The organism is Thalassobacillus sp. B23F22_16 (genome assembly GCF_043496955.1).
Classification (GTDB): domain Bacteria; phylum Bacillota; class Bacilli; order Bacillales; family Halobacillaceae; genus Thalassobacillus; species Thalassobacillus devorans_A.
Window position 1 is genome coordinate 1 of the sequence record NZ_JBIEKD010000025.1, and the last position, 52,640, is coordinate 52,640.

At 43.2% G+C, this 52,640-nt stretch carries 46 protein-coding genes and 1 pseudogene; 41 read left to right on the forward strand and 6 right to left on the reverse strand.

All coding sequences use genetic code 11. The annotated features are described in order from the left end of the window. The 27 genes from ACGTNI_RS16330 to ACGTNI_RS16460 all read left to right on the forward strand — a co-directional run. On the forward strand, positions 1-443 hold a 443-nt coding region (locus ACGTNI_RS16330), incomplete at its 5' end, for a transposase (protein WP_394463775.1). Between the two features lie 842 nt (positions 444-1,285). Beyond that, positions 1,286-1,873 carry a DUF6470 family protein gene (locus ACGTNI_RS16335; RefSeq protein WP_085505960.1) on the forward strand — a complete coding sequence of 196 codons (588 nt, stop codon included), beginning with the start codon at positions 1,286-1,288 and terminating at the stop codon, positions 1,871-1,873. A gap of 11 nt (positions 1,874-1,884) precedes the next feature. After that, the gene (fliW, locus tag ACGTNI_RS16340) at positions 1,885-2,355 is read left to right on the forward strand and encodes a flagellar assembly protein FliW (protein WP_085505959.1); all 471 of its coding nucleotides are present in this window, start codon (positions 1,885-1,887) and stop codon (positions 2,353-2,355) included. Beyond that, entirely contained in the window at positions 2,327-2,560 is a 234-nt protein-coding gene (gene csrA / locus ACGTNI_RS16345) for a carbon storage regulator CsrA (RefSeq protein WP_085505958.1), read from the forward strand. The genes fliW and csrA overlap by 29 nt, the downstream gene beginning before the upstream one ends. A 17-nt stretch (positions 2,561-2,577) precedes the next feature. After that, on the forward strand, positions 2,578-3,504 hold the full coding sequence (locus ACGTNI_RS16350; RefSeq protein ID WP_254901730.1) for a DMT family transporter: 927 nt from the start codon (positions 2,578-2,580) through the stop codon (positions 3,502-3,504). Between the two features lie 124 nt (positions 3,505-3,628). Continuing rightward, on the forward strand, positions 3,629-5,191 hold the full coding sequence (locus ACGTNI_RS16355; protein WP_394463776.1) for a flagellar hook-associated protein 2: 1,563 nt from the start codon (positions 3,629-3,631) through the stop codon (positions 5,189-5,191). Between the two features lie 15 nt (positions 5,192-5,206). Continuing rightward, positions 5,207-5,596: a flagellar export chaperone FliS gene (gene fliS / locus ACGTNI_RS16360; protein ID WP_394463777.1), complete on the forward strand. Its 390-nt coding sequence runs from the start codon at positions 5,207-5,209 to the stop codon at positions 5,594-5,596. After that, on the forward strand, positions 5,596-5,949 hold the full coding sequence (fliT, locus tag ACGTNI_RS16365) for a flagellar protein FliT (RefSeq protein WP_394463778.1): 354 nt from the start codon (positions 5,596-5,598) through the stop codon (positions 5,947-5,949). The genes fliS and fliT overlap by 1 nt, the downstream gene beginning before the upstream one ends. Positions 5,950-6,244: 295 nt before the next feature. Continuing rightward, the gene (hpf, locus tag ACGTNI_RS16370; RefSeq protein WP_062441391.1) at positions 6,245-6,799 is read left to right on the forward strand and encodes a ribosome hibernation-promoting factor, HPF/YfiA family; all 555 of its coding nucleotides are present in this window, start codon (positions 6,245-6,247) and stop codon (positions 6,797-6,799) included. Between the two features lie 275 nt (positions 6,800-7,074). Further along, positions 7,075-7,293 (forward strand): hypothetical protein, encoded by a 219-nt coding sequence (locus ACGTNI_RS16375; protein WP_085505954.1) that lies wholly within the window; start codon positions 7,075-7,077, stop codon positions 7,291-7,293. A gap of 179 nt (positions 7,294-7,472) precedes the next feature. Beyond that, positions 7,473-9,986 (forward strand): preprotein translocase subunit SecA, encoded by a 2,514-nt coding sequence (gene secA, locus ACGTNI_RS16380; protein ID WP_085505953.1) that lies wholly within the window; start codon positions 7,473-7,475, stop codon positions 9,984-9,986. A gap of 77 nt (positions 9,987-10,063) precedes the next feature. After that, positions 10,064-11,165 (forward strand): peptide chain release factor 2 gene (prfB, locus tag ACGTNI_RS16385; RefSeq protein ID WP_139823746.1). Its coding sequence is split into 2 segments (ribosomal slippage): positions 10,064-10,135 and positions 10,137-11,165, totalling 1,101 coding nucleotides; the frame shifts between segments, so codons are not numbered across the junction. Between the two features lie 144 nt (positions 11,166-11,309). Beyond that, on the forward strand, positions 11,310-11,582 hold the full coding sequence (locus tag ACGTNI_RS16390; RefSeq protein ID WP_085505951.1) for a YhdT family protein: 273 nt from the start codon (positions 11,310-11,312) through the stop codon (positions 11,580-11,582). Next, positions 11,579-13,018 carry a sodium/pantothenate symporter gene (gene panF / locus ACGTNI_RS16395; protein ID WP_394463779.1) on the forward strand — a complete coding sequence of 480 codons (1,440 nt, stop codon included), beginning with the start codon at positions 11,579-11,581 and terminating at the stop codon, positions 13,016-13,018. The genes ACGTNI_RS16390 and panF overlap by 4 nt, the downstream gene beginning before the upstream one ends. A gap of 759 nt (positions 13,019-13,777) precedes the next feature. Beyond that, entirely contained in the window at positions 13,778-14,647 is an 870-nt protein-coding gene (locus ACGTNI_RS16400; protein WP_394463796.1) for a YitT family protein, read from the forward strand. Positions 14,648-14,713: 66 nt separating this feature from the next. Beyond that, on the forward strand, positions 14,714-15,070 hold the full coding sequence (cccB, locus tag ACGTNI_RS16405) for a cytochrome c551 (protein WP_394463780.1): 357 nt from the start codon (positions 14,714-14,716) through the stop codon (positions 15,068-15,070). Between the two features lie 351 nt (positions 15,071-15,421). After that, positions 15,422-16,108: a cell division ATP-binding protein FtsE gene (gene ftsE / locus ACGTNI_RS16410; protein ID WP_085505946.1), complete on the forward strand. Its 687-nt coding sequence runs from the start codon at positions 15,422-15,424 to the stop codon at positions 16,106-16,108. Then, positions 16,098-16,994 carry a permease-like cell division protein FtsX gene (gene ftsX / locus ACGTNI_RS16415; RefSeq protein WP_085505945.1) on the forward strand — a complete coding sequence of 299 codons (897 nt, stop codon included), beginning with the start codon at positions 16,098-16,100 and terminating at the stop codon, positions 16,992-16,994. Before ftsE ends, ftsX begins: the two co-directional genes overlap by 11 nt. 64 nt (positions 16,995-17,058) lie before the next feature. Next, the gene (locus tag ACGTNI_RS16420; RefSeq protein WP_085505944.1) at positions 17,059-18,435 is read left to right on the forward strand and encodes a murein hydrolase activator EnvC family protein; all 1,377 of its coding nucleotides are present in this window, start codon (positions 17,059-17,061) and stop codon (positions 18,433-18,435) included. 131 nt (positions 18,436-18,566) lie between these two features. After that, a complete protein-coding gene (locus tag ACGTNI_RS16425) occupies positions 18,567-20,078 on the forward strand; it encodes a S41 family peptidase (protein WP_085505943.1) in 1,512 nt (503 codons plus the stop codon). 139 nt (positions 20,079-20,217) lie between these two features. Beyond that, complete coding sequence (locus ACGTNI_RS16430) at positions 20,218-21,402, forward strand: PDZ domain-containing protein (protein ID WP_394463781.1); 1,185 nt, start codon at positions 20,218-20,220, stop codon at positions 21,400-21,402. A gap of 232 nt (positions 21,403-21,634) precedes the next feature. Further along, complete coding sequence (locus ACGTNI_RS16435) at positions 21,635-22,366, forward strand: urease accessory protein UreH domain-containing protein (protein WP_394463782.1); 732 nt, start codon at positions 21,635-21,637, stop codon at positions 22,364-22,366. Between the two features lie 23 nt (positions 22,367-22,389). Continuing rightward, entirely contained in the window at positions 22,390-23,781 is a 1,392-nt protein-coding gene (locus tag ACGTNI_RS16440) for a sensor histidine kinase (RefSeq protein ID WP_394463783.1), read from the forward strand. Then, a complete protein-coding gene (locus tag ACGTNI_RS16445; RefSeq protein WP_394463784.1) occupies positions 23,774-24,454 on the forward strand; it encodes a response regulator transcription factor in 681 nt (226 codons plus the stop codon). The genes ACGTNI_RS16440 and ACGTNI_RS16445 overlap by 8 nt, the downstream gene beginning before the upstream one ends. A 75-nt stretch (positions 24,455-24,529) precedes the next feature. Then, positions 24,530-24,781: a hypothetical protein gene (locus ACGTNI_RS16450; RefSeq protein WP_085505938.1), complete on the forward strand. Its 252-nt coding sequence runs from the start codon at positions 24,530-24,532 to the stop codon at positions 24,779-24,781. A 154-nt stretch (positions 24,782-24,935) separates the two neighbouring features. Then, complete coding sequence (locus ACGTNI_RS16455) at positions 24,936-25,178, forward strand: SHOCT domain-containing protein (protein WP_085505937.1); 243 nt, start codon at positions 24,936-24,938, stop codon at positions 25,176-25,178. Between the two features lie 19 nt (positions 25,179-25,197). Then, positions 25,198-27,291, forward strand: a complete 2,094-nt coding sequence (locus tag ACGTNI_RS16460) for a heavy metal translocating P-type ATPase (RefSeq protein ID WP_394463785.1) — start codon at positions 25,198-25,200, stop codon at positions 27,289-27,291. Between the two features lie 232 nt (positions 27,292-27,523). Here the strand turns inward: ACGTNI_RS16460 and ACGTNI_RS16465 are convergent, their stop codons facing one another. The 3 genes from ACGTNI_RS16465 to ACGTNI_RS16475 form a co-directional block, all read right to left on the reverse strand. Next, complete coding sequence (locus ACGTNI_RS16465) at positions 27,524-28,147, reverse strand: class I SAM-dependent methyltransferase (protein ID WP_394463786.1); 624 nt, start codon at positions 28,145-28,147, stop codon at positions 27,524-27,526. A 142-nt stretch (positions 28,148-28,289) separates the two neighbouring features. Further along, the gene (locus ACGTNI_RS16470; RefSeq protein WP_394463787.1) at positions 28,290-28,589 is read right to left on the reverse strand and encodes a rhodanese-like domain-containing protein; all 300 of its coding nucleotides are present in this window, start codon (positions 28,587-28,589) and stop codon (positions 28,290-28,292) included. A 96-nt stretch (positions 28,590-28,685) separates the two neighbouring features. Beyond that, on the reverse strand, positions 28,686-29,687 hold the full coding sequence (locus tag ACGTNI_RS16475; RefSeq protein WP_394463788.1) for a F510_1955 family glycosylhydrolase: 1,002 nt from the start codon (positions 29,685-29,687) through the stop codon (positions 28,686-28,688). Positions 29,688-29,969: 282 nt separating this feature from the next. Here ACGTNI_RS16475 and ACGTNI_RS16480 point away from each other — a divergent pair, with 282 nt between their 5' ends. Continuing rightward, positions 29,970-31,082, forward strand: coding sequence for a D-alanyl-D-alanine carboxypeptidase family protein (locus ACGTNI_RS16480; protein WP_394463789.1), 1,113 nt, complete (start codon positions 29,970-29,972; stop codon positions 31,080-31,082). Between the two features lie 161 nt (positions 31,083-31,243). On the opposite strand, the pseudogene ACGTNI_RS16485 reads toward ACGTNI_RS16480, so the two are convergent. Beyond that, positions 31,244-31,573, reverse strand: a pseudogene (locus ACGTNI_RS16485) (four-helix bundle copper-binding protein). A 120-nt stretch (positions 31,574-31,693) separates the two neighbouring features. On the opposite strand from ACGTNI_RS16485, the gene ACGTNI_RS16490 reads away from it, so the two are divergent. Both ACGTNI_RS16490 and ACGTNI_RS16495 read left to right on the forward strand, forming a co-directional pair. Continuing rightward, positions 31,694-32,632, forward strand: a complete 939-nt coding sequence (locus ACGTNI_RS16490) for an RluA family pseudouridine synthase (RefSeq protein ID WP_394463790.1) — start codon at positions 31,694-31,696, stop codon at positions 32,630-32,632. Between the two features lie 3 nt (positions 32,633-32,635). Beyond that, the gene (locus ACGTNI_RS16495) at positions 32,636-33,967 is read left to right on the forward strand and encodes a CoA-disulfide reductase (RefSeq protein WP_085505928.1); all 1,332 of its coding nucleotides are present in this window, start codon (positions 32,636-32,638) and stop codon (positions 33,965-33,967) included. Between the two features lie 36 nt (positions 33,968-34,003). Here ACGTNI_RS16495 and ACGTNI_RS16500 read toward each other — a convergent pair whose 3' ends face one another. Further along, a complete protein-coding gene (locus ACGTNI_RS16500) occupies positions 34,004-34,651 on the reverse strand; it encodes a haloacid dehalogenase type II (RefSeq protein WP_085505927.1) in 648 nt (215 codons plus the stop codon). A 181-nt stretch (positions 34,652-34,832) separates the two neighbouring features. On the opposite strand from ACGTNI_RS16500, the gene ACGTNI_RS16505 reads away from it, so the two are divergent. Beyond that, a complete protein-coding gene (locus tag ACGTNI_RS16505; RefSeq protein ID WP_085505926.1) occupies positions 34,833-35,723 on the forward strand; it encodes a COX15/CtaA family protein in 891 nt (296 codons plus the stop codon). 110 nt (positions 35,724-35,833) lie between these two features. On the opposite strand, the gene ACGTNI_RS16510 is transcribed toward ACGTNI_RS16505, so the two are convergent. Continuing rightward, the gene (locus ACGTNI_RS16510; protein ID WP_394463791.1) at positions 35,834-39,046 is read right to left on the reverse strand and encodes a DEAD/DEAH box helicase; all 3,213 of its coding nucleotides are present in this window, start codon (positions 39,044-39,046) and stop codon (positions 35,834-35,836) included. A 375-nt stretch (positions 39,047-39,421) separates the two neighbouring features. On the opposite strand from ACGTNI_RS16510, the gene ACGTNI_RS16515 reads away from it, so the two are divergent. The 10 genes from ACGTNI_RS16515 to bshB2 all read left to right on the forward strand — a co-directional run bounded on the left by ACGTNI_RS16515 (position 39,422) and on the right by bshB2 (position 52,053). Continuing rightward, positions 39,422-40,489: a multicopper oxidase domain-containing protein gene (locus ACGTNI_RS16515; protein WP_394463792.1), complete on the forward strand. Its 1,068-nt coding sequence runs from the start codon at positions 39,422-39,424 to the stop codon at positions 40,487-40,489. Between the two features lie 75 nt (positions 40,490-40,564). Next, positions 40,565-41,905, forward strand: a complete 1,341-nt coding sequence (locus ACGTNI_RS16520; protein ID WP_394463793.1) for a right-handed parallel beta-helix repeat-containing protein — start codon at positions 40,565-40,567, stop codon at positions 41,903-41,905. Next, the gene (locus ACGTNI_RS16525; RefSeq protein ID WP_394463794.1) at positions 41,902-42,348 is read left to right on the forward strand and encodes a nitrous oxide reductase accessory protein NosL; all 447 of its coding nucleotides are present in this window, start codon (positions 41,902-41,904) and stop codon (positions 42,346-42,348) included. Before ACGTNI_RS16520 ends, ACGTNI_RS16525 begins: the two co-directional genes overlap by 4 nt. A gap of 15 nt (positions 42,349-42,363) precedes the next feature. Continuing rightward, positions 42,364-43,314 carry an ABC transporter permease gene (locus tag ACGTNI_RS16530; RefSeq protein ID WP_085505921.1) on the forward strand — a complete coding sequence of 317 codons (951 nt, stop codon included), beginning with the start codon at positions 42,364-42,366 and terminating at the stop codon, positions 43,312-43,314. Then, on the forward strand, positions 43,314-44,066 hold the full coding sequence (locus ACGTNI_RS16535; RefSeq protein ID WP_085505920.1) for an ABC transporter ATP-binding protein: 753 nt from the start codon (positions 43,314-43,316) through the stop codon (positions 44,064-44,066). The genes ACGTNI_RS16530 and ACGTNI_RS16535 overlap by 1 nt, the downstream gene beginning before the upstream one ends. A 223-nt stretch (positions 44,067-44,289) precedes the next feature. Further along, on the forward strand, positions 44,290-45,876 hold the full coding sequence (locus tag ACGTNI_RS16540) for a peptide chain release factor 3 (RefSeq protein WP_394463795.1): 1,587 nt from the start codon (positions 44,290-44,292) through the stop codon (positions 45,874-45,876). A 199-nt stretch (positions 45,877-46,075) separates the two neighbouring features. After that, on the forward strand, positions 46,076-48,061 hold the full coding sequence (gene uvrB / locus ACGTNI_RS16545; protein WP_085505918.1) for an excinuclease ABC subunit UvrB: 1,986 nt from the start codon (positions 46,076-46,078) through the stop codon (positions 48,059-48,061). A 6-nt stretch (positions 48,062-48,067) separates the two neighbouring features. Further along, positions 48,068-50,941 carry an excinuclease ABC subunit UvrA gene (gene uvrA, locus ACGTNI_RS16550; RefSeq protein ID WP_085505917.1) on the forward strand — a complete coding sequence of 958 codons (2,874 nt, stop codon included), beginning with the start codon at positions 48,068-48,070 and terminating at the stop codon, positions 50,939-50,941. Positions 50,942-51,016: 75 nt separating this feature from the next. Next, positions 51,017-51,388 (forward strand): YojF family protein, encoded by a 372-nt coding sequence (locus ACGTNI_RS16555; protein ID WP_085505916.1) that lies wholly within the window; start codon positions 51,017-51,019, stop codon positions 51,386-51,388. Further along, a complete protein-coding gene (gene bshB2 / locus ACGTNI_RS16560; RefSeq protein ID WP_085505915.1) occupies positions 51,385-52,053 on the forward strand; it encodes a bacillithiol biosynthesis deacetylase BshB2 in 669 nt (222 codons plus the stop codon). Before ACGTNI_RS16555 ends, bshB2 begins: the two co-directional genes overlap by 4 nt. Positions 52,054-52,640 lie beyond the last annotated feature (587 nt).

Here is a 52,640-nt window from a genome sequence, read left to right on the forward strand (position 1 = left end):
TAGTCACCCAGCTGGATGAATACGAATACCTGATATCGATTCCCGGCATTGGAAAGCATACGATCATTGATTTGATTGCGGAAACGGGTTCACTTAAGCAGTACACACATTCACGCCAACTCATTAAGCTAGCGGGATTAACACTGCGCGAGAACTCTTCCGGTTACCATAAAGGTCAAAAGAAAATTTCCAAACGGGGACGAAAACGGCTCAGAAACCTTCTGTTTCGCGCCATATTGCCTTTGATTCAAAATAATCGTGCGTTTAAAGAATTGTACCAGTACTACATTACTCGTCCCGTTAATCCTTTGAAAAAGAAGGAAGCAATGGTCGTGCTTTGCGGAAAACTGTTAAAGATCTTTTTTGGTTTATCGAACCGCCAGGTTCACTTCGATGAGGACCGAATGAAACAGGATTTCCACTGTCTTCAACAGGCAGCGTAACCTATATTTCTGACCCATAAGATGACACGGAGAAGCTGGCGCCAAGCGAGACAACAGACTGCGAGTCTATGCGGGAGAATAAAGCCGGCCTCTGCCTTATGATGAGACCAAACGAAGGAATGTAGGCGCACGACGCCAAGAGACATGGGAGGGTAAGTCCTCATAAGAAAGCAGGGATCCAGGGTGCATCGATTCATACAAAAAAGATCGCCTAATACAGTTAGGAAACGCAACGCGTCCCTTTGTTTTCCTTAATATTGAAGAAAAGGAATAACTTGTTTAACAAATGGAGTATAAAAATTTTTTTAAGGTGTTAAAACGATCCATAACCCTTGGTGTATCAACATTTCCGGAGGGAGTCTCGCAGTTTCCCAACCACCCCATCCGAAGAATGAGAGCAACGAACCCCTACCATATTTGAAGATCTCTTCTACTTTTAATGGTTAATTGAACAAAGACGCGGTTTTCAGCTCACATTTCATGTGTAGCTCGTCGCTCACTCTTTGTTTAAAGATATGCCGATGTTTCCGTTACTCCCATAAACGCAAGGAGGTCCGGGAAATTGCGAGACTCCTCGAAAATGCTACGCATTTCCTTCGTGCGGTGTCTATTCAAGAAGCTTATTCAAAGTCCAATGGGAGGATAGTAGATGGTGAGATCCCGCAGGGCTTTAGCCCGAGGAAGCTCACCGTACCCCCATGGAAAGCGAGTAATTTCCCGGCCCTCCAAACCGTTACTACCGTAACGGAAACAACTTATCTTGAAGCTGAATCTTCAGTAAAAGGGAGCTTAACTGTAATATCAGCGTTGATATATTGCAATCTAGCAAAAGAGGTGAGGGGATGGAGCTTCCACAAATAAGATTGTCCAGTGACCGTGCTTCTCTTGGTATAAGGGTGGAGAAGGGACATCAATCCATTGAACAGCCGAAAGCTGAACTCCATATTCAGCAGCCTAAGGCAGACATGTCAATAAAGCAGCCAGCCGGCAAACTGACGATTGACCAGACAAACGCCTGGCACAACCTTGGCTTGAAGAGTTCCAGGGTACGGACGGAGGAAACGGCAGATCATGCCAAACGGACGGTATTAGAAGGGACGGCGAGAATGGCAGAAGAAGGGGATGAACTGATGCGTATCGAAAATGGCGGCGAGCCTTTGGCTGATCAAGCTGCAAGAAATGCGATATGGCAGTTCGATTATCCATTGGACGGCATGCCGGTCTATGGATTAGTTTCCATTGATTATCAGGCAAACGAGCCAGAGATTTCTTTTGCAAAGAAGGAACCTGTCATAGAAGCTGTACCACAAAAAGTCCGATATGATTATCAACCAGGGAATGTAGATGTATTTATGGAAAAATATGCAGCATTGGATATTGATTTTGTGAATTTGAAATATAAAGGCTATCGCTTTGAAACTGAAATATAAGGATGGTTACTATGATAATTGCAACTAAATTTTTTGGTGATATAGAAATCAAGCCACAGGATATACTGGAATTTCCGGGTGGTTTGCCTGGATTCGAAGATGTTAAAAGGTTTGTGTTATTGAATATGGAGGAAAAAGGAATCTACCAGGTGCTGCAATCCATCGACCAACCCCAGGTGGCTTTGATTGTCACCAATCCTTATTTATTTTTGAAAGATTATTCTTTTGATTTAGATGGAAAGACACTGGAATTACTGGAGATAGAATCACCTAAAGATGTTATCATTTTATCAGTAGTTACTTTAAGGACCCCATTTTCCGAAACAACGGTGAATCTTCAGGCCCCAGTAGTGGTTAATTATAATCGAAACAAAGGGAAACAAGTGATCCTGAATGATACCTCCTATCATACCAGACATTTACTCGCTTCTTTCAGGAAGGAGGAAAAACAGCGTGTTAGTGCTGAATCGGAAAATAAATGAATCATTGAAAATCGGTGATGATATCGAAGTGAAGGTGATTGCTATTGAAGGAGATCAGGTTAAGATTGGAATAGCTGCTCCGAGGGATATCGATATCCACCGTCAGGAAGTCTATGAAAAAATTACAGAAGAAAATGAGGCTGCAATGCATGCACCGGCAGATTGGATAAACCTCCTAAAGGAAAATGAGAAAACAGATTTGTAGAGTGGGAGGGGCGGGTATTGCTGCGAAAAATAGATGAGTTTAGTTCTTCCATACATAATAAAAAGTTCTTATTAGCCATATTGATTCTATTGGTTACACTTATATGGGGGTATGCATGGGTGCTCATGAAAGCATCACTTGTTTTCATGGGGCCTTTTACCTTTTCAGCCCTGCGATTCAGTACTGGCGCTGTTACAATGTTTGTGATTTTATTCATTTTGAAGGTTGGACCTCCACCAAAAGAGCAATGGAAGCACTTGGCTGTCATCGGTCTTTTACAGACCACCGTTGTTTTTTTATTTGTAATGTACGGGTTGAAGTTTGTCGATGCAGGGAAGTCTTCCGTTCTGCTCTACTCGATGCCTATTTGGAGCAGCCTGCTCGCCTCAATCTTCCTTAGTGAAAAAATTCCGAAGGTAAAAGGTCTCGGCCTTGTCCTTGGGATGACAGGTCTTTTAACCATCCTTGGATGGGACGTGATTGTTCAGCAGGATTTGACCGTGCTGGCAGGGGAGCTATTGATTATCCTTGCGGCTGTTTCGTGGGGAATATCGAATGTCTATTATCGCAAGAAGCTAAAAAATGTTACCAATTTGCAGGTTTCTGCTTATCAGATGTTATTCGGTTCTCTTGGACTTATCATTGCTGCCTTAATCACGGAATGGGGCGATGCGGTTCATCTGACAACGGAGAGCGTATACTATGTCTTATTTACTGGAGTATTAGCTTCTGCGTTATGTTTCACACTCTGGTTTGTCATATTGAATAGCATTGATATGGTGACTGCAACACTTTCGACACTGTTAGTACCCGTCTTTGGAATGATATTTGGAGCGGTACTGTTAAATGAAAAGCTGGGGATCAATGTGATTTCAGGTTCGGCGATGATTTTGGCGGGAATAGCAGTTTCTCAGCTTTACAAACGAACAACCTCACCATCGTGACTTTCAATAATGAGCACGATGGTGAGGTTGTTTTTTTGCTTTAATTCCTGCAGGTTACAGCCGATATAAAAAGTAAATACTGGGCTTCAACGTAGATCGTAAAATATAAGGTGGTGTTATTAAAATGCGTGTAGGTGGGTTAGCTTCAGGAATGGATATAGATGGTATTGTTAAAGATCTTATGAAAGCGGAACGGATGCCACTGGATAAAATGGAACAGGATAAAACCTGGCTCACTTGGCAGCGTGATGCGTATAGAGATGTAAACAAACAGCTATTAGAACTGGACAATCTGACACTGGATATGAAGCTGCAACGTACGTTTAACTCAAAAAGTACAAGTTCATCCCAGGAAGATGCGGTAACAGCCACCGCAAACGCCAGCGCTTCTGCTGGAAGTTACAATGTCGAGGTTAAGCAACTGGCTTCTTCTGCCATCAATGTCAGTCAAAAGGGTATTACTGCCGATGGAGAGCCCTTCGACCCTAATCAGCGTCTGGGTGATGCTGCTGCTCATTTAAAGAATGGGGCCGGGATCCAGTTTGGTACAGAATATGAGTTTTTTACATACGATGAAGACGGAAATGAACAGCACCATAAGTTTCAAGTAAGTGAAGATCAGTCATTGAACGATGTTTTAAAGGGTATTACGACTGCTGAAAATGGTGTCCGTGCATTTTATGATCGCCAGGCGGATAAAGTGGTGCTGGAACGGACAGACACGGGGGACTTTAACAAATCGGATGCCTTCCTGGGAGCTGAGATTGGGTTTGATTCCACCACGAACTCGGGTTTCTTTGTTGATGTTTTACAAATCAAAAATGGGGTGCAACAATCCGATGGCAGCTGGACAAAAGCTGAACAAGGTGGAGAAAATGCCCAGTTTACCTATAATGGTGCTCTTGAGTTAGAATCATTTGAAAACACCTATACGATGAACGGAGTAACTTTTAACTTTAATAATGTTACGGCTGGGCAGGCAAAAATCAACGTGACCAGTGATATCGATGGCTCAATGGAAAAGATCACAAATTTTGTCGATAAATACAATGGCATTATTGGGAATCTCAATGAAAAAGTCAGTGAACGAAAAAACCGGGATTACAAGCCATTAACGGAGAAACAGCGAGAGGGCATGGAAGAGAGAGAAATTGAGCTCTGGGAAGAACAGGCAAAAAAAGGGATGCTCTCAGGTGATGCCGCTATTCGAGGCGCTCTATCTGAAATGCGGAATAACTGGTATAGCACAGTGGAAGGAGCGGGAGCGTATAATCAATTGGCACAAATCGGTATTACCACCTCACCTAATTACCGGGATGGCGGAAAATTGTTGATTGATGAAGATAAATTACGGAATGCGTTAAGAGATGACCCTGATTCTGTTCACCAACTTTTTGGGAATAATGGGAAAGGTGCGGAAAAAGGGATTGTCCGACGCCTGGAAGAAACCCTGGATCGCACGGTGAAGTCAATTGAAAGGAAAGCGGGTAAATCCACCAGTCTGGATAATAATTTTGCACTGGGAAATCAATTAAAAGATATTAATAGTCGAATGCTGGCTTTTCAAGATCGTCTGGTCCAGGTGGAAGATCGATATTGGAAGCAATTTACCGAAATGGAAAAAGCGATACAAAAAATGAATTCACAGTCCACTTACCTGATGCAGCAGTTTGGTGGCGGATTTTAATAAAGGAGTGTTGGTATGTCCATACAAGCTTATCAGACGAATTCTGTTGAAACAGCTTCCCCTGGGGAGCTGACATTAATGCTGTACAATGGGTGTTTGAAATTCATCAAATTAGCTGGAAAAGCTATGGAAATGAAAAACTACGAACAAAAGAATATCCATATTCAAAAAGCACAAAAAATCATCCAGGAGCTCATGATTACACTTGATCAGGGCGCTTCCATCTCTAAAGAAATCATGCCACTATATGAATTCATCAACCGACGTCTGCTTGATGCGAACTTAAATAATGACCTAATTATCCTGTCAGAGGCACAAGACCTGGTTACCGAACTACGCGACACTTGGAAAGAGGTCATCCGCCAGACTCGCCAACAACAATTCGGTGAAGGCAGTAATGTCTAGTGGAGCCGCTGCCTGAGTTTCATAAGCTGACAGTGCAACTGGATGAGCTCCTTCAAGCAGAAATATCATCGAACGGGCGTCATCAGCAAATAGAAGAAATAAATCAGTTGATCGATCAAAGAGGAGATATCATCCACCTATTGGACAAGCCTGTAGAAAAAGAAGAAAAAGTGATGATGGAGGAAATTTTGGCGAGGGAAATTCGAATTCAAGAACATTTAGAAAAGAGTTTCAAACAACTGAAACAAGAAATCCGAATGCACAAGAAACATCAGACCTCTGCTCGGAAATATTCTAACCCTTATGACAATGTCAGTAGTCACGATGGTATCTTTTTAGATCAGAAAAAATAAACAGAATTAAAACCTGCTTCCTAATGGGAGCAGGTTTGTTAATTGGAATATTTATTTTGCAAAAGTCAATGAAAGTGCCCTTTAAAATGACCTTTTTATGCGAAGATGTTCACAATTTATCTACCTTAATCATAGGTGAAATCGGTTATGATATAAATAGACCCTCAATCATATTTCTGCAATTCCCAACAAATTCCGACACAATTAATTCGGAAAATTTCGAAAGTTTGTGCAGGAATATGCTAGGGTATGATAGAATAATAATCACATAAGGATGAAAGGAGGACACTTCTATATGAACTATAACATTCGTGGTGAAAACCTAGAAGTGACCGAGGCTATTAATGATTACGTGGAGAAGAAAGTAGGAAAGCTAGAGCGCTACTTTGATGAACCGGTAACTTCCGAGGTCCATGTTAATTTAAGTGTCTATAATGATGAGCAGGAAATCGAGGTAACGATTCCAATGAAGAATCTGCTTCTACGTGCAGAGGAAAGACACACCGATCTGTACGCTGCCATCGACCTTGTGGTTGATAAACTGGAACGACAAATCCGAAAGCATAAAACAAAAGTGAACCGCAAGTTCCGTCAGGAAGGTGCTCCGAAATATGTGTTTGCAGAATTGGAGAAGGAAGCCGAGCGGCAAAATGGTGCAAGTGACGATGATGACATCGAAATCGTCCGTCAAAAACGCTTTGATTTGAAGCCGATGGATTCCGAAGAAGCGGTATTGCAAATGGATATGCTGGGTCATAACTTCTATGTCTATACAAATGCGGAAACTAACGAAACGAACGTGGTGTACCGTCGTCGCGACGGTAAGTATGGTTTAATTGAACCAAGCTGATTATGAATGTAATCAAGGCGATCCTGTCAAGGGTCGCCTTTTCAATTAAGAGTAAACACTATTTTCCTTATAGTTATAAAGATAAGAAAAACTTGCCTTTTTGCAAAACTACCATGCAAAATAGCCTGAAAGTCGAATAATAGCCTGACAAATGTCCTTTTTCGACAAAAACTGTGGCTGGTTTTGCTAAAAAGCGTCATTGGTAATAATACAACCGTCGTGGTATAACAAAATAGCCGGCAAATATTATTATCCTTTCCTAGGAGGCGTACCTATTGGATACTTATATGACGAAGGAATACCAGGAATTGTTTCATAAGCTAAAGCAGCAAGAAAAAACGATCGCTCAGCTTGTAGAAATCATTGCAGCTGCAAACAAGCGAATCTATGATTTGGATCGCAGGCAATTGGGCTATGAACACCGGCTGCTTGTACGTGAGCATACTTTATCACTGACAAGTTCTGCAAAGCGGTCAACATCCCTTGCTGAATGATACCCCGCAAAACCTCATACGTCTCCAGACCAAAGAGCAGCCCATCCCCGGGCTGCTCTTTGGTCGTTAGGACATGCTGTGTGCCCTTTGTTGTCAGGCAACTAAAGGAAGTGTTATTATTAAGTGTGGATTAAACTATACAACCGGATTATTACCAATTTAATAGAGGAGCGGTTGCAATGCTTGGAACCCTAAAGAATATTTTTGGTGACGGCAACCAGCGCCAGATCAACCGGCTGCAAAAGAAAGCCGATGAAATTGAAGCGTTGGAGCCTGAGATGGAAAAATTATCAGACGATGGGCTGCGTAATAAAACAGAAGAATTTAAACAACGCTATCAAAATGGTGAAAGTCTAAATGACTTGCTTCCTGAAGCTTTTGCGGTAGTCCGCGAAGGGGCAAAGCGTGTACTAGGCATGCGCCCATTCAACGTACAGCTGTTAGGAGCAATTGCATTACATGAAGGTAATATCGCCGAAATGAAAACAGGGGAAGGTAAAACCCTTGCTTCGACGATGCCTGCCTATTTGAATGCCATTAGCGGCAATGGTGTGCATATTATTACCGTAAATGATTACCTGGCCAGCCGTGATGCTGGTGAAATGGGCAAGCTTTACGATTTTCTTGGATTAACTGTCGGTTTGAACTTAAACGGCATGATTAAAGAAGAAAAACGGGAAGCATATGATGCAGATATTACGTATGGGACGAACAATGAGTTTGGCTTTGACTACTTAAGGGACAATATGGTGCTGTACAAGGAACAAATGGTGCAGCGTACGTTGCCATTTGCCATCATTGACGAAGTGGACTCGATTTTGATTGATGAAGCGCGTACCCCGTTGATTATTTCTGGTACCGCGCAAAAGTCTGCTGATTTATATGTGAAAGCAAATGCTTTTGTCCGGCTTCTTGAGAATGAAGAAGATTATACGTATGAGGAAAAAACAAAAGGCGTACAATTGACAGAGGAAGGAATCAATAAAGCGGAGCGTTATTTTGCGATTGAAAACTTGTTTGACCTTTCCAATGTGTCGCTTATCCATCACATCAACCAGGCCTTGAAAGCTCATGCGGCAATGCACCGTGATACGGATTATGTGGTGGATGACGGAGAGGTGGTCATCGTCGACCAGTTTACCGGCCGTTTAATGAAAGGCCGGCGATACAGCGATGGTCTGCACCAGGCTATTGAAGCGAAAGAGGGGCTGGAAATCCAGAATGAAAGCATGACACTAGCTTCGATTACGTTCCAGAACTTCTTCCGTATGTATGACAAGCTGGCTGGTATGACGGGTACCGCAAAAACAGAAGAAGAAGAATTCCTGAATATTTATAATATGAGGGTTATTGCTATTCCGACGAACAAACCAATCATCCGTGATGATAAGGCTGACCTTGTCTATAAGACGATGGAAGGCAAGTTTAAAGCAGTTGTTGAAGAAATCAAACAGCGTTATGAAAAGGGACAGCCAGTACTTGTTGGTACCGTTGCTGTCGAGACGTCTGAATTGATTTCACGCTATTTGAAAAAGGCTGGAGTGGCACATAATGTGCTGAATGCGAAAAATCATTTCCGGGAAGCAGAAATCATTGAGAATGCCGGTCAAAAAGGTGCTGTCACTATCGCAACAAACATGGCGGGACGTGGAACCGACATTAAGCTTGGAGATGGTGTTCGTGATCTTGGCGGATTAGCCGTCATCGGTACAGAACGGCATGAATCCCGCCGGATTGACAACCAGCTCCGTGGACGTTCCGGTCGTCAGGGAGATCCTGGTATGTCCCTATTCTATTTGTCCATGGAAGATGAACTGATGCGCCGTTTTGGTTCAGATAATATGCGCAACATGATGGATCGTTTAGGCATGGACGACAGCCAGCCAATCGAAAGTAAAATGGTTTCACGCGCGGTGGAATCGGCACAAAAACGAGTCGAGGGCAACAACTTCGATGCCCGTAAAACGGTGCTTTCCTATGACGATGTATTACGTCAGCAACGTGAAGTTATTTACAAGCAGCGTTTCGAAGTGCTGGACTCCGAGAATCTCCGTGGAATTATTGAAGAGATGATTCAATCAACGATTGAACGCACTGTCCAAGCTTATACAACGGACGAACTCGATGAGAATTGGGAGTTAGATTCCATCGTCAAGTATATGCAAGCTAACCTCCTTCATGAGGGTGATATTACAGAAGGTGAATTAAAAGGAAAAGAGCCGGAAGAAATGACCGAACTCCTCATGGAAAAAGTGAAGCAACGGTATGACGAGAAAGAAACAGAGATGGAAGAAGACCAGATGCGTGAATTTGAACGTGTCATATTGCTTCGTACCGTCGACCAGAAATGGATGGATCATATCGATCAGATGGACCAGCTGCGTCAAGGTATTCACCTAAGAGCTTACGGACAGACAGATCCACTTCGTGAGTATCAGATGGAAGGCTTCTCCATGTTTGAACAAATGATTCAGAACATTGAAGAAGAAGTCTCCCGCTACGTCATGAAAGCGGAGGTCCGTAATAATCTGCAGCGTCAGGAAGTCGCTCAGGGAGCGAAGGCGGTCTCCGGCAGCCAGCAGAGCGAAGAAAAGAAGACACGTAAGCCTTATGTAAAAAAAGAAGATGTCGGTCGTAACGACCCTTGCCCATGCGGAAGCGGCAAAAAATATAAAAACTGCCACGGCAAGTAGATTGGAAGGACACTCTCTCATTCAGGGGGAGTGTCTTCCCCTGTAAAAGATAATAAATTAATGTAGAGGTGATTGTTATGGATATGGCGGAAATTCGTCATGAGTTAGACAATATGGCTAAGCGATTAGCGGACTTTAGGGGGTCTCTTTGACGTCGATCAAAAGAAGGCCCGAATTGCTGAACTGGAAGAAGAAATGACAGCCCCTGATTTTTGGGATGATCAGAATAACGCTCAAAAAGTCATTAATGAGGTCAATGGTTTAAAAGATATGGTGCATACCCTCGAGAACCACGAAGAAGCCCATGAGAACATGGAGGTTTCTTATGAACTCGTTAAAGAAGAAAATGATGAAGAGCTGGCTGCTGACTTGGAAGAAGAAGTCAAACAATTGCAGACAGACTTGAACCAATTTGAGCTCAACATGCTGTTAAGTGAACCTTACGATAAAAATAATGCTATCCTGGAGTTACATCCTGGGGCAGGCGGGACAGAATCCCAGGACTGGGCAAGCATGCTCTTACGTATGTACACCCGCTGGGCGGAACGAAAAGGCTTCAAAGTAGAAACGATGGATTATCTGCCAGGAGATGAAGCAGGTGTCAAAAGTGTAACCTTGATGATTAAAGGGCATAACGCTTATGGCTATTTGAAAGCAGAAAAAGGAGTGCATCGTCTAGTGAGGATTTCTCCATTCGACTCTTCAGGACGGCGTCATACTTCGTTCGTTTCCTGTGAGGTTATGCCAGAATTTGATGACCAGGTCGAAATTGATGTGCGTACAGAAGATTTGAAGATCGACACCTACCGTTCCAGCGGCGCGGGTGGCCAGCATGTCAATACGACAGACTCGGCTGTCCGGATTACCCATACGCCGACAAACACGGTCGTGACCTGCCAGTCAGAACGTTCCCAGATTAAAAATAGGGAACAGGCGATGAAAATGCTGAAAGCGAAGCTATATCAGCTGGAAATCGAAAAACAACAGCAGGAACTGGATGAGATCCGTGGAGAGCAGAAAGAAATCGGCTGGGGAAGCCAGATTCGTTCCTATGTTTTTCACCCATATTCTATGGTAAAAGACCATCGTACGAACCTGGATATTGGGAATACGCAGGGAGTTATGGATGGCGATATTGATCCATTCATCAATGCCTACCTGCGTTCCCAAATGAATTAATGACTGCCTGGACCTTGCTCACATAAGAAGAGCGGGGTCTTATTTTTGTCTTAGAACCAGGTTTTTCCCAGTTAAATAGTGAAAAATACGAGGATTCCACTTACAATGAAAGAAGTAATTTCAAAAGAAAGGAGGGGCTGTGTGATGTCAGAAGATAAAGAAAGGTTTCGGATTGCCCACCGGGAAGCATGGATTGGAGTCGGTCTGGCTGTATTCAACTTTATTTGGTGGTTTGGTTTTGCCTATGGTTTAGGCGGTGCTTCTCCAGCATCCTACGATTACATATTTGGCCTGCCATCCTGGTTTTTCTTTAGCTGCGTGTTAGGATTTATCATCATGGCCGTTCTCGTCATACTTGTGGTGAAGTTCTGGTTTGTAGAGGTCCCGTTTGAGGAAGAAGGGGGAGAAGATTCATGAATTGGTCTGTAGTAATCCCTCTGATGCTGTTCCTTCTATTGATTTTCGTTATTGGTTTTTGGGCAAGCAAACATATAAGAACAACCAATACCTCCTTTTTATCGGAATATTTTCTTGGGGGAAGACAATTAGGTGGTTTAATTCTGGCCATGACCATGATTGCCACTTATGGAAGTGCCAGCAGTTTTATCGGTGGGCCTGGAGTTGCGTATACGGAAGGGCTGGGATGGGTGCTGCTTGCCATGTCTCAAGTAGTCACCGGATATTTTGTATTAATGGTGCTGGGAAAGAAATTCGCCATCATGAGCCGGCGCTATAAAGCCGTTACACTGATTGATTTCCTGAAAGGGCGCTATCAGAGTATGTGGGTGGTGCTGGTTTCCGCATTCAGTATTATCATATTTTTATTTTCAGCCATGGCAGCTCAATGGGTAGGAGGCGCCCGGCTGATTGAATCGCTGACCGGTCTCAGTTACATATCTGCCCTCTTCATATTCGCGCTGTCCGTGCTAGTTTATGTTATTCTTGGAGGTTTTCGTGCAGTTGCTTTAACAGACACTGTCCAGGGAATCGTCATGCTGTTCGGAACCCTAATACTTTTGGTTGCAACCATCGTTGCAGGTGGTGGTATTGATAATATAATGGCTGACCTTCAGGCAGAAAACCCGAACCTGATTACACCCTATGGGGCTGAAGGTTCACTATCAGCAAGCTATGTTTCATCTTTCTGGATATTGGTCGGAGTAGGGGTCGTAGGACTTCCCCATGTCACCGTAAGGGCGATGTCCTATAAAAATTCCAAGGCTATGCATAGAGCTTTGATTATCGGTACAGTGGTGGTAGGTTTCATCATGTTGAATATGCATTTGATTGGTGTATTTGCCCGCCCCATCCTGCCTGGCATCGAGGTAGGGGATAAAGTAATGCCATTGATTGCTCTGGAAGTACTGCCAGCCTGGCTGGCCGGAGTTGTCCTTGCTGCTCCCATGGCAGCCATCATGTCGACGGTTGACTCGCTTTTACTGGTGGTCAGTTCAGCTGTCGTAAAAGATGTCTATTTAAATTATATCGAGCCGAAAGCTACATATAAAAAAGTGAGAAAGCTCAGTTTTTCGATAACAGCTATCCTGGGAATACTGGTGTTTTTGATGGCGCTTGATCCGCCAGAATTACTTATTTGGCTGAACTTATTTGCATTCGGTGGATTGGAGGCAGCTTTTATCTGGCCGGTAGTTTTAGGACTTTATTGGAAAACAGGAAATAAATATGGTGCACTCGCTTCTATGCTGATCGGTATTTTTTCCTATATAATATTCCACCTCTACTTGCCGAACCTTTTCGATATGCACACCGTTGTGATGCCTGTATTACTTTCCTTGGGAGGTTACGTTGTTGTGAGTATCGCAACCAGTTCACGTACTACTGTTCCTGAATAAAACACCGGAGAATCGCTTTTAGTGTTTTTTAGTTTTATTAAGTCTTCAATTAAAGCTCCCTTTAATTGAAGACTCAGTTTCGAGATATGTTGTTTCCGTTACGGTAGTAACGGTTTAGAGGTCCGGGAAATTACTCGCTTTCCATGGGCGTACGGTGAGCTTCCTCGGGCTACAGCCCTGCGGGATCTCACCATGTACTATCCTCCCATTGGAGTCTCGCAATTTCCCGGCCCTCCTTGCGTTTATGGGAGTAACGGAAACATCGGTATTTCTTTAAACAAAGAGTGAGCGACGAGCTACACATGAAATATGAGCTGAAAACCGCGTCTTTGTTCAAATATCCATTAAAAGTAGAAGACACCTTCAAATATGGCAGGGGTTCGTTGCTCTCATTCTTCGGATGGGGTGGTTGGGAAACTGCGAGACTCCCGTGGGAGAAAGATCTAGGCGAGATCCCACAGGGCGACAGCCCGAGGAAGCTCGCCAGTTCCCCCACAGGAAAGCGAGTAGTTTCCCAGCCGCCCCAGACACTTTTATGGTAAAGAACCCTGGATATCTCGAAATCAAGTCTTCGACTTTTCGCCCTATAGTTGAATAAGCAACTTATAATATTACTTCACCGTGTTAATGCGTTATTTTGTTGTCGTTTACACCTTCAGAATCCAGTGTTATACTCCTATCTCGTGAGCTAAAGATAATAGAGAAACGAAGGATCGTTACTTCGCAGAATTCGACATACTAGAGGTGGAAAAAATGATGATGATGGCCAAACGGTATCGGAGGGAGCCGATGCCTGAAATGCTCCGGCATGTTTTAGAATACAGTTTCGTAATCATAGGTTCATTTTTCGTAGCGCTGGCTTTTAACGTCTTCTTACTGCCCAATAACATTGCATCCGGTGGAGTTGCCGGAATTAGTACCATTACTAAAGGAGTTTTTGGATGGGAGCCAGGACTTGTCCAGGGTCTGCTTAATGTCCCGTTATTCATTACCGGAGTTATTATACTAGGGAAGAACTTTGGAATAAAATCATTCATTGGGACTTTGATTCTTCCGTTGTTTGTTTATATGACTAGTGGATTATCACCAGCAACACCAAACCCTTTATTAGGTGCAATATTTGGAGGAATGGGTGTCGGTCTCGGTCTTGGTATTGTATTCAGGGGTCGTGCCTCGACTGGTGGCATCGACTTGGCTGCACAGATCCTCCATAAATATACGCACCTTCCTTTGGGAGTAAGTTTGGCGTTATTAGATGGAATGATCGTTATAACTTCAGCAGTTGTTTTCTCTTTGGAAGCAGGATTATATGCACTTATCGGTTTATTTGCGACAAGTCGTACTATTGATTTTGTCCAGGTTGGATTGAATACATCGAAAAATGTCATGATCATTTCCGACCAGGTCGAAGAAATCCGTCAGGCTATTTTAAATGAAATAGACCGTGGTGTTACCGTACTGGATGGATCAGGTGGATATACGGAACAAAGTCGTAAAGTGGTCATGTGTGTTGTCCAGCAGAACGAATTCATTAAATTGACACAAACGGTTAAAATGATTGATTCCGAGGCTTTTGTAGTGGCAATGAATGCCACTGAGGTATTGGGCAAGGGTTTTAAAACTTCCTGAATTGGTTATAATATCCTTGATGGTGTATTCGCTATCATAAACTACTTCGATTGGGGGAGTAACGAAATGAAAAAAGCGTTAATGGCTGTACTGTTCGGTTCAGCGCTTGTGCTCGGTGCCTGCGGTGGCGGCGGAGATGAAGGTGCTGAAGAAAATGGCGGCGGAGATGCCGGCACAGAAGAAAGCGGCGGTGGCGAAGTCGATGTTGCAGCAGCTGAACAAGCTTATCAAGAAAGTTGTGCCAGCTGTCATGGTGGCGATCTCTCAGGAGGTGCCGGTCCAGCTCTAGACAGTATTGGATCCAAATACTCTGAGGATGAAATTCTTGACATCATCAAGAATGGTAAAGGCTCTATGCCTGCCGAGCAAGCTACTGGTGAAGATGCAGAAATGATTGCCGGCTGGTTGGCTACACAAGAGTAATTGTAAAGAACGTAATACTTAACAAAAAAACTTGGGCATTGCTTGCTCAAGTTTTTTTGTGTACTAAGAAATCTAACCTTGTTAAAGGATTATTATGAAGTGGTTTCAAGGTATGTCAATAAATCTGTATTTATAAGGGATTTTGCGTAAGGATTTATGTCGAGTTATGATGATTATTGCAATTTAATTAAATGATATAAGCTTTTGAAATGAAAATGTAATAATTTTGTGTCATAAAAAGGCGAATCGTGATGTTATAATATTTATGGTATTCCAGCAGAGTTCAGTTTTGGTAAATTCTTGGAAGAGCACCAGGAGAATTACAACAAGGAAATTAAAGGTGATTTATTTATGATAGAGATGCAATCTGTATATAAGACCTATCCCAATGGGGTTACGGCCTTAAATGGTATAGATGTACATATTGAACAAGGCGAATTTGTGTATGTAGTGGGGCCGAGCGGAGCAGGTAAGTCTACATTTACCCGCTTGATGTTCCGGGAAGAAAAACCCACAAAAGGCACCGTATTGGTAAATGGTATTAACCTTTCCAGCCTAAAGGAGCGCAAAATCCCAAAACTCCGCCGCCAAATCGGTGTAGTTTATCAGGATTTCCGTCTGCTTCCAAGACTATCAGTCTATGAAAACATCGCATTCGCGTTGGAAGTGATTGAAGAGTCTCCTAAAAACATCAAGAAACGAGTGATGGAAGTTTTAGATCAAGTCCGTCTGAAAAATAAAGCCCGCTTTATTCCGGACGAGCTGTCTGGGGGCGAACAGCAGCGGGTTTCGATAGCCAGAGCTATCGTCAATCATCCGAAACTGCTGATAGCAGATGAACCGACAGGAAATCTTGACCCTGATACATCATGGGAAATAATGAGCATCTTAGAAGAAATCAACGCTGCAGGCACAACTGTCGTGATGGCCACTCACAGTAAAGACATTGTCGATAAAATGAGAAAACGGGTCATCGCCATTGAAGATGGTTTGGTTGCGCGTGATGAGCACCGAGGTGAATACGGTTATGAAGCTTAGGACAATCAGCAGGCATTTTCGTGAAGGCAGTAAGAGTGTATGGCGAAACGGCTGGATGACCGTTTCATCTGTGGGAGCTGTGACTACCACCCTGTTATTGGTCGGAGTGTTTCTGGCCATCATGCTGAATCTGAATCAGATTACACAGGAAGTCGAGAAGGATGTAGAAATTAAAGTTCTGCTCGATCGGACAGTTGAAGATGAAAGCGAAATTGATAGAGTGGAAGAAAAAATAAAGTCAATTTCAGATGTCGGTACCGTAGAGTTTTCATCTAAAGAGCAAGAATTGGAGCGCCTGGTTGAAAGTATGGGCGATGAAGGTAAAGCATTCGAGTTGTTTGACCAAAGCAACCCTTTAAAAGATGCATTTGTAGTTAAACCGGCAGATGCAACCAATACGATGGCAATTGCCGATGACCTTAAAGGAATCGAAGGGGTATCTGAGGTCAACTATGGCCGGGAAATCGTACAAAGGCTTCTGCAATTCAACGACTATGCACGTACCATCGGTTTAGCATTAATTGTTGCGCTAGTCTTGACCGCCGTATTTTTGATTTCCAATACCATTAAAATTACAATCATTGCCCGGAAAAAGGAAATTGGCATTATGAAACTGGTGGGTGCAACAAACGGATTCATCCGCTGGCCATTTTTCATAGAAGGTATGCTGCTGGGAATTTTAGGGTCGATTATTCCTATTGCGGCAGTAGTATCAGGTTATTATTACTTATACTACAATTTGAGGGATAAAATTCAATTCGAATTTATCCAGTTGCTTCCATTCGACCCATTTGCATGGCAGCTTTCCCTGCTGATTCTCGGTATCGGAGTCATCATCGGAATCTGGGGAAGCGTGATGAGTGTACGAAAATTCTTGAGAGTCTAGTGATAAAGTTACCCGGTGTGACAGAGAGAAAAACATGTTTCAAAAAATGGGGAGGAACTACGAGATGAAGAAGTTTTTCACTGTACTTACTACAGTAATGGTTACAGCAACTACTTTTTTCTCAGCAGGAGAGGTATTCGCTAACGAAGAACTTGATGAAATTAAGAAAGAACTAAACCAGTTAGAACAGGAAAAAGGGAAAATCGATTCAGATAAAAATTCCATAACAAGTGAAAAGAATGAAACGGAAAGTAAAATTGATAAGAATTTGTCCAAACAAGCAGACACGGAAGAGCAGATTGCTGCTTTGGATCGAAAACTATCAAAAACTCAGGAAAAGCTGGATGCTAAACAAGCTGAAATTAAAAAGACAGAAGAAGAAATTGCACAATTGAAGAAAGAAATCGAAGCTTTGAAAGAACGAATTGCAAAGCGTGAAGAAGTGTTGACAGACCGTTTGAAATCACTGCAAAGCAACGGTGGAAATGTGAGCTATTTGGAAGTGCTTTTAGGAGCACAGGATTTCGGTGATTTCCTGGACAGGGCTACTGCAGTAACTACCATTATGGATCAGGATAAAAACATCATGGATACCCATATTGCAGAAAAGAAAGAGTTAGAAGAAAAGAAGCAGCAAGTAGAAGAAAAAATGGCCGAACTAAAAGCACAGAAAAAAGAATTGGAAGATTTAAAAGCACAGTTAGACAGCCAGAAGAAAGAAAAGAAAGAACTTCTGAAGAAGCTTGAAGAACAGCATGATGAACTGCATGAACACAAAATGTCTCTGGAAGAGGAAGAAAAAGTATTGAGAGACCAGGCAGCTGCAGTTGAAAAGGCAATGCAGCAGGCTAATCAACAGAAAACCGAGATCGAGAAAGAAATTGAACGCCAAAAAGAATTAGAACGCCAGGCGCGCTTGAAAAAGGAAAAAGAAAAAGAAGAAGCTGCTCGTAAAGAGCGCGAGCGTTTAGAAGCTTTGAAAGCACAGGAAGAAAAGAGCCAACCGAAACAGACATCAACTAGCAGCAGCTCCAGTAGTAATCTTAGCTCCGGTGGCAGCGGAATTTTCGCTTGGCCGGCAGCTGGTCGTTTGAGTTCTGGCTATGGAAAGCGAAGTTTAGGCGATCATAAAGGAATTGATATTGCGAATGCTACCGGTACACCGATTAAAGCCGCTGCAGCAGGAACAGTAACCCGTTCTGCTTATTCAAGCAGTTATGGACACGTTGTATATATTTATCATCCGCAGTATAATAAGAGTACCGTATATGCACACTTGTCTAAACGTTCTGTTTCACTTGGTCAGTCTGTAAGTAACGGTCAACGCATAGGTGATATGGGTAATACGGGAAGGTCTTTCGGCAGCCACTTACATTTCGAAGTACACAATGGTCAGTGGAGTCAAAATGGCGGAATCAACCCTATGCCATATCTTAAGTAATTACTTGGTATTTACGGGACAAGCAGACCATAAACTATAATAGAAAAGGCATCGCACATTTTCGGTGTGATGCCTTTTTCTGCAATTGACAGCCGGCTCCATGGAACTCTAAGGATAGAAGGGTGAAGGTGATGAATTTAAAAAAGAGTCATATTGTGATTTTGCTGGTAGCAGCCTTACTGCTTGGAGCTGCCGGCTCGTATTTTGGCATCCAGCTTGCCCAATCAGAACCTGATACAGGGTCAGAATCCGAGCAAAAGGTTGAGCGATTTGCTGACTTAAGTGAAAGTGAACAAAAAAAACTGTTAGAGAATTTTGCAGCAGGCAGCGACAGCAACAATGCCTCTGGTGATATGAAAAAGGTTGAGCAGGCTTACAATGTCATCAAAGAGAATTATGTGGAGGAAGTCGATGATAAACAGCTGATGGAAGGTGCTATCCAGGGTATGCTTGAAACACTGGATGATCCGTATAGTGTATATATGGATAAAGAAACAATGGAGCAATTCGATCAATCCATTGAGTCCTCATTTGAAGGAATTGGCGCTGAAGTCAGTATGGTCGACGGGAAGGTGACCATTGTCGGACCGATTAAGGGATCCCCTGCTGAGGAAGCGGGCCTGAAACCAAATGACCAGATTCTTGCTGTCGACGGTGAAAGTGTGGAAGGGCTGGATCTGTATGAGACTGTTCTACAAATCCGTGGGGAGAAAGGTACAGAAGTCACTCTGACAATCCAGCGCCCAGGCGTATCGGATTCATTGTCCATCGATATTGTACGTGATGATATACCGTTAGAAACGGTGTATTCGGAAATTAAAGAAAAGGATGGTAAGAAAGCTGGGGTTATTGAGATCACCTCTTTTTCAGAAAAAACATCGGACGAATTTAAAGAAGCATTGAATGAATTAGAGAGTAAAGGCATGGAAGGATTGGTCATCGATGTCCGAGGCAATCCAGGCGGTTTATTTACCGATGTACAGGAAATTTTACAGAACTTTATTCCTGAAGATGTTCCATACGTACAAGTAGAAGATAAAAATGGAGAAAAAGAGCGTTATTTCTCTAAAATGAAAGATAAAAAAGATTACCCGGTTACGGTACTTATGGATGAAGGTAGTGCTTCTGCTTCTGAAATATTGGCTGCTGCCATGCAGGAAGCAGGTGGGTATGAACTGGTCGGTGAGAACACATTCGGAAAAGGTACCGTTCAACAAGCTATTCCGATGGGGGATGGCAGCACTATAAAAATTACATTATACAAGTGGTTGACGCCTGACGGCAATTGGATACATGAGAAGGGTGTCCAACCTACTGTGAAAGTAAAACAACCCGCTTATTTCTACACCAATCCAGTAGAGATAGAAGAGCCTTTGGAGTATGATCAAAACAACGACAAAATAAAAAATATCCAGATAATGCTTGATGGACTGGGTTATGATGTGGAACGCTCCGATGGTTATTTTGATAAGAAAACAGAGGAAGCAGTAAAGCAATTTCAGGAAGACGAAAACCTGAAAGTGACTGGAGCCATTGATCAAAAAACCGGCGGGTCAATCGAAGCAAAAATTGTGGAACTCATACAAGATGGTAAGAATGATAAACAAATGGAAAAAGCGCTGGACGTTTTATTCCAGCAGTAAAGCAGGATTTAGCGAGTGGATAGCGAATTATATCCGTAGTCAGTGACTGCGGATATTTTTTTTGCTGCCTAAGCAAGTTTGTATTAAAGATAAGGACTTGGCTACAAGCCAAGTTTTCTATCGAAGGAGGTTATAAAAGGTGGGAGGATGGCTTCAGGAAATTACACAAATACCAGGACGACTAATGATGCAGCCGCTTCTTTATTGGTTTATCCTGTTGGGTCTAATTGTTTCCTTTAAGAGAGTCAGAAAGGAAAGAGACATGTTCGGTATTCGTATTTTTGATGTCTTTGCAGAAACGAAAGGGACATGGGTAACAGGGTTCCTTACCGGGATTACCTTGTCACTAGTGATGGTAGGAGCAGGTATTGTCATTCCATTTCCAGTCATTTTATTGTTAAGTGCCCTCATACTTTTGATGAGCCTGATATTACGTTTAAACGTGCTGTCTGCCGCTTATACACTCACTGTAGGATATGGAATTATTTTTCTTTTACAAAATATTTCTGTTTCTTTTATACCTGAGGAATGGCAGCAAGCGATCTCCGACGTATCGCTTACCAGTATAACGGTAATCATGGCGGGGGTATTATTCCTGGAAGCGATATGGGTACTCCGGCTGAACCACAAGGAGACATTTCCAGAGCTGGTGGCAGGATCCCGGGGAAAGTGGATCGGCCAGCACCGGTTGAAAAAGCTGGGGATGATGCCTATATTTGTTTTGATACCAGGCGGTGCCATTACCCCCTTTATGACTTGGTGGCCATTACTCGATATAGGAGGCGGCAGTTATGGATTGATGGTGGTACCTTTTCTGAGTGGTTTTGACGTAGTAACAAAAGGTCACCATCCTGTCACTGCTGCAAAAAAGCTGGGAAGCGGTTTGTTTTTACTGGCGTTCCTTGTCACAACAGTTGCGATAGTCAGTTATTGGTGGGAATTCTTATCCATAGCTGCAGTCGGCCTAGCTGTCGTAGGAAAGTTATTTATTCATACGTTGTATCGCGTTCGTGATAAAAAAGCTCCTTATTTTTCGGCGAATGATCAGGGGCTGACGGTATTAGGAATTATCAAAAACAGTCCAGCCGAACAGATGGGAATAGGTGTCGGAGACCTTATCGAACGTGTAAATCAGGTGAAAGTGACCAATGAAGAAGAGTTCTACCACGCCATGAACGTTAACCGCGCCTTATGTAAAATGGAAATACGTGATCAACATGGTGAAATTCGCTTTACCCAACGAGCGATTTATCAGCACGATCCCTATGACCTGGGGTTGCTTTTCGTCAAAGCGGATGTAAGAAAAAAAGCCGTCTCCCATTAATTCAACATTCCTTTTTGGCACGAAGGAAAGCGATCCGTCTCCCAGCCAGTCCCACCTCATTTAACGATATGGAACAAAACGAATAGTTGTAAATACGGATTATGAAATAAACTTGTATATGTAAAAACTTAGAGGAGATATTGTTCCTCTAAGTTTTTTAGTTTTTCTACATAGTAAACCTGCACATTTTCTGCAAAATAAACGATTACTCTATAACAAGAGGAGGACAGCTATGTATGAATTATTAAACTGGATCAGCAGAGTAGTGATGGAGCCGGTCATTCAGTTGTCTTACAGCGTACAAGAATGGCCATTGTTATATGCGTTGATGCTGGGACTGGTCGGTGTAGCTGCACCGTGCCAATTAACAAGTAATATAGGTGCAATGACCGTTTACGGAAACCAATCGCTTCGCACAAAAATACCGTGGGGACATATTGGGATGTTCCTGTTAGGAAAAATCATCGTTTTCTCTGTGTTAGGGTTCCTTTTTTGGTGGCTGGGCAGGGATATCTTCCAGGAACTCCAGGTTATGTTCCCTTGGATGAGGAAAGCGATTGGGCCTTTGTTGGTTTTAATCGGCGTATTTTTAATAGGATGGATAAAATTCCGCAAAACGATTACTTTATTTAAAGTTCCAGACCGTTTGATGTCGAATCCATCACCGTGGGGAAGTTTTTTTTTAGGTGCAGGCTTTACGTTAGCTTTTTGTCCTACGATGTTCGTATTGTTTTTCCTTACGTTGATGCCGATTGTAGTGGCGACCTCTTATGGGGCAATCATGCCAACAGTTTTCGGGTTAGGGACTTCGATACCCTTGCTGCTGTTTATTGGATTAATTGCTTATTTTGGTTTAAGTGGTAACCTGTTAAGAAAAGGACGGCGTGCCGGAGCAATTGTCCAAAGGGTAGCTGGTATCCTTTTAATCCTTGTGGGACTCTTAGATACATTGACTTACTGGTAAATGAATGAATTGAGGCTGGTATTATGCTGAATAAATTATCCTGGAAAGTCGCATCGATATTTTTTATATTTATTGTGATTGTGGAAGTATTGCTCTTTTCTGTCCTCTATACGAATCTTGTCTCTGATCAAGTGGATGAGGTATTGGACGGGCTGCTCGCACGCGGGAATAGCCACCGGGATGTACTGGAGAAAAGCTTCGATGATGTTACTTTGAATCATGTAGCATTGATGGAAACAGAGGCCGCTACAGATGTCATCATCACTAATAATGAAGGGAAAATCCTCTCTAAATCTACAGCTGCCACAGATGAAATCACTCATTTGATTAAAGACAATGATTATCAGAATACAGGGCACATTGGAAGAGTCATTGAAGAAAAGTGGAGATCTGCACCGTATATTGCTACATTGTCTCCGATTGTCGTTGAAGGAAAAATGATGGGGCATGTTTATATGTTTTCACCTTCTGATTCTGTCCAGCAAGTAGTGCATGAGCTGACCAGACAATTTATCATTATTGGTTTGTTTACCGTTTTATTGACAATCATCACTATATTTATTTTAACCCGCTTTTTGACTTTACCGTTGCTTCATTTGAAACAGACGACCGAGCGAATGAGCATGGGAGAAACTAATATATCACTGGAAATGACAAAAAGAAAAGATGAATTAGGCGAACTTGCTGCCGCGATTCAAACATTAGCCAGAGATTTAGAGCACTTGAAAAATGAACGCAATGACTTTCTTGCTAATATCGCTCATGAATTACGTACACCGCTCACCTATATAAAAGGGTATGCGGATATCGCTTCGAGAAGCAGCTTGACGTCAAAAGACCGGGAGCATTACTTGAACATCATAAAAGAAGAATCTGAACAACTGACAATACTGGTGAAAAACTTGTTTGCCTTGGCTAAAATGGATCAAAATCAATTTTCAATCTTACCAGAACAGGTGAAGTTATGTGACTCTTTGGACAAAGTCATTAATCGTCTGCATCCTGTATTTGAAGAAAAAGAAGTGGGACTGGAGCTGGAATGCCCGGAAGAAGTAGAAGGCTGGGTAGACCCGGAACGTTTTCAGCAGGTCATTCTCAATTTACTGGATAATGCCTTGAAGCATTCAACTGCGGGTGGAACGATTCACGTTAGTTCCAACCAGAAAGAGGGACGTGCAGTTGTGAAAGTAAGGGATGAAGGTAGCGGGATTCCTTCTGAGGAGCTGCCGTTCATTTTTGACCGATTATACCGGGTTGATAAATCTCGCTCGCGGGCGAGTGGTGGCTCGGGATTAGGATTAGCCATTGTGAAAGAAATCATCCGGCTGCATGGTGGGCAAATTAGCGTTGAGAGCAGCCTGGGTAATGGAACAACTTTTATTATAGATCTTCCGGGAGGTGAAAATAATGATTAAAGCTTTATTAGTAGACGACGAACAGAGGATGATCGATCTGATCCGGCTATACCTGGAGCCCGAGGGTTTTCGATGTGACCAGGCAGTATCTGGAGAAGAAGCAGTGGAAAAGGTGAAAATAGGGTCATTTGATATCGTGCTGCTAGATATCATGATGCCAGGAATGAGCGGATGGGAAGTATGTCAATCCATACGGGAAATCTCAGAAGTTCCTATCATTATGGTTACAGCAAGGGAGCAAAAAGAGGATATCGTTAAGGGTTTGAAGCTTGGAGCCGATGATTACATAACCAAGCCATTCGATGCTGATGAACTGATTGCCAGAATGGAAGCTTTGTTGAGAAGAACAGGAGAAGGAAATGCTGTCGAAACAGATGGTTTGATCTGGGATGGAGATAACCACCAGCTAACTTATAAGGGTAAACCTATCAAGTTGACACCGAAAGAGTTCGCGGTTATTGGATACATGATGAATCATCCGAACCGCGTTTATGACCGTCATCAGTTAATCGAACTGATTTGGGGGTTTGATTCCGATACAGAAGGAAGAACAATCGACTCCCACGTCCGTAATATGCGGGAGAAAATAAGGAACTCTGGTTTCCCGATCGATGACTACTTCCAGACGGTTTGGGGAGTAGGGTATAAATGGGTCCAGCCTTCAAAAAGTTAAAAGATTTGTAACATCCTCTCAACCATTTCTCCATAATTAGTGGGTAAAGTAAAAAGTAAGAAAGGAGGGATGGTTGTGAAGCTAAAATTGTTGGCAGGGATAGCTACAGCTGCTTTAGTGTTAGGTTTTGGAAATATCGTACTGGCTGATGGGGACGAGCCGGTACAAGGTGAGGGTTTTTGGCAGGGAAGTTTTGAAGAAATGCTCCCTTTTATGAAACAAATGCACCCAAATTTTGACGATTCTCAATTGGAAGAAATGTATCAGGATTGTCATGGACAAAACGGTCCAGGCAATGGCGATAGAGGTATGATGAACAACTTTTAATCAGGGAGGGGGTATGCTCCCTTCCTCGTGACTCACTCAGATAAAGAAGACAGTTGATGACGCGACTGTCTTTTTTCATAAGGATTTTTTTGATTAGAATAATACCTACCGTGGAATGGGTATACTGTAAAACAGATTTAAAGGAGTGTTAGTTATGATGGGTGGCGGTGGAATGAACGGAGGAATGGGTGGTTTTTTCGGCTTTGGATTTATCTGGATTATTATCATTATCGCAATCATTGCCATTTTTGTATGGATGATGAAACCAGGGTCTAATAACAATACCACTCGTTCCTCATCTGGTAATAAATCACTTGAGACATTGAAAGATAGATTGGCAGGAGGAGAAATTTCAGAAGAAGAATATGATCGCTTAAAACGGAAATTAGAAGAATAAAAGAGAAAGGGGAATCATGATGGCTGATAAGCACGAACATCATACAGAGGATAATCATAAAGAGCATACTCAAGAACATGAGAAAGGTGAACATTCGGCAACCGGTCATCACGAGGCCCATGAAGAACATGATCAGCATGAGCATGGTGGCGGTCACGATCATCACGACCACGACCATGGGGATATGGTTGCTGATTTTAAGAAACGATTTTATATTTCGCTGATTCTGACGATGCCAATCTTGATTCTCTCGCCGATGATTCAGGATTTCATGGGTGTGGATTGGAGATTTCCATTTGATCAATGGATCTTGTTTGGGCTTTCTACTATTGTATTTTTCTATGGTGGCTGGCCTTTCCTGACTGGAGCAGTCAGCGAATTGAAGCAAAAAAATCCAGGTATGATGACATTGATCGGATTAGCTATTTTCGTCGCTTACGGCTACAGTTCATTAGTAGTCTTTGGCTGGAGCGGAAAGAACTTTTTCTGGGAGCTCGCTACATTAATTGATATCATGCTTCTTGGTCATTGGATTGAAATGAGGTCAATTATGGGAGCGTCCAATGCGCTGGAAGAATTGGTCAAGCTGATGCCGAATGAAGCACACAGAGTGAAGGAGAATGGGGAAACAGAAGATATAGCTGTTTCAGACCTGCAAACAGGCGATCACGTATTAGTGAAACCTGGTGAAAAAATACCCGTCGATGGTGTCATTCTTGAAGGGAAATCAGCAATTGATGAGTCTATGCTGACGGGAGAATCGATGCCCGTAGAAAAGAATCCAGATGAAGAGGTTATCGGGGGTGCCGTCAACCAGGAAGGCTCGCTGACGATTGAAGTCAAGAAGACGGGTGATGATACCTATTTATCCCAAGTCATCACATTGGTAAAAGAAGCGCAGGATTCTAAATCAAGAACCCAGGATTTAGCGAACCGTGCAGCGAAATGGCTGTTCTATATTGCGTTGACAGCAGGGTTTGGAACATTGTTCATTTGGCTTGCGCTGGGTTACGCCTTTGACGTGGCATTAGAGCGCATGGTAACGGTCATGGTCATCACTTGTCCACACGCACTTGGACTTGCTGCACCATTGGTTGTTGCCGTCTCGACATCTATTTCTGCTAAAAAAGGCCTGCTGATCAGAAACCGAACCAACTTTGAAGGTGCCCGGGAACTGAATGCTGTTGTTTTTGATAAAACTGGAACTTTGACAAAAGGAGAGTTCGGAGTAACCGATATTATCCCTGCAGGATCCCATCATGAAAATGATGTCCTGCTTTGGGCAGCCAGCGCGGAACAAAACTCCGAGCACCCGTTAGCAGAAGGGGTACTCCATAAAGCAGAGGAACAGGAACTGAAGCTGAAAGAAGTATCAGATTTTGAATCCATGACAGGTAAAGGATTAAAAGGAACAGTAGAAGGAAAAGAAGTACTGGTCGTCAGCCCCGGATATGTCAATGAGCGTTCGTATGAATACGATAAAGACCAATTTAATTCTTTATCTGAAAAAGGGAAGACAGTAGTTTTTGTCCTTGTAGATGATGAGCTTATCGGGATGATCGCTTTAGCTGATATGGTACGTGATTCTGCCAAGGAAGCCGTCGAAAAACTCAAGGAAATGGATATTCATCCAATCATGTTAACAGGAGACAACCAAAAGGTAGCTGATTGGGTAGCGGATCAATTAGGTATTGAGGAGGTTTATGCAGAAGTACTTCCTCACAATAAATCGGATCAAATCAAAAAGATCCAGCAGAAAGGCTGGAAAGTGGCAATGACAGGAGATGGGGTCAACGATGCCCCGGCACTTGCTACAGCCGACTTAGGGATTGCAATCGGCAGCGGAACCGATGTTGCGATGGAAACAGCTGATGTCGTCCTTGTGAAAAGTAATCCTAAAGATGTTGTCAGTATCATGGATCTCTCGAAGAAGACGTACCGGAAGATGCTGCAAAACTTATGGTGGGCAGCAGGTTACAATATAGTTGCCATCCCGCTTGCCGCCGGGGCACTGGCATTCATGGGCTTGTTATTGAGCCCGGCTGTCGGGGCGGTTCTGATGAGCCTCAGCACTGTCATCGTTGCTATTAATGCCAAACTATTGAAAGCTTGATCGATATCACTAGGCTGTGAGAGGTGAGTTCATCCAAAGCCTTTCCTATTTTCTTTATGAAATATGCACGATAAGGAATGATAACGATAGTTGATTACGAAGGCGTATATTCTCCTTTTGAATTAGGCGGGGAAAATGACAATCACCCACAATAAGGGTAGCTAATCGCTATATTGATTTTAAATGAAAAAGCTGAGCTGTACTCGACATTTGAAGGCAGCTCAGCTTTCATTTATTCATTCTCATTTTTATCAGGTGAGAGGATCAGGCGTCGCATGATTGAAGACATTAAGTAATCTTCTTTCACCACTTTTAAACCTGCCTGCTTAATATTGTCCATTGTTTTCCGATTGATATTGGCTCCGACGATATGGAGTCCGATTGGGTTCAGCACATCCATTGCTTTGCCTATCATTTCATTATCACTGCGCATATGTTCCAGCATGATGATTTTCCCCTTAGGCTTCGTCACCCGGCGTATTTCCTTTAAACCCTGGATTGGATCAGGGACAGAACAAAAGACACAGGTGGAGACCACCGTATCAAATGTATTATCAGCGAAATCCATTTGCTGGGCATCCATTTCCACAAGCTCAAACGAGGGAGGCAGATTATCTGCTTTTTCACGAGCTTTTTTTAACATCATGGGGCTGAAGTCAATCCCTGTGACTTCCACGTGATCTGGATAGTATTTAAGGTTAGCTCCAGTTCCAACGCCTACTTCTAACACTTTTCCACTCGCATGTTCCAACAGTTCTTTCCGCCATGTCTCCCGAATCATCCGATCCATCATATCAAATACACCAGAAATGCGGTTGTACCTTCGTTTAATCGTAGTTGTTTGCTTATTATCCATTATAAAAATTCCCCCTTTATAAGTACACTTCTTGATTAAGGCTAGTGGAATTATATGTAGTTTTGATAATGTGATGTATTTATATGATTTCTACCATGGGAAAAGCAAAAGAGCTGGCACAAGGCCAACTCTTTTATCATGGTTATTGAGTAACTTCACCATTCCATTCTTGCATGCCTCCGTCCAGCGTCTTTGCCTGGTAACCTTGTTCATTCAATAGGTCAGCGGCCTGGTCACTTCTTTTTCCGGAAGCACAAACGGTGATATACTCTTTATTTTGATTTAACTCATCCATCTTGTTTTCTACTTCATCTAATGGGATGTGAATGGCACCAGGAATCATACCTGCTTCCACTTCTTCTTCTGTCCGTACATCAAGCACCTCCACATCGTCCTGTTGACGTTTCTCTTCAGCTTCTGTCGGTTGTACTTTTGCTGCCATTTACAATACCTCCTTATCTAAGATGAAATATCTTGATATATAATAGGTATACCTCTTCGGGTAAAAAGAGAAACGTATTTTTATATGACATTTATATTACTCCGAAATCGTTTTACCTTGATCAAGAACCTGCTTCCAGTTCTCTCCCCCGTCTGTAGAGATGAAGGCATGATCTGTCTCCCCGTCACTGGAAAGAAGGGTGATTTCGTCTTCATTATCTGGATTTTTTACCACGTATAAGATGGCTTGGTTTCCGATTTCAGGCAAGGACAATGTTTCGGTTGTCGTATCTTTCAAGTTAATAGACTTCAGTTTGGGCTCAGAGGAATACGTCGCAAAGTATAAACGTTCTTCTTCAAAATATAATGCAGTACCCTGGATATTTTCTTGGACAGGTTCAAAAGTCTGTCCCCCGTCTTTACTGAGGTATATTCCATTTTGAGTAGAGGCAGCAACGACATTTTCATCTGTTGGGTGAACCGCCAAAGCGAACGGACTTGTGCTTATACCGGCAGCCTCAATGGCTTCCCACGTTTCACCATCATCAAGACTCCGATAGAAGCCAGCATCCAATTCAGAATTGGGCTGGATATTCATCAGGTAAACGGCGTGGTTTTTATAACCGACTCCCATCGTATGAAAATCACTTTCTCCTTCAAAGCCTAAATCTTCCAAGGTTTGACCGCCATCCGTGCTTCTCTTCAATCCAAGCGGGTTAGGAAGGTCGGAGTCTTCACCGGGATGCCCTGATGTGTAAAAGCCATTATCCACCGCTGTGAAACCCATATAATCATTAAATTGTTCTTTTGTTTCCAGCCAATCGCCATCTTGATAAAATTTCAGTCCGCTATGGGTGGCGAACGCCGTGCCGGTATCAGGTTGTATGTAGCCGATCCCATGAACATGATTGACAGTTCCCTCAAAAGACTGTAGGAAGGCAGATAGATCGCCAGTTTTCTCCTGGTTTTCCTGTTTGTCTGTTTTTTCTGTGTTCTCGTTCTGTGTTTCTGCATCTGGCTGGCTTTCCTCATTTTGACTGCATCCAGTCATGATAATTGCTGTGCTGATACTTGTTATAAGAATTAATTTTTTAATCATAAGAGCTCCTCCATGAAAAAACTTGACTGTCACCAAATTCTTATAGCGAAAGCCTTAGTTTTTATTTTACTTTATAACTTTGACAATTTTAATCTTTCTTAAGGAATAAAAAGATTCATACAGGGTAAATATAACTGGTTTATATCGAGATTTTGTGCAGAAAGAAAAAGTTTGCGCTATTAAGGAAGCTTCCTGCATCTTCCTTTTTCAATTAAGGAATCTTCGTTTATAATCAAGAAAGGAAAAAGTCAGACAACTATTAGACATGCTGGAGGAAACAAGATGATGAAACGGATTAAGGTTATATCAATGATTGTCCTATTACTGTCTGCCTTTACTCCACAGGCAGGTTTTGCAGAAAAAAGCGAAAACTTATCCATCCAAAGTGAGGCTGCTATTTTGATAGATGGGGAGAGCGGCCAAGTATTATATGAAAAAAATAGTGAAAAGAAGATGTACCCGGCAAGTATTACAAAAATCCTTACAGGTATCATTGCTATTGAACAAGGAAACCTGGAGGATAAAGTAATTATTAGTGAAGAGGCGAGAAATGCAGAAGGCACCAGGGTATATTTAAAAGAAGGAGAAGAAGTGCCGCTTAAGAAATTAGTTCAGGGACTGTTGATGAATTCAGGGAACGACGCAGGGGTGGCAATTGCAGAACACCTGGCAGGCAGTGTAGAAAACTTTACACAAGTGATGAATACTTTTGCTGAAGAAAAAACTGGCGCGAAGGATTCCAACTTCACTAATCCGCATGGGCTTTATGATGATAACCACTACGTTACGGCAGAGGATATGGCGAAGATCACAAAATACGCGATGAAAAATGAGACGTTTAAGGAAATTGTGGGCACAAAGGAGTTAGATTGGAAAGGCGAAGAATGGGAGACAACCATCATCAATCATAATCGTCTGCTCTGGAGATATGATGATGCTACCGGAGTAAAAACCGGCTGGGTTTCTAAATCAGGCCATACGCTGGTAGGATCCGCTGAACGTGATGGGATGGAATTAATCGCTGTAGTGCTGAAAGCAAACAATGCAGAACATGCTTATACGGAAGCCGGAAAATTATTTGACTATGGCTTTGAAAATTATGAAACTTCTTCCATTCCTGCTGGAAAGACATATAAGTCGAATGGAGAAGAGTATGAATTGCCAGAAACGCTGGCATATACTAAAGAAAATAATTCCGAGATTACGGAACAAGTAACAAGAAAGGGCTATTTATTAATTGAGTCTGACGATGAAATTCTGACGTCAGGTAAATTGGAAGTAGTACAAGCTTCAAATGGAGGGCCTGTAAAATTGGAAGAAAATGGTTCGGAAGATAATTCTTCCTGGAAGGATGCTATATTCCAGTGGTTTGCCAGTCTCTTTCCTTCAAAATAAACACAAAAAAGCTGTCATGAGAAAAGCGATAAACTTTTCACTGACAGCTTTTTTCATACTTTAAGAATGTTTAACTTTGTAAAAGGGTTAAAGTATAATAAACATTTAGGGATTTCGCCATAAGGACTTGGCGATAAGCCAAGTGTTTTTAAGTTATTGTATTATGCAATCAGCTTTTCACATTCATCTGCACACTTACGGCAAGCTTCAGCACATTTCTGGCAATGGTCGTGATCATGCTTCGCGCATTCCTCACCACAGTCACGGCATGCTTTGGCACATAATCAGGCAAGCTCTTGAACATAAGGGGTGTCACGGGTCAAGGATTGTTCGAACAGAGAGCAAATATCAGCACATTCTCGGTCAAGACGAATACATTCGGCCATTTCCTTCACGTGTTCTTCTCCTAGACAGGAAATGTAGCAATGGTTACATGACTCCATACATTCGTGCAACGTTTCTATTACTGTCGAATACTTTTCATGACTCATACAATTACCTCCTTTAGTATGTTACGTAGATAAAATAACCAGTTTCGAAAAAAATAAACAGGATTTCTGACAATTAAGAAAAAAGTTATATGTATTAAATAAGTAGAAAGTTGGTAGCTTATGCAAATGAAAAAAGCGGGAGAATGGTGTGAAATCATTGTCCCGGAAGAATGGAAAAACAAAAAGATCGAACAAATTTTAAAAGAAGATTTAAAGACTCCTAAAAAATTGCTCCATCAGTTACGGATGAATAAAGATGTAACAGTTCACGGTGAAACGGTGTCATGGTCAAGGGAACTTAAACGGGGAGATATCCTTCAAATACGACTGTTTCAAGAAGAAGAGTATGGGATTGTGCTGGACAACTCAGAGCTGGATGTCTTATTTGAAGATAATCATCTGCTTGTCGTGAATAAACCGGCGGGTATAGATACCCACCCGAATGAACATGGACAAACAGGGACCCTTGCGAATCGAGTAGCTTTTTATTTTCAGGAAAATAGGGTACTGACTAAGGTAAGGCATATTCATCGGCTGGATCGAGAAACGTCAGGTGCCGTGCTGTTTGCCAAGCATGCCTTGGCTGGAGCCACAATGGATCGTTATCTGGAGCAAAGAAAAATCAGCCGCACGTATCTTGCCATGGTACATGGGGAGATTAAACACAGAGAAGGAATGATAGACAAGCCGATAGGCAAAGATCGTCATCATCCGACAAGAAGACGAGTTTCACCAGGTGGTCAAAAGGCTGTGACTGAGTTTAAAGTTGTCAACTATGATACCCAGCAAAATGCCAGCCTTGTGAAGCTGAAACTTTACACTGGAAGGACGCATCAGATCCGTGTACATATGAGTCATATTGGTCACCCTGTTGCAGGAGATCGGCTGTATGGCAAAAAGAATGATGGTTATGATCGACAGGCGCTGCATGCGGCAAAAATATCTTTCCCCCATCCGATTACAGGGGAACAACTGACCAGTGTGGCACCCAGTGATGATTTGCCATTAATTTTACAAAAGGAAATTGATCGAATGACAGCTGATAATAGGAGGGATTAATAGATGAAATATGTCATTATAGGTGGAGATGCAGCCGGGATGAGTGCAGCCATGCAAATTGTACGGAACAGTGATGACCACGAAATCGTTACCCTTGAGAGGGGGAGCATTTATTCTTATGGACAGTGTGGATTGCCATATGCTATTAGCGGTGAAGTGGATTCGACTGATGATTTGATCGCCAGAACTCCGGAGACATTCCGGGAAAAGTATGGAATCGATGCAAGAACGAAGCACGAGGTTACCCGTGTTGATTGTGAACAAAAAATAATTCATGGTACCAATCTGGAGACAGATGAACCTTTTCAGGAAAGCTATGATCGATTATTGGTAGCGACCGGGGCCAGTCCTGTGTGTCCACCATGGGAAGGGGTGGAACTGCCGGGAGTTTATCAGTTGAAAACCATCCCTGATGCCGAGAGGATTATGGAGTATATGGGGAAAGAGATTAACAACGTGACGATCATCGGTGGAGGTTATATCGGACTGGAAATGGCAGAAAGCTTTGTCCACCTGAATAAAAATGTAAGAATTATCGAACGTGGAAGCCAGCTGGCTAAAATTTTCGATGAAGATATGGCTGCTCACATCCACGAAGAAGCAAAAAAGCAGCATATTCAATTAAATTTAGAAGAAAATGTCGAAGGGTTCGAGGGGACAGACAAGGTAGAAAAAGTTGTGACAGACAAGGGGTCCTATGACACGGACCTTGTGCTGGTTGCTGTAGGTGTAGCACCGAACACTTCTTTCTTAAGGGGGACTGGCATCTATTTGACTTTTAAGGATGCCATTCAAGTCAACGCTTATATGGAAACGAACATTAAGGATATATATGCGGCAGGTGACTGTGCTACGCAGTTCCACCGGATCAAGAAGAAAGATGACTACATTCCGCTTGGCACCCATGCTAATAAACAAGGCGGGATTGCAGGGTTGAATATGGCCGGTCGAACGAAAGCTTTCAAAGGAGTCGTAGGATCCTCAATCATCAAATTCTGTGATTTGAACCTGGGCAGGACTGGTATTTCTGAGTCAGAAGCTCAACAAATGAACATCCCCTGCCAGAGTGTAACCATTAAAGCGACCGATAGGGCAGGCTATTATCCGGGTTCAGAAAAAATGACACTGAAACTGACTTATCATAAGGAAAATCTGCAGGTCCTTGGTGTACAGATCATTGGTGGCAATGGTGTTGATAAACGGATAGATGTGTTAGCGACGGCCTTATTCCACGAAATGACAACAGAAGATCTGCTTGATCTTGACCTTTCCTATGCCCCTCCTTTTAACGGCGTATGGGATCCATTACAACGAGCTGCAAGAAAAGCGAAATAATGAAAGCCTCAGTCGAAGTGACTGGGGCTTCTGGTTTTATGATAATTCATTCAGGTCCTGGTAGATGAAGTCGGGCTGTATACCTAAGGAAGGCCACTTTTGCTGGCTTCTGTTTACCCAGGCGGTTGAGAATCCGTAGTTTTTAGCGCCTGCGATGTCCCAGGGATTGCTTGAAAGGAATAATACCTCTTTTGGTTCTGCTATTTCCAATTGTCGGTGGGCAAATGCGTACGCCTTTGGATCGGGCTTATATATCCCCGGTTCATCTGCGCTTAAAATAGAAAAAGTTTGATCAAGCCGATTATTTTTTAATAATGGAAGGAGCATATCGTTGGTACCATTCGAAAATATCGTCAACCGATGGTCAGGTAAATTTGTGGTAAGACGCTTCACCTCTTCAAACGGCTTTAAGTGCCGATAAGCTTCCATCAATTCTTCTAATGTACCCGTATCATATTCTGCCTGATTAAATTCTAAAGCGTCGATAAGGGCGTGTCGGGTAATTTGATCGAAGGGCTGATAACTATCGATCAGTTGGCGGATCATAAAATAATGCACTTGTCTTTTTCGCCATTCCTGGCTGACGTCATGGCCCTTCTCGGGGTAAACTTCTTCCAGCTTTTCCGTGACAGAATGAACATCAAACAAGGTACCATAAGCATCGAATACATAAGCTTTAAACATACAACATCCTCCTTTTGGTTAAAATTTACCCTTGAGTGATACGATAAAACAGTGGGTTCACAAAATGTTCATGGGCGAAATATGTCTAATTGCTTCTTATATGGTAGAATATCATGATATGATTCCTATAGTTATGTAATTGGTCATCGAGTTCATTCGACTGAAATAGAGGGATAAGCTGATGCGAAAATTTTCAATTTTTACCGTTATATTTACTTTTCTCGCTTTAATATTAGGCAACCTGGTCGTTGCCACAGAATCCGGAGATGCTTGTGGAACGGACTGGCCGTTCTGTAATGGCTCCCTGATACCAGTTTTTACTGATTATCACGTTGTGATTGAATATTCTCATCGAATTTTCACTACACTTCTGGGTGTTGTCATCTTGATTAACGCAGTTGGTGCCTTTATTACAAACCGTCAATCAAAAGCCGTACGCTGGTTATCTATGCTTAGTTTTGGGTTATTGATCTTCCAATCTGTAATAGGCGGTCTTAATGTATTATTAGGAACCCCTCCCGGCTTTTCTACATTTGATGTCATGTTCAGTCAGCTGCTCCTTGTGACGATGGTGTTGTTGAGCTACAGTCTGCATGAAAGGGAATCTCCAGTAGAGCCTCATCATAGGGATGCTGTTGCGATGAGTTATAAAGCTTTTACGGTAGGCTTCCTGTTTTATATTTTCCAAACTGTGCTGGGTGCTTTCTTCAAGCATAGTCGTGCATCCAATGTGATCTTGGATATCCCGGCCCATGAATATTTAATTACAAGCGAAAGTATCGCTAATGTGGTCTATTCCTTACATTGGGTGGCTACGGTCATCGTGTTTGTAGCTGCTTTATGGTTTTTGATTTATTCATCGAAATTCCGTTATCATCTCCCATTAGCCTGGGCCTATATGATTTTTATTGTATTGAATGCCGTAGTCGGCATTATGATTGTGGTAACAAAAAATACGGTCTTACTTTCATCCATCCATATGATTGTATCGACGCTTACCATGATGGTTGGAGCCAGTGTACTTGGGGGGTATTGGTTCAAACTGAAAAAACGTCCTATAAAGAAAGCCTGAACACTGCTGGGAAGTCGTTCAGTCATTAAAAAGCCTGGAGTAGTTAAATTACTCCAGGCTTTTCTTATATTTTTTTGGTTTTAGTAGGATTACATTCAAATAAAAGTGTTTTACATATCCAGAAGCTGGCGTATCTCGTCTTCTTTTAGGCTGGTCAGCATGGTTTCGCCTGGCTGTATAATCTGATCAACGAGGTCCCGTTTTTTCTGCTGCAGCTGGTGGATACGTTCTTCAATCGTGCCTTCTGCAAGCATCCGGATGACCTGGACGACCTTTTTTTGTCCGATACGATGGGCGCGGCCAGCCGCTTGTTCCTCTATTGCTGGATTCCACCATAAATCGTAAAGGATGACTGTGTCGGCTCCGGTAAGGTTCAGCCCGGTGCCCCCAGCTTTCAGGGAAATAAAGAAGACATCTTTTTCTCCAGCATTAAATCGGTCGACCTGTTCAAGGCGGTCTTCTGATTTAGTACTTCCATCCAAATAGAATGCCTCCACCCCCATCTGTTCCAGCTCGTTGTACATCATCTTCAACATACTGGAAAATTGAGAGAAAATGAGCAGGCGATGGCCTCCCTCTTTCAATTCGGTAACAAGCTCTTTCAATTGTGTCAGCTTGCCAGATTCACCCTGGTAGTTTTCGAGGAACAGCCCCGGATGACAGCAGATTTGCCGGAGTCGTGTCAATCCTGCCAGGATTTCCAGTTTACCGCGTTGGAACCCTTTCGTTGCAATCGTCTCTTTGACTTCCGACTGGATTTTTTCCAGATATGCCAGATAAACCTGTTTTTGTTCTGTCGTCAATTCGGAATACTGGTTCGTTTCGATTTTATCTGGCAGCTCCTCCAGCACATCTTTTTTCAGTCGCCTTAAGATGAAAGGACGAGTAATCTGGGCGATTTTTTCCGGTTTCATGGCAAGGAATTTTTTCTTATTTGTATAGAACCCAGGCATAATTGTTCGGAATATCGACCATAATTCGTTAAGCGAGTTTTCAATCGGTGTCCCGCTTAGAGCGAAGCGGTGGGTAGCTTTGATCGAACGTGTCGCCTGTGCGGTTTTGGTTTGTTCATTTTTAATTGCTTGTGCCTCATCCAAAATCATCGTATGGAACTTCTTATCGGAATAAACGGAAATATCCTGTCGCAATAACGGATACGAGGTAATGATAATATCGTTCTTTTCAGCAGCATCAAGCAGGCTTTGTCTGGTCTCTGGATCACCGGATATCGCCTGTGCTTTAAATGCGGAAGCAAATCGCTCGATTTCTTTTTTCCAGTTAAAAACAAGGGAGGCGGGTGCAACGATCAATGCTGGATCTTTCATATGCCCTTCTTGTTTTTCGGAAAGGAGAAAAGTAATACTCTGCAATGTTTTGCCCAATCCCATATCATCGGCAAGAATACCGCCCATCCGGTAGTTAGCCAGCGTTTTCATCCATCGGAACCCAGTCAATTGATAGTCACGTAAGTCAGCATCAAGATTGTCTGGTAGCGCGACTTCATAGGTGGAAGGATCCCGCAGACGGTGGAGCAAAGCATCAAAATCAGCGTTGCGTTCTTCGTTGGTGGTATGCAAAACTTCATCCACTTGCATACTCCTGGCTTGCGCTACCTGTACGTGGTTGGCATCGATATCTTCGGTTTCAAGCTCAAATTCATCCGCGAGCCTTCGAAATCTGTCAAAGGCTGGTGTGTCCAGTGCAAGTAATGCTCCTTCTGATAATTTATAATATCGTTTCTTTTCAATGACAGCTTTCATCACTTCGGAAATATCATCGGTTGTAATTCCATCCATGGAGAAGGCGATATCAAGCCAATTCCCCTCCTCAGACATTTCTATGGCAGGCACAAGTTCGGTTTCTGAAAACTTGAGCATATTGTTGACCGCCCCTGACAGGTAAACATCTGACAATTGTTTTAATCTTGGAAGCTGTTCTATAAGGAAGTAGAAAATTTCGTCTTCATCCGTCAGGTGGATATGTTCGCCATCAAACTTGAATTCGCTCATTTCAATGACATGCATAATAGCATTTTCCTCGGCGGTGTTCCTTTGAATGATCCTATCCCCTTCCGGTTCGGCAGCGAGAAAGGGACGCAGTTGATAATCACCGTAATTAAAGTATAAATCAGCAGTGAGGGCACCTTGATGAATATCGAGGTAGACTTCCGCTTTTAATGGTTCACGTACTACCGTTTCCTGAACCGGCCCGGCATAATAAACAGTGGCGATTTTTTCTAGCGCGGGCATTACTTCTGAGAGAACCGGTTCCATATATTTACGTGAAATCGTATGATTTCCGTTTGAACGATAAGGCAATACACTCATGATGTTTTCGTAAATAGACTTCTGCTGATCGGTAATTTTATAGAACTCCGCGTCACGGTACAGCAGGCTGTAGGTAGATAAATATACATACTGCTTCAAATCGGAAAGATGCAGCTGAAAGTTTTCTTCATCCTTTGTCACTTCAATGGTGAACGGAGGAAGTTCATCGTGCAGCGTCCATTGGTCATGATTGGCTTTTATCTCATGAAGACTGCTGTCGCGTTCAGCCAGTCTGTCCAGCAAAGCTTCGGCAAATGCAGGCGGAATGGTTAAACGCCGCTTTTCTACGGAGTGATTCCAGTACGAATCTTTATAGAACTGTTCCTGATGAACTATTTTTTGAAGCGTTTGAAAAATCTCCAGGTCCTTCTCCTCAAGGTGATGTTCTTCTGGCCGGTAGCTGAATTTATTGGTAATCGCATAAGGCTTATTCTCAAGAATATGCTCCAGCAACTCTCCTAAATCTTTAATGACATATAGATAATTATTGCCAAGCTTCATTTCCAGGCCAAGCATGTTTTTTCCCATCGCTGTTTGCAAATGAAGCTGATAATGGACGTTCAGAGTAACGCGCTCATTGAAAGACTGCTGCTCTGGAGACTGTTGCATGAATACTTCTGTTAATCGCTTAGAAAAATGGTCGCGATCGATCGGTAAAAATTGAGATTCGTATGTTTCCGTTTTAATATCCTTCAAGCCTGATTCCTTCAATGCATGATCCCTGATGGCCAGCAAGACAGCAGCTATATGTTTGCAACTGTAAAAACTGCTGTAAGCAGGGCATTCGCATTTTGCTTCCAGGTCGTCATCATCAAAGAAAAACACGCGTACTTCGTAGTCTTCGGTACCTGTAACGACTGCACGCCATGAATTAATCGCAGCGTTATGCGTTAATCCATGTACCTTTCTTCCGTTGTAATAACGAAGGCCTCTTGTATAAAAAGTATTGCCGGTGATTTTTTTGATATCCTTCGGTTCCAGTAAATATGACTGCATAATGAGCATCCTAACTGATTGCATTATTTACGTTCTATTATATCAGGGATGGCAAATCATTTCCCAGCTGGTTAGTGATAATTTGTTTCATTCTAAACAGGTGATAACTATTAATAAATAATTAGAATCACTATCTACAATTCATTCACAAGTACGCCATGAAGTATACACATTTTGACCTATTGTGCGTGATTCCTATCACACTGCCCAGGAGGTTATGAAGATAAAATGAAGGTGAAAAGATGAGGAAGCCAAGAGCCGACTAATTTCGAAACTTTTTGATTAAAAAAGTTTATTTTCGGCCTGCATCAATCATTATTCATCTCCTCTTCTTTTCAGGAAGAGGTCTTAAATAAAACTAGAGAGGTGAATGCAATGAAAAAGTTGGCAGTGTGGATCGGATTCCTTTTATTGCTAGGATTGTTTGCGGGCTGTGCCCAGTCAGGAGAAGACTCAGCAGAAAAAGGTGAAACAGATGCAGGTGGAAAAGTGGAAGCGGCATCGGGGGATGCAGTAGAGGCAATTGAACCGCATCAGGATTTGAACCAGGAACCTGTGCCATTGAAGGTAGAAAGAGTCGGAGAAAATGAAGTTAATGTCGAAATGACCGCTCAAATCACAGATATTGAAATTGAAAAGGACTATTTTTATAAGGCCTGGACGTTCAATGGGGAAGCTCCTGGACCGGTTGTCGTTGTAGAAGAAGGAGATATGATCAACTTCACCTTGAAAAATATGGACCCTGCTATCCCACACAGTATGGACTTTCATGCTGTTCATACCGCTCCATCGAAGAACTTCGCAAATGTCGAACCTGACGAAACAGGTACCTTCCGTTTTCCTGCCACGAAACCTGGGGTATTCATGTACCACTGCGGCACCAGCCCGATTTTGAGCCACATCGCAAACGGCATGCATGGAACGATTATCGTAAAACCAAAAGATGGCTATCCAAATGATGATGTGATCGATCGCGAATTCATCATGATTCAAAATGAATGGTATAAATATAACGATCTTGATGACTTTTCCAATGGGGAACCAAGCCAGGTTGTATTCTCTGTCAAATCTTTTGACGAAGATGGCCGCAATACCAATGGAGACACTTTCTCTTTGAAAGATGAACCGCTTCTCGCCAAAGTAGGGGACCGCATCCGGATGTATATTAACAACGTAGGACCAAATGAAGTAAGCTCCTTCCATGTTGTGGGGACGATTTTCGATGACGTCTATATGGATGGCAATCCATATAACCACTTCCAAGGATTGCAAACCGTGATGCTTCCAGCGAGTGGAGGTGCGGTAGTGGAATTCACGGTAACAGAGGAAGGAAGCTATCCGATTGTGACGCATCAGTTCAACCACGCTCAAAAGGGAGCGGTTGCTATTTTGAAGGTGACAGAAACAGGAGAAGATGACGGCAAAGCAACCATGAGTCATTAATAGGAAGGGCAGTGCGTGATATCAATACGCACTGCTCCTGTCGCTTGAAGGCAGAAAGTGAGGGGGTGTGTCCGGATGAGGGTGTTGCTCTTTTTGTTCCTTTTCCTCTGTCTGCAGCCATTTCCTGTCCTGGCAGATACCATTCATGTCTCCGTAAAAGACGACGTCCAATCCGTTTTGGATAACGCCACTTCAGGAGATGCCATCTATTTAGAGGAAGGAATCTATCAAGGCCCTTTTATCATCAATGAAACAGTTGCTATCAAAGGTGAAAAAGGCGTTCGAGTGGTGGGGGACAGTCAAGGGTTTGTGCTGAAGGTTATGGCAGATGACACAACTGTAGAAGGTCTGACTATAGAGCAAAGTGGCTCACAAAACCCGGGCATAGCAATAAAAGGAGATCGGGTTCAAGTGAAAGGAAACATTATAAAAGACGTATTCAATGGTATAGAGGTCAAGGATGCTTATGGTGCTGTCATAGAAAGTAACATCATACGCAGTTACACAGACGACCGTCATAAAGGGTTCGGCGTCTATCTCGTTGAAAGCCCGCATGCGGTGGTTAAAGGGAATGATCTATCCCATTTGCAGGATGGTGTCTATGTTTCCTTTTCTGATCTATGCCAAGTCACCGGTAATACGATTCAGAAGGCGCGTTACGGCGTTCATACAATGGATTCGACGAGCGTGGTAATAAACGATAATGAGGTGTTTGACAGCAGAAATGGCCTGATGATCATGCAAAGCTATGAAGTCCGCATTAAAGGAAACCATTTACATGATAATACCTTATTGGACGGTGCTGGGATTTTTATATTTGATACGTTTGATTCCCAGGTGAAAAATAATCGCATTGTTGCCAATCGTCGTGGCCTCTACCTGGAAAATGCGATTGCCAATGATCTATCTTTTAACGAAATATCTGGAAATCACTTGGGGCTGGAGGCGGGTGAAGCGTCCAAAGGAAATACGATCTACCTGAATAATTTCATAGCTAATAATCAGCAGGTGGCAGCTGCTGTTGATAGTGAAAATGATTTCTATTTAAGTGGGTATGGAAATTATTGGGATGACCAGCGTCATGTCAATTTTGATGATAGTCCAGTAGTTGAATTTGCATATAAGAGCGGAGATGCGTTCCATCACATGATTGCAGAGGAGCCATTATTACAGGCGTTTGCAGGAAGTCCTGCTATTGAGATGTGGAATACTGTGGAACATTTTACACCAATCCCTTCCGACACCTTCATCACAGATCCTTACCCATTGTCAGAACCGGTTCCAATGGACTTTTCCACACGGGAAACCACTCACGAGGCAGATCAGGCGATTATGTTAGTTCCTGCCTTATTTTTTCTATCTATGATAGTGGTGAGCGGTGGTTTGATCATCGGCTCGAGGAGGAGGAGAACATGAAAAAATGGCTGCTGTTCGTTTTATTACTCATTACTGCGGGGTGTGCGGTCGGAGAGGCTGCCGGCCCGGAAGAAATCAATACATCCGTTGACAGCTGTGCTTTATGTCATATGGGTATCAACGATGAGAAAGCTGCAAGCCAGGTCATCATGAAGGATGGCACACCCGAAAAATTTGATGATATCGGATGTATGCTCACCTTTATGAAGGGAAATGAAGTGGAGCAGGCCTTTGTCCGGGACTATCACTCACACCAGTGGCTAAAGCTGGATGATGCTTATATCGTCCAGGAAAATGGAATAGAAACTCCGATGAGTTACGGCTTTATTGCTTTTAAAGAAAAAGCGGATGCCGCGACATTCACACAAGAACATAACGGAGAAATATTCCAGGGCATGAAGGTGATGGAGGTCGAGCTGAAACGAATGAAGATGCATCACTAAAGCGGGGTGAAAGTGATGAAAGCTGCGAAGTTAATACCAATGATCCGGTATGAGTGGAAACTGCTGATGCGCAGCAAATGGCTTCTAAGCAGTATCTTATTATTTTTGCTTATGGCAATTTTATTCTATGCGTATGGGGTGAAGTCGACTTCCATGGATCCAGCCATGGTGAGTTATGGGTTGGAAGGTGTGGGCAGCGATATTGATACTGGAAATGTAGACCCTTCAATATACGGACTTGAGGAAATGCCTGCGGCAAATGAAGCTGGGGACAGCGTCATTACCGGTTTTAGTCGATCCGTAGCCCTTTTGATGAATGTAACGTTATGGATTGTGCCGATCATCACGCTGGTTATTGGAGTAACCTCGGTAACCGCTGACAAAGAGTCAGGTAGGCTTGCATTACTCAGGACCTACCGCGTACCGGGAGGTTATTACCTGATAAGTAAATATGTGGCCTTGTTTCTAAGTGTCTCTACGGCTACTGCCCTTTCTTATGGTTTGTTTGGAACAGGAATGGCTTTATTAGGGAAAATGCAGGGTGTGCAATTGTTTATGACCTTTCTTATATTGAATTTCTTATTGATCGGCGTTTTCGGGGCTCTTGCTGTCTTATTAGGAACTTGGAGCAATAATCGTATGCAGGGACTGAGCTTTGCTCTGGCGGCCTGGAGTTTCCTCCTGTTTGTCTATGAATTTCTTATTTTCTCTATTATTGAACATATCCCTTATGCGTATAAATTGTATAATCTCATCGTCATGATATTTTTGAACCCTGTCGAGTCGCTCCGAGTATGGGCAATTGATCAATTGAATGCTGCCTATGTTTTCGGGCCTCAGTTTCTATTAATCGAACAATGGGGAGACAGCGGCCTGCTGACGGTATTTTTGTTATCTTCGGTAGTTATTATCATAGGCCTAACACTTCTGGGCGCGCTGTTCAAGCTGAAATGGAGGTGGCAGTGATGGGGAGGAAATTACTGAATGCCAAAGATGTTTCTAAGCGATATGGAAAGAAACAAGTACTGAATCCAAGTGACTTTTATGTGGATGCTGGGGAGTGTGTCGTTCTTTGTGGAGGAAATGGAGCAGGAAAAAGCACCCTGATACGTGTGTTGACTGGTATTGAAAAAGCAAGCACAGGCAAGGTGGAATATCAAGCGGATCAAAGCAAATCATACGGATTTATGCCCGATCATATGGAATTTCCTGAAGAACTGAATTCCCTCGAAATTCTTAATTATTATCGTAGCTTTATCGATAAGAGAATTCAAAGGAATGTGGGAGAAGTTCTCCGTGAAGTGGGATTATGGGAGAAGCGGGATCAAAAAGTAGGTGCTTTCTCTAAAGGGATGATCCAGCGCCTTAATCTGGCCCAGGCCTTACTGGCTGATGTTGAACTTTATATATTTGACGAACCGACCAATGGGCTTGACCCGTTTTGGGTAATGGAGTTCAAGAATATGGTGAGATTATTGAAAAGTAAGGGTAAAACTGTACTGCTGACTAGTCATATCATGAGGGATGTGGTGGATATCGCTGACCGTGTCGTCCTGTTGTTTGATGGCAGAATTAAAGCGGATGATACACTTACTGGTTTATATCAGACATATCAATCCAATAACCTGGAAGAAGTTTTTTTGAAGATTATGGACAACGATCTTGCACCACCACCTGCCAGAGAGATACCGGAGTGGAATGGGCAGATGGCCGATTGATTTTCCACCGGTTTTGTGCTATTTTTCAAGATATGGAGTTGTCATACACAAAGCCGCTCCTGGCCATGAATGCAGGGTGCGGCTTTTTTGCTTTCCATAATATTATGGAAAGATTTATTTATGCGAGGAATAATAATATGGAGTTGAAAAGACCGATGTGATTTTATATCCTGCCTGATAAACGAATGAAAATTATAGAGAAGATAAATTGGAGGATATAAATATGAGTATCAATGAAGAAATGAATAAACGGCGTACTTTCGCTATCATCTCTCACCCGGATGCGGGTAAAACCACGTTGACTGAAAAATTATTAGTCTTCGGTAATCTGATTCGCTCCGCTGGTACAGTAAAAGGAAAAAAATCCGGCAAGTTCGCTACTTCTGACTGGATGGAAATTGAAAAGCAGCGGGGAATTTCTGTAACGTCCAGTGTAATGAACTTCCCATATCGGGATTATCAGGTAAATATTCTCGATACCCCGGGCCACGAAGATTTCAGTGAAGATACGTACCGTACATTGACAGCCGTGGACAGCGTGGTGATGATTATTGATGCCACCAAAGGGATTGAAGCTCAAACCTTGAAACTGTTTAAGGTTTGTAAAATGCGGGGAATTCCAATCTTCACTTTTATTAATAAACTGGACCGTGAAGGTCGGGAGCCGTTTGAATTGATGGAAGAAATCGAGGAAGTTCTCGATATTGAAACGTATCCGATGACATGGCCGGCAGGTATGGGCAAGCGGTTCCTTGGTGTATTTGACCGGCATCATGAACAATTCATCGCGTATAGCGGCAACGAGGAAGAAACATATATTCCTTATTCGGAATTGGAAAAACCGGAACACCAGGATTTAGTCGAACACCCTACCTATCAGGAAACCCTAGAAGAATTGATGCTGCTTGATGAAGCGGGAGACGAATTCAGTATGGAAAAAGTGATGCGTGGAGAACAGACACCTGTTTTCTTCGGCAGCGCGTTAGCGCCGTTTGGAGTAGAAGGCTTTTTCGATACATTCATCGACATGGCCCCTGCCCCGGCACCGCGCCGTTCCACAGAAGGTATCGTGTCACCAGACGACCCGGAGTTTTCTGGATTCATTTTCAAAATCCAGGCCAACATGAATCCCCAGCATCGAGACCGAGTCGCTTTCGTACGGATATGTTCCGGAAAGTTTGAGCGAGGGATGAACGTAACCCTGGGACGTACGGGAAAAACTTTTAAGCTGGCACAGTCTCAGCAATTTGTCGCTTCCTCCAGAGGAACAATAGAGGAAGCTTATGCCGGCGACATTATTGGTATCTATGACCCGAATGTCTACCGGATCGGCGATACAATTTTAACGGGAAAAACCAACTTTGAATATGACGAACTGCCGCAGTTCCCGCCGGAAGAATTCAAAAAAGTTACCGCAAAGAACGTCATGAAATCAAAACAGTTCAAAAAAGGGATTGAGCAGCTCGTCCAGGAAGGCGCCATTCAGTTGTTCAAGCGTTATCGCTTTGAGGATTACATCCTTGGAGCCGTTGGTCAATTACAATATGATGTTTTCGAATACCGGATGAAAAACGAATATAATGTTGAAGTCGAACTTCAGCCTCTGGGAGAGCGGATTCCACGCTGGCTTAAAGAAGATCAGGTGGATGAATCCCTGTTCGACGAACGAAATATGCTTGTCCAGGACCGGGAAGGGAACCCGCTAGTTTTATTCAAAAACGATTTCTCCCTGCGCTGGTTCCAGGATAAAAACCCTAATGTCGATCTGATTGATTTGTTTGAAGTGAATCAGTACGATCAATCGTATTAATAAAGAAAAGAAGCGATACCCGAAACTAGGGTTTCGCTTCTTTTTGTGTAAGGAATGAATTTTTTAGTCAAAAAAACTAATATAAAGTTAGAAATATGTTCCAAAGACATTTTAATCGAATATTTGTTCGTATTCATGTTAGAATTGTATAATATTGTGGTAAACTAGTGTTGTATATTCAAGGAACGGAGGTTGCTTTGTGAAGAACGAGAACAAATTCGAGCTTGTTTCACAGTATCAACCAGAAGGGGATCAACCCCATGCAATTAAAGAACTGGTAGAACGGATCAACCAGGGGGAGAAGCATCTTACTTTACTTGGTGCGACAGGTACCGGGAAGACGTTCACCATGTCGAATGTGATTCAGCAAGTGAACAAGCCGACGCTTATCATTGCTCATAACAAGACGTTGGCTGGTCAATTATATAGTGAATTCAAAGAGTTTTTTCCGAATAATGCGGTCGAGTATTTTGTCAGTTATTATGACTACTATCAACCGGAGGCGTATGTGCCGTCTTCGGACACTTTTATTGAAAAGGATGCCAGCATCAACGATGAAATCGATAAACTGCGCCACTCTGCGACATCTGCCTTATTTGAGCGGAATGATGTCATCATTGTGGCTAGTGTTTCGTGTATCTATGGTTTAGGTAATCCGGATGAATACCGCAGCCAGGTGCTCTCCATCCGTACAGATATGGAAAAAGAACGCGATGAATTGCTTCGTGATCTGGTCGATATTCAGTATGCACGGAACGATATTGATTTCCAGCGCGGTACGTTCCGTGTCCGCGGTGACTCGGTGGAAATCATACCGGCATCCCGGGAAGAGCATGCCATCCGGGTCGAGTTTTTTGGTGATGAAATCGATCGGATTCGTGAAATCGATGTATTGACCGGGGAAATAATTGGCGACCGGGAACATGTAGCCATTTTCCCGGCATCCCACTTCGTAACCCGTGAAGAGAAAATGAAAATTGCTATTAAAAATATCGAAAAGGAATTAGAACAGCAGCTGAAGAAGTTCCGGGAGGAGAACAAATTACTGGAAGCCCAGCGCCTGGAACAGCGGACGAACTATGATTTGGAAATGATGCAGGAAATGGGTTTCTGTTCCGGTATCGAAAATTATTCCCGCCACCTGACGTTGCGAGAAGAAGGGGCGACCCCCTATACATTAATCGACTATTTCCCGGAAGATTTTCTTGTGATGGTAGATGAGTCTCATGTGACGCTTCCGCAGGTTCGCGGAATGTATAACGGGGACAGGGCTCGGAAGCAGGTCCTTGTCGACCACGGATTCCGTTTGCCATCGGCGCTTGATAACCGTCCTCTCAGGTTTGAAGAATTTGAAAGTAAAGTAAACCAAAGCATGTATGTATCAGCTACTCCTGGTCCCTATGAGCTTGAACATACACCGAAAATGGTCGAGCAGATCATCCGTCCGACAGGCCTGCTTGATCCGGAAATTGAAGTGCGGCCGATCAAAGGCCAGATTGATGACTTGATTGGTGAAATCAATAAGCGTATCGATAAGGACGAGCGGGTATTGGTTACTACCCTTACAAAAAAGATGTCGGAAGACCTGACGGATTATTTGAAGGAGCTTGGGATCAAAGTAGCTTACCTGCATTCGGAAATCAAAACATTGGAACGAATTGAAATCATTCGTGATCTGCGACTGGGAAAATATGATGTTCTTGTAGGGATCAACCTGCTTCGTGAAGGACTTGATATTCCGGAAGTTTCCCTTGTTGCTATCCTTGATGCAGATAAAGAAGGCTTTCTGCGTTCCCATCGTTCACTCGTCCAGACGTCAGGACGAGCGGCGCGTAATGAAAACGGCCGTGTTATCATGTATGCCGATAAAATTACCGACTCCATGGGCATGGCAATGGAAGAAACGCAGCGACGAAGAGAAAAGCAGATCGCTTTCAACGAAGAACATGGGATTACACCAACTACGATTAAAAAAGAAGTGCGAGATGTCATCCGCGCGACCATGGCTGCTGAAGATGAAGAAAACTATGAAACCACACCGAAGCCAAAAGAGATGACAAAGAAAGAGCGGGAAAAGATGATCGAGAATATGGAAAAAGAAATGAAGAAAGCAGCTCGCGATCTCGATTTCGAACGAGCCGCCGAGCTTCGTGACGTACTTCTGGAACTTAAAGCGGAAGGATGATGGCATATGGCCAGCAAATCAATAAGTATCAAAGGGGCAAGAGCCCATAACCTTAAGAATATCGATGTAGAAATTCCTAAAAATAAACTTGTCGTTTTGACTGGTTTGTCAGGGTCAGGGAAGTCTTCCCTGGCCTTTGATACCGTCTATGCCGAGGGGCAGCGCCGTTACGTCGAGTCTCTATCTGCCTATGCGCGTCAGTTCCTTGGACAGATGGACAAACCTGATGTCGATGCCATCGAAGGTTTGTCCCCTGCAATTTCGATTGACCAGAAAACGACAAGCCGAAACCCAAGATCGACTGTTGGAACAGTGACAGAGATTTATGACTATTTACGTTTGTTATTCGCTCGTATCGGACGGCCGACCTGTCCGAAACATAACATCGAAATTAGTTCCCAGACGGTCCAGCAGATGGTTGATCGGATCATGGAATATGAACACCGCACAAAACTGCAAATTATGGCTCCAGTCGTTTCCGGAAAAAAGGGCGAACATGTAAAAGTATTCGAAAACTTACAGCAAGAAGGGTACGTACGTCTGCGTGTGGACGGGGAAATGCGCGAGATTTCCGAGGAATTCAATTTAGATAAAAATAAAAAACATTCCATTGAAGTAGTCATCGACCGGATTGTCGTAAAAGAGGGCATCGCATCCCGCCTGTCTGATTCACTTGAAACAGCACTTCGCCTCGGCGATGGCCAAGTGATTGTCGATGTGATTGGGGAGGAAGAATTGTTGTTCAGCGAACATCATGCCTGCCCGATTTGTGGATTTTCCATTGGTGAATTGGAACCACGCATGTTTTCTTTCAATAGTCCTTTCGGTGCCTGCCAGCGCTGTGACGGGCTTGGAACACAGCTGGAAGTAGACATGGACCTCGTGATTCCGGACTGGACGAAGACACTTCGGGAACACGCAATTACAGCCTGGGAACCGACAAGTTCTCAATATTATCCGCAACTACTGGAAAGCGTCTGCACTCATTATGGCATCGATATGGATGTCCCTGTTAAAGATATTCCGAAACATCAAATGGACAAAATCCTTCATGGCAGTGGAAAAGAGAAAGTCTATTTCCGTTATGAAAATGATTTCGGCAGGGTGCGGGAAAATAAAATCTATTTTGAAGGTGTATTAAATAACATTGCCCGCCGTTATAAGGAAACCACCTCCGATTGGGTTCGGGAGCAAATGGAAAAGTACATGGCACAGAAGCCATGTCCGAAGTGTAAAGGACACCGCTTGAAAGAAGAAGCGTTGTCTGTGCTGATCAACGGCAAGCATATCGGCCATACTGTCGATTTTGCAGTAACAGAAGCAAAAGATTTCTTCGAGAGGCTCGAGCTTACCGAGAAAGAAGAGAAAATCGCCCGGATGATCTTAAAAGAAATTTGTGAGCGATTAACGTTTCTTATCAATGTCGGTCTTGATTATTTGACGCTGTCCCGTTCTGCCGGTACGCTTTCCGGCGGGGAAGCACAACGGATTCGTCTGGCCACACAAATCGGCTCTGCATTGACTGGGGTATTATATGTACTTGATGAGCCTTCGATCGGCCTGCATCAACGTGATAATGACCGGCTGATCTCTACCTTACAGCGGATGCGCGACCTTGATAACACACTGATTGTAGTGGAGCATGACGAAGATACCATGCTTGCTGCCGATCATTTGATTGATATTGGTCCGGGTGCCGGTGTCCACGGGGGAGAGATTGTTTCCCAAGGGACCCCGAAACAGGTAATGCGGGACCGTAAGTCATTGACCGGGCAATATTTATCCGGGAAAAAATTCATCCCGCTCCCCTATGAACGAAGAAAGCCGGACGGCCGTTATCTGGAAATCAAAAAAGCAGAAGAGAACAATTTGAAAAAAGTCGACGCAAAAATACCTCTCGGACTCTTTACAGCTGTTACAGGCGTATCCGGTTCAGGAAAAAGTACGTTGATCAATGAAATTTTATATAAATCGCTGGCGATGAAACTGAACCGGGCCAAGCATAAGCCTGGCAAGCATAAAGAGCTAAAAGGTGTGGAGCACTTGGAAAAGGTGATCGACATCGACCAGTCACCGATTGGGCGTACGCCACGTTCCAATCCGGCGACTTATACTGGTGTCTTTGATGACATTCGTGATGTTTTTGCCCAGACCAATGAGGCGAAAATCCGCGGTTATAAAAAAGGACGTTTCAGTTTCAATGTAAAAGGCGGACGTTGTGAAGCATGCCGGGGCGATGGAATTATAAAAATCGAAATGCACTTCCTGCCTGATGTCTATGTACCATGTGAAGTATGTCATGGCAAACGCTATAACCGGGAAACACTGGAAGTTAAATATAAAGGAAAAAATATTGCCGACGTTCTGGATATGACAATTGAAGTAGCGCTCGACTTTTTCTCCAACATTCCGAAAATCCGCCGTAAGCTTCAAACTATTTTTGATGTCGGACTAGGCTATGTCAAGCTGGGTCAGCCGGCGACAACCTTGTCAGGCGGGGAAGCGCAGCGTGTCAAGCTGGCAAGTGAGCTACACCGTCGCTCGACCGGTAAATCGTTCTATATCCTGGACGAGCCGACGACCGGTCTTCATGTTGATGATATCGCACGACTCCTGGAGGTATTGCAGCGGCTGGTCGACAATGGTGATTCTGTTTTGATCATCGAACATAATCTCGATGTTATTAAAGCAGCCGACCATATTCTTGACCTCGGTCCAGAAGGCGGGGATAAGGGTGGCCAAGTCATCGCTACAGGAACTCCGGAACAAGTAGCTGACAACGAGAAGTCTCATACTGGCCATTACTTAAAACCAATTCTTGAACGTGATAGAGAACGTATGGAAAATAAGATTAAGGAAAAAGAGAAAGTCGCGAAATAAGTACATCTTTTGACGCAGGTGAGGATATTGAGTATCGTTGAACGAGAGATAGTTTGACGGGAGGAGTCTTGCCTAATGGAAGCAATTGTAAAAGAAAAAGTGCAGCAAGTGATTGATCAATTAGCGGAAAAAGAAGTCTATGTTCACTTGGAAACTACAAATGGCGCATATGCCAGTCATTTTGATGAAAATGCATATAATGTCGGTGCTTTTATCCGTAATGCCAAGGTTAAATATGAGCACGGAAAAATAGTTGGAACTGGCGGTGCATATCGTGTCGGACTGAAGCTCAATTTAGGATGGGTTTATGCGGAAGGGGTAACAGACTATGAAGTCGATGATCAAGGGCGGCTCTTGATGGCAGGGCACGATCGGGAAGGGCGCTTGATGGTAGCCTTGCAAATCAGCGAAAAGCCATTCTCCCATGAAAGTGTGGCCCAATCATGAGCAGCCAGGAACATGTAGTAGTTATTTATCCCCATCCGGATGATGAATCCTTTGGGGCGGCAGGCACCATTGCAAGCTACCGGGAAAAAGGGATTCCAGTCACTTATCTTTGTGGGACATTAGGAGAAATGGGCCGTAATATGGGTAACCCTGTATTTGCGAACCGGGAGACATTGTCCAGTTTCCGTAAACAAGAATTATTGAAAGCCTGTAAAGCATTGGATGTCGATGTCCGCATGCTTGGATACCGGGATAAGACATTGGAATTCGAACAAATGGATCAGGTAGCCGGGCATATCCAGTCGATTCTGGAAGAAATCAATCCGACATTGGTCATTACCCACTATCCGGGTTACGCGGTTCACCCGGATCATAACGCGCTTGGAGCAGCGGTAATAGAAGCTGTCAGCAATATCAAGGATTCTCAGCGCCCGGAACTATGGGTACAGGCTATTGCGACTAACTATGAAAAAGACCTGGGTGAACCACACATCAGGCATGATGTTAAACCCTACTGGGACAAAAAGATGGCCGCTATTGAAACGCATCTTTCCCAGGCTTCAGGTATGATGAGTCTGATTAAGGAAAAACCCGACTTCAATGAGAACGAGGAATTAGAACATCTGCGCTACGAACGTTTTTACCGTTGGAATTTCACGGATTGAATACTTCCAGAAAAGCACCTCATGCCAGCAATCTTGAGGTGCTTTTTCGTTCTCTTCAATGCAGGGGTTCTTCTTAATTAAAGCTCCCAATTGCTGAAGACTCAGTTTCGAGACTTTTGATTGCGATTATGGTGGCCGGGAAAACGGATCGCTTTCCGTGGGCATGTGGTGAGCTTCCTCAGGCTTCGCCTTGCGGGATCTCACCGCTCATGTTCATCCCACAGGAGTCTCACCGTTTTCCCAACCACCATATGTTTGTTAGAGTCTCGAAACTTCTATCAAGAATAGCGAGCTTATGGAACAGAAAGTACGATCAGATTAGCATTGTAATAGGATACTCTTCACAAAATAGAGCTGTACTTTCCAAGCGTGATTTCGAGTATTTTATATGGCGAGGGGCGTGGGGGAAGGGTGAGACTCCCGCGGGAGAAGGAGCAAGGCGAGACCCCGCAAGGCTTGCTAAAGTGCCCCCCAATCGTTGGACACTTATCCAACCTAAGGGGGTAATTATCTTGAAAACATTTACGAAAGAAGAAAAACACCAGGCTGTTCATCGCTATCTAAACGAGATGATAAGCTATAACGAA

What these genes read in the sequence shown, in the direction of transcription:
- ACGTNI_RS16390 (WP_085505951.1), top strand. Translation starts at nt 11,310, where the DNA reads ATGTCAGAAGATAAAGAAAGGTTTCGGATTGCCCACCGGGAAGCATGG.
- fliS (WP_394463777.1), top strand. Translation starts at nt 5,207, where the DNA reads ATGTCCATACAAGCTTATCAGACGAATTCTGTTGAAACAGCTTCCCCT.
- ACGTNI_RS16555 (WP_085505916.1), top strand. Translation starts at nt 51,017, where the DNA reads ATGGAAGCAATTGTAAAAGAAAAAGTGCAGCAAGTGATTGATCAATTA.
- uvrA (WP_085505917.1), top strand. Translation starts at nt 48,068, where the DNA reads ATGGCCAGCAAATCAATAAGTATCAAAGGGGCAAGAGCCCATAACCTT.
- ACGTNI_RS16455 (WP_085505937.1), top strand. Translation starts at nt 24,936, where the DNA reads ATGATGGGTGGCGGTGGAATGAACGGAGGAATGGGTGGTTTTTTCGGC.
- ACGTNI_RS16355 (WP_394463776.1), top strand. Translation starts at nt 3,629, where the DNA reads ATGCGTGTAGGTGGGTTAGCTTCAGGAATGGATATAGATGGTATTGTT.
- ACGTNI_RS16520 (WP_394463793.1), top strand. Translation starts at nt 40,565, where the DNA reads ATGAGGGTGTTGCTCTTTTTGTTCCTTTTCCTCTGTCTGCAGCCATTT.
- ACGTNI_RS16475 (WP_394463788.1), bottom strand. Translation starts at nt 29,687, where the DNA reads ATGATTAAAAAATTAATTCTTATAACAAGTATCAGCACAGCAATTATC.
- ACGTNI_RS16530 (WP_085505921.1), top strand. Translation starts at nt 42,364, where the DNA reads ATGAAAGCTGCGAAGTTAATACCAATGATCCGGTATGAGTGGAAACTG.
- ACGTNI_RS16540 (WP_394463795.1), top strand. Translation starts at nt 44,290, where the DNA reads ATGAGTATCAATGAAGAAATGAATAAACGGCGTACTTTCGCTATCATC.
- ACGTNI_RS16335 (WP_085505960.1), top strand. Translation starts at nt 1,286, where the DNA reads ATGGAGCTTCCACAAATAAGATTGTCCAGTGACCGTGCTTCTCTTGGT.
- ACGTNI_RS16490 (WP_394463790.1), top strand. Translation starts at nt 31,694, where the DNA reads ATGCAAATGAAAAAAGCGGGAGAATGGTGTGAAATCATTGTCCCGGAA.
- ACGTNI_RS16420 (WP_085505944.1), top strand. Translation starts at nt 17,059, where the DNA reads ATGAAGAAGTTTTTCACTGTACTTACTACAGTAATGGTTACAGCAACT.
- ACGTNI_RS16445 (WP_394463784.1), top strand. Translation starts at nt 23,774, where the DNA reads ATGATTAAAGCTTTATTAGTAGACGACGAACAGAGGATGATCGATCTG.
- ACGTNI_RS16460 (WP_394463785.1), top strand. Translation starts at nt 25,198, where the DNA reads ATGGCTGATAAGCACGAACATCATACAGAGGATAATCATAAAGAGCAT.
- ACGTNI_RS16440 (WP_394463783.1), top strand. Translation starts at nt 22,390, where the DNA reads ATGCTGAATAAATTATCCTGGAAAGTCGCATCGATATTTTTTATATTT.
- hpf (WP_062441391.1), top strand. Translation starts at nt 6,245, where the DNA reads ATGAACTATAACATTCGTGGTGAAAACCTAGAAGTGACCGAGGCTATT.
- ACGTNI_RS16400 (WP_394463796.1), top strand. Translation starts at nt 13,778, where the DNA reads ATGATGGCCAAACGGTATCGGAGGGAGCCGATGCCTGAAATGCTCCGG.
- ftsE (WP_085505946.1), top strand. Translation starts at nt 15,422, where the DNA reads ATGATAGAGATGCAATCTGTATATAAGACCTATCCCAATGGGGTTACG.
- ACGTNI_RS16465 (WP_394463786.1), bottom strand. Translation starts at nt 28,147, where the DNA reads ATGGATAATAAGCAAACAACTACGATTAAACGAAGGTACAACCGCATT.
- ACGTNI_RS16535 (WP_085505920.1), top strand. Translation starts at nt 43,314, where the DNA reads ATGGGGAGGAAATTACTGAATGCCAAAGATGTTTCTAAGCGATATGGA.
- panF (WP_394463779.1), top strand. Translation starts at nt 11,579, where the DNA reads ATGAATTGGTCTGTAGTAATCCCTCTGATGCTGTTCCTTCTATTGATT.
- ACGTNI_RS16510 (WP_394463791.1), bottom strand. Translation starts at nt 39,046, where the DNA reads ATGCAGTCATATTTACTGGAACCGAAGGATATCAAAAAAATCACCGGC.
- ACGTNI_RS16480 (WP_394463789.1), top strand. Translation starts at nt 29,970, where the DNA reads ATGATGAAACGGATTAAGGTTATATCAATGATTGTCCTATTACTGTCT.
- ACGTNI_RS16500 (WP_085505927.1), bottom strand. Translation starts at nt 34,651, where the DNA reads ATGTTTAAAGCTTATGTATTCGATGCTTATGGTACCTTGTTTGATGTT.
- ACGTNI_RS16435 (WP_394463782.1), top strand. Translation starts at nt 21,635, where the DNA reads ATGTATGAATTATTAAACTGGATCAGCAGAGTAGTGATGGAGCCGGTC.
- fliW (WP_085505959.1), top strand. Translation starts at nt 1,885, where the DNA reads ATGATAATTGCAACTAAATTTTTTGGTGATATAGAAATCAAGCCACAG.
- ACGTNI_RS16525 (WP_394463794.1), top strand. Translation starts at nt 41,902, where the DNA reads ATGAAAAAATGGCTGCTGTTCGTTTTATTACTCATTACTGCGGGGTGT.
- bshB2 (WP_085505915.1), top strand. Translation starts at nt 51,385, where the DNA reads ATGAGCAGCCAGGAACATGTAGTAGTTATTTATCCCCATCCGGATGAT.
- ftsX (WP_085505945.1), top strand. Translation starts at nt 16,098, where the DNA reads ATGAAGCTTAGGACAATCAGCAGGCATTTTCGTGAAGGCAGTAAGAGT.
- secA (WP_085505953.1), top strand. Translation starts at nt 7,473, where the DNA reads ATGCTTGGAACCCTAAAGAATATTTTTGGTGACGGCAACCAGCGCCAG.
- ACGTNI_RS16470 (WP_394463787.1), bottom strand. Translation starts at nt 28,589, where the DNA reads ATGGCAGCAAAAGTACAACCGACAGAAGCTGAAGAGAAACGTCAACAG.
- ACGTNI_RS16425 (WP_085505943.1), top strand. Translation starts at nt 18,567, where the DNA reads ATGAATTTAAAAAAGAGTCATATTGTGATTTTGCTGGTAGCAGCCTTA.
- cccB (WP_394463780.1), top strand. Translation starts at nt 14,714, where the DNA reads ATGAAAAAAGCGTTAATGGCTGTACTGTTCGGTTCAGCGCTTGTGCTC.
- ACGTNI_RS16495 (WP_085505928.1), top strand. Translation starts at nt 32,636, where the DNA reads ATGAAATATGTCATTATAGGTGGAGATGCAGCCGGGATGAGTGCAGCC.
- ACGTNI_RS16515 (WP_394463792.1), top strand. Translation starts at nt 39,422, where the DNA reads ATGAAAAAGTTGGCAGTGTGGATCGGATTCCTTTTATTGCTAGGATTG.
- ACGTNI_RS16505 (WP_085505926.1), top strand. Translation starts at nt 34,833, where the DNA reads ATGCGAAAATTTTCAATTTTTACCGTTATATTTACTTTTCTCGCTTTA.